The sequence below is a fragment of the Mesonia profundi genome (assembly GCF_031085155.1).
GTDB classification, from domain to species: Bacteria; Bacteroidota; Bacteroidia; order Flavobacteriales; family Flavobacteriaceae; genus Mesonia; species Mesonia profundi.
In genome coordinates this window covers 1-57,671 of record NZ_JAVHUL010000005.1, presented here as the reverse complement: position 1 = coordinate 57,671, position 57,671 = coordinate 1, and the positions used below count along the sequence as shown (strand labels likewise).

Sequence of the window (57,671 nt, the reverse complement as noted above, 5' to 3'; positions counted from 1 at the left end):
TTCTTTTTATATTCGCTCTGTTATTTGTAGGAGTACAAGCTGTTATTTTCTCTAAAAATATAGAAAAATATCTCTATGCTAATTTCGTTTTGATGATGCTTCTTATTCTTTTTGTTATTTCATCTACGGCGGGACATGTTTTTAGTTCTGGTATGGCAGGAATTTATATAGGACTTATATTCAGCTTGTTTTACATTTCAAAAGCTAGTTGTAAAAATGAAGTTTTATCGCAAGAATTACAGTAATCACAGCAAATTTATTTCGATATTCAAAAATATCATCTTGATAAATCTTAATAAGATCTTTTTGAAGTTCCTGATCTTCGATGAGTTCTATATTTTCTTTAAACACCACATCAAATTTCTCTAAAATAGTTGGATTTTCTTGAAACCAATTAGAAATAGGATTCATACTATCGTACTTTAATCCAAAGTATTTTTTTCCTCCGTTAACATATTTCTTAATTAATCTGCCATAATTAATATTAAAACTTGAATTAGGCTTTAAACCTATCTTTTCCCATTTATAAACTAGAACCTCGGGATGCTTTTTTTGAAGCCATTCAAAATAAATACGTTGGTTCAATTTAAAAGTATTAGGAACGGTTAGCATATAACTTAAAAGATCTTTTTGATAAAAGGGAGAGCTTAAATCTATGAAATTATTAAAAACACGGTCTCCCATTAGGGTTCCATTTACTTGACGTTGCTCATAAGCAAAAAGTTCATAATCTGTATGCTGGTAGGTATTGGTAAGGTCTTCAAGAAAGTTCATTTTATCTAATAGTTCTGACTGCTTAACAAATCCCGTTAAACCTATTTTATCTCTATTTTTTTTAAAATTAAAATCAGGTTTTAGGAACGAACCCGAAACAGTATCTCCTAATTGACCAGAATGAATCATGCCATAATCCTGGCAGTTAATACGAGACATAACGTTGTAAATAATTGCATTCGCGGTAAAATGGGTTAATCCATCGGTGGCTTTTACATAGTTTTCTAATATGTTTTCAGTTAAAAAATCTCCTTTATGAAGATTGTACTGTAAATGAGAGTTAAAATTTTCTTTAGCAATTTTATTCGCGATTTTCACATCACTAGATTCTGGGTTGCCATAGGTGTAAGCATCTATCTTATTAAAACCCATTTTTTTAGCAATAAGTGTATTGACACGAGAATCCATCCCCCCACTGATTAAACCAAGATGTCTTTCGTAATTATTATCCTCATCTTTTTGCCACTCTTCACGAATAGAGTTGATCATAAATCCATCTAAAGTTTCAATAACGTCCTCTAAAGATTGAGAAGTTTCTTTTTTTGAAAATTTATAATAATGCTCTGTTTTCATTGAATTGTTTGAACTATCAAAATTTAACACTGAGCCATATCTTAACTTTTTTATCTCTTTTACTATGGTGAAATCATTGAACATTTGTCCGTAAAGTGCTAAGGAGTAAATCCCATCAAAATCATAACTTATAGATATCCCATGGTCTCGTAACAACTTAGATAATACGTGCATTTCAGAAGAGAAAGCAAAGCCTAAATCTTTATCATAAAAATAAAAAACACTCTTTGTAGACAAGTGATCATTAAATATAAACAATTTCTCCTCTTTCTTTGAGAAAATAAAACCAGAGAAAGTACCTTTTAGAGATTTGATAAAATCACTACCTTTTTCTATATAAGCTTCTATAAATTTTTCAGGCGTAGTAATCTTGGAGTAATTGATTCCCTCAAAACAAATCACATATTCCTCATTTTGGTATAAGAAACGATCATCGTTAAACTTATCTAATACAGATCTTCCAAAACAAAAATTCTTGACAGTAATCTCTTCGCGAATAGTTGTTTCGAACGTACTATTATAAAAATTCTTGTATAAGTCTTTTTGCTGATTGTTTTTTAGTAAAACGCCGTAAATCCCTGCCATCTATATTATTTTTATAAATAAGTTCTTATATTTTCTTTACGCTTTAAATAAATCGTTCCTGTAATATTCCATACTGATAAACTTATCGCGGTGGCCACCGCTGCTCCTATAATTCCGTAGATAGGAATCAATAAAAAGTTTAAAGTTAAATTGATACATAAGGAAATGATAGCAATATATTGATACTGTTTTTGTTTCCCAATCATTTGCATAATAATTCCTACAGACCCCACAGCACTATTGATTAAGTGAATACTGCAAAGAATAATCAAAGCTAAACTTCCAACTTTAAATTCATCCCCAAAAATTCCTAAAAACCACTGATTAAAGATAATCAAAGTCGCTACAATTAAGGTGGTTATACCAAAATTAAGACGGGTAGAGAACTTAACGAGCTTCAAAAACTGTTCATTTTTGCGTTCTTCATAAAGCTTGGCGATTTTAGGGGCTAAACTGGAATTAATCGCTTCTATAGAAAAAGTAGCTACCAACGCTAGCTTTAAGGCAACGTTATAAATTCCAATACTTTCATCGGTTTCATAAATCCCTAAAATAAAAGTGTCCATCCACCCTAAAAACACCATAATAGTAGAAGAAAGCATCATGGGAAAAGAGTCTTTAATAAAGCTCCAAGAATTTGTAGAAGATCTCAAAGAAATTCTTCTAAAATTTTTAATGACTATTCCTAATGCCATTAAACTAAGCAAGCAAATTCCATAAAAGTGACCCACAATAACATTAAGAGGGTCTAAGGTGAACAATCCTAAAATCAAAACTAATAAGAGAGCAAATAAAAATCTCCCAGTATTATTAAAAAAAGCAAACCAATTATTAAGTCCTTTAGCTCTTAATGCCCCAGCACAAAGCATGGTAACTACCCAACCGGGGATGGCAAGAACTCCCCAAAAATAATAAGGACTTAATTGAGGCTTTCTAAACAAATCTATAATGATAAAATCCTCTATTAAAAATAGAATAGCAACCAACAATAAACTTACTAAGAAAGATTTTAGGAGAACCCGGTAAAAAAGTCCTGGTTCTTGCTCCCACTTTCCTTTACGAGCATAAAATTTAATCAAATTCACATCAATTCCTAATCTGCCAATGATACTAGCAAACATAAAAATCGAAAAACTTAATGTAACTAGACCATTTAAATCAGGTCCGTAGTTATTAGTGATGTAAAGCGTAAAAAGATATCCTGCTAAAATACCAATTCCTCTAAACCCCATAAAGAAAACACCTTTCTTGATAATTTCTTTTTGGTCTTGGTCTGATTTTTTTAAAAGTTTTGAAATTTTATCTCTCAAAATACGTCTTGCTTAATGAGTTCTTTAAGCGACAAATGTAATTAAAAACTAAAGAGAAGCTTCTTAATTAAAGTCAATAAAAAAGCTCCTTAAACAAGGAGCTTCTGTATCATCAGTGAAAATTATTTTATTTTACCGCTCCACTTTAAAATAAGGATTCAGTAAATTTTCTTTATTGTAACGTAAGGGTAAATCGTCTTCCATATTTATCACCTCAACATCTAAGCCTCTTAATACCGCGTGGGCTGCTGCAGTATCCCATTCCATCGTAGGCGCAAAGCGAGGGTAAATATCGGCATCGCTATCGGCAATGAGCATAAATTTTAGGGAACTTCCCATAGAAACGGTTTCTGCTTCTTTAAACTGGGCTATGTATTCTTTTGTTTCCTCGTTAAGGTGTGACCTGGAAGCTACAATACGCGTAGGTCCTTTATCATGCTTAATTAACTTTACCTCTACTTGCGGATCCATGTTTTCAGACTTAAAAGCACCTATACCTTCTCCGCCATAATAAAGCTGATCTAAAACTGGCGCATATACTACGCCTAAAATGGGTTTTTGCTTATAAATTAATGCAATGTTCACCGTAAACTCTCCGTTCTTCTTAATAAACTCTTTGGTGCCGTCAAGCGGATCTACCATCCAGAAATATTCCCAACCCTTTCGCTCTTCATAAGGAATTTTTGCTCCTTCTTCAGAAAGTATCGGCAAGCCGGTTTCTTTTAATTTTTCAACAATCGTTTGATGCGCCCACTGGTCTGCTTTCGTCAACGGACTCTCGTCCATTTTTTCCTCCACTCCAAAATCTTCAGAATTATAAACTTCTAAAATTTTAATTCCAGCATCTCGAGCCGCATCAATAATAAGGGGTACAAATTGTTTGATTTCCATAATGCTATACTTCTTTTTCGGCTGTAACCGTGTTATTTAATTTTATACTGTTTTCTTTCATTTTATTTTGAAAGAAAATTTTCTTGATAAAGCTTGCCCAAACTTTCTTCCCAGTCTAAAATAGAGAAATTAAAAGTACTCATTATTTTCTCTTTATTTAAGCAACTGTTGTTGGGTCGCTTCGCTTTCGTTTTATACGCGTTTGATGCGGTTAAACTCACTTCTTTGTAAGGCTGCAGGTCTATAATCGCTTTTGCAAAATCATACCAAGTAGCTTTTCCTTGATTGCTAAAATGATACACCCCATACGCATCTTTGTCTTTATTAATAATATGAAGAATCGCCGTCGCCAAATCATTAGCATTGGTTGGATTCCCTTGCTGTTGGGTAGTAATTTGTAAGCTTGCGCCTTCTGCTGCTTTTTTTAAAATCGTTTTTAAAAAATTATGCCCAAGTGAAGAATACAACCAAGAGGTTCTTAAAATATAATGTTCTTTTAAAATTTGTTGAAGGTATTGTTCTCCTTTTAACTTGGAGGCCCCGTAAACATTAATGGGATTGACTTGGTCTTCTTCGGTATACGGACTTTCCTTTTCCCCATCAAACACATAATCGGTTGAAATATGAATAAGTTTTGTTTCATATTCTTTACAGGCTTCTGCTAGATATTTAACCGCTTCAGCATTGATTAAAAATGCGTTTTCGGAATCTGATTCTGCTTGTTCTACATTGGTGTAGGCCGCCGCATTGATACAATAATCGAAGGTATTTTGAGAAAATATAGTTTCTATCGCTTCCGCGGAAGCGATATTCAACTCTTTAGAGTTTTTAAACGTAAACGTAAATTGAGGATAGTTCTTGGCCATAACCTGCAAACACTGCCCTAATTGTCCCGATGCACCTGTTACAAGAATTTTCATGACCTAAATTTTTCTAAGCTAGGAAGTTCTTGGTCTTTCTCTGATAAGATTAACTCTTCTTTAGGAAGCATCCAATCAATATTTAAGCTTGGATCGTTATAAATTACTCCTGCTTCTGAAGCTTTATGATAGTAGTTATCGCATTTATAGGCAAAAATTGCATTATTGGATAGCGTGATAAAGCCGTGACCAAATCCTTTAGGAATCAAGAGTTGGTGATTGTTTTCATCATTTAAAATCGTAGCGTAAGTTTTCCCAAAAGTGGGAGATTTTTTCCTAAGATCTACCGCTACATCCAACACTTCTCCTTGTACCACTCTTACCAATTTGGTTTGAGCGTGGGCTCCTGTTTGCAAATGTATTCCACGTAAAGCGCCACGTTGAGAAATGGACTGATTATCTTGTATAAACTCTAGATGTAAACCCGTTTCTTTTTGAAAGACTTGATGGTTGTAACTTTCAAAAAAGCTTCCTCTTTCGTCTTTAAAAACACGAGGTTTTATAAGTAAACATCCTTCTAATGGTGTTTTTTCTACCGTCATTTATTGCAAATTTTTGCTGTAACCACTTTTGGCAAGCGATTCTAATAATTTTTGATATTGTTCTTTAGAGATATTGCCCATACGATAAGCTGCTTCTTCTATAGCTCCCACTTTTAAACCTTGTCGTTCTTCTATGGCTTCTACAAAATTAGAGGCTTGCATGAGCGATTTAAAAGTACCTGTATCTAGCCAAGCGGTTCCTTTATCTAAAATCCCTACTTGCAACTTTCCTTTGTTAAGGTAAGCATTGTTCACATCGGTGATTTCTAATTCTCCGCGATGACTAGGTTGTATATTCTTAGCAATTTCTATGACCTCATTGTCATAAAAATAAATTCCGGGAACGGCATATTTAGATTTGGGATTTTCGGGTTTCTCTTCTATAGAAATCGCTTTTCCCTCTTCATTAAATTCTACAACTCCGTATCGTTCTGGATCGTGAACGTGATAAGCGTAAACCACACCTCCCTCTGGATCATTATTTTCTTGCAGTAATTTCTCCAAGCCCGATCCATAGAAAATATTGTCTCCCAAAATAAGAGCGACCTTATCATTTCCTATAAACTCTTCGCCAATAATAAAGGCTTCAGCAAGACCCTTAGGTTTTTCTTGTACTTTATACTCAAATCGACACCCTAATCGCGTCCCGTCTCCTAAAAGCTTCTCAAAAAGCGGCAGGTCTTGAGGCGTACTAATGATTAATATCTCTTTTATTCCTGCCAACATTAAGGTAGATAAGGGATAATAAATCATGGGTTTATCGTACACCGGAAGCAATTGTTTGCTTACCGCTAAGGTAAGTGGGTGTAATCTTGTTCCTGAACCTCCTGCTAATATAATTCCTTTCATTGGGTGTATTTATTTAAATACCATCGAATGGTTTTTTCAATCCCAGATTCAAAATTCTCTTTGGCCTCCCAACCTAACTCATCTTCAATTTTGGAAGCGTCGATGGCGTATCTAAAATCATGACCTGGTCTATCTTTTACGAACTTAATAAGACTTTTATAGGATTCTTTATTTTCTCGCGGATGAATCTTATCTAAGATTTCACAAATGCTTTGCGCGATGTATAAATTTTGACGTTCGTTCTTCCCGCCAATATTGTAGGTTTCTCCTAATTTTCCTTCTGCTAAGGCCAGTTGAATACCTTTGCAGTGATCCAATACAAACAACCAATCTCTAATGTTGGTTCCTTTGCCATAAATGGGAATAGATTCTTCTTGAATCGCTTTACGGATAATCGTAGGAATCAATTTTTCGTCATGCTGATGCGGACCGTAGTTATTAGAACAATTCGTCGTCACTACGGGCATCCCGTAGGTATGAAAATAACTTCTCACCAACATATCTGAAGCTGCTTTTGAAGCACTATATGGACTGTTGGGCGCATACGGAGTCTCTTCGGTAAATAAACCGGTTTCTCCCAAGGTTCCATAAACCTCATCGGTAGAAACGTGAAGAAATCGTGCGTTAGAAAACTCCTCCTTTACCTGAAAAGGTTCATGCATCCATAATTTATAAGCGGTTTGTAGCAAGTTGAAGCTACCATTAACGTTGGTTTCTATAAATACCGATGGATTAGCGATGGAGTTATCAACGTGAGACTCGGCTGCAAAATGCACTATTTCATCAAATTGGTGACTTTTAAAAAGCTCTTGTACCAACTGAAGGTCACAGATATCTCCTTCTACAAATTGGTAGTTGGGATGCTGAGGGTTTTCAATATTAGCCAAATCTCCCGCATAAGTGAGTTTATCTAAATTAACCACTTTCACCTCTTCTGCTACCTCTAACAGATAATTGATGTAGTTAGAACCTATAAATCCTGCTCCGCCTGTGACTAAAATTGTTTTCATAACTTATTTCTTTACTGCTCTTGCCTTTCTTAATACAATAATTAAAAAATAGATCATAAAAAAGCAAACTAGAAGTAAAATGGGAGCTACTAACATTTTATTTTTCTGTAAAAAAGAATTCTTATCTACAGGCTTAGAGCTTCCTAAATCAATTACCTTTAAAAATTCTTCGTTTTGTATTTTCTCAGAAATAAGATCACGAGTTTCTTTTTGTAATTCAGAACGTTGAGAGATGAGTCCGTCAAAATCAAAATTGGCTCCGTTAACAATCACTCCTGCCCCTGCATTAGACTCATTCTTTTGAGCATAATTAGCAATAAGTTTATCTAAAGAAGCAATAAATTTCTTATTGTCAATCACTTGTTGCTCCAAATAAACTGATTTCTCTGCATATACTTTTGCAAAATAAGCGTTGTCTCTTAATTTTTTAAGTACTTTTTGGAATAGCTCCTCTCCATCTTGCTCTGAAGGATATTTAAATTGGATGCGATGAACACTTACTTTGTTTTGGATCAATTCGGTTTTAGCCTTTTCATCCAGCAAATTGGTTTCATCCAAATACTGTAAAAAAGACTTTTCTTCATAATCTAACAATTGAGTAATGTAAACGGGATTTACCTCTAAAGAAAGCGAAGAAATAGCTTCGGTTCCTAAATCGTTTTGCCATGATTTGTTTTCAGTAGTTAAGGCGAAATTAACCTCCTCCATCTTTTTATATAAATAAGCAGAGCCCTCATCATTGGCAGCCACTAAGGCTTCTACTTGATAATAAGTTTTGGTATTTTGATTCCAAAAATAGCCGATAATAAGCCCGACAATAATTATTGAAATTAAAAGGATGCTGTTTCTAAGAAGGAAATTAATTAGTCTAAGAAATGAATTCCCAATGGAAATAAACCCATCTTTTATCATCCTAAAAAGGTCAAAAAGACCAATTTCTTCGTTGTTGGTTGAATCGCTCATTATGATTTAAAAATTTGTTCTAGTATTTTTTCTGTAATTAAATAAGTAGGCTTCACTCCAGAGGTTCCTAAACCACCAGAAGCTAATGTACTTCCTGTTTCTAGAGGATTATCACTCGCATAATAAGCATAACTTACTTTTACATCGGATTGAATATTACCGCGTAATTTTGCCGCCGCCTGAATCGCTTTTTGGTAATGTGCTCCCTCCATCTCCAGTCCAATCACATTCCACGTAGATTCATGAAAGAACTTTAAAATGTCTTTATTTTGTAAGGAGGTTCCTAAAACGGTAATCATCGCACCGCCAAATACTTGTATTCCTTTTCCTTCTAGTTCTTCTTTCTTTAGCTCGTTGGTAAAAGGGTAATTGTCTGCCGTTCCCTCAAATACGTGCGCATCAGGAATCATAATATCCCCTTTTCCTCCTTCCAAGATTCCAGCTTTTCCCATAATAGAAATAGAATCTACGTTAAGATGAAAATCTTGATCATCAATCGTATAAGGTTTTAGCAGTTCATCCATGGTTTCATAAGCCTGCTCTCCAAAAGCATAATCCATCACAATAATCACCGGCGCATCTTCCCCTTCAGCTTTAAAACGTTCTTCGTGATGTTCAAGCTTTTGAGTATCAAAAATTTGAACATCTATATTGGTTCCACTACAATCTTCTAAAAAAGTCATCCCTTTCTCTAAAGCCACTTTCATCACTTTTGTTCGCAATTGTCCACTTGCAGGATTACTTAAAGCTTCATAAATCTCTTGCGTAGGTTTTTTCTTCAACTCCGTTTTTAATGCTAAAGGCGCATAAAGGGTATTCATCACACTGTGCATATTGGCACTAATGATATGAATTTTTCTATTCAACAGGCCTTTTTCAACAAGCGTTTTCTTAATATGATCTGCCCAAATTTCCCCATGAATGTGATGTCCTAAACGTTCTCTCAACACCGGACTAAAGGTAACAATCCGCTTATTATTATAAACGACCTCATCGATGGCTAATTTTCCTAAATGATAAATGATATGTAAAAATCGTTCTTCATTTTTAGGCTGACTAAATAACGGATGAATCATTCTCACCTCGTTAAAGGTTCTTCCCAAAATATTAGCCGTATGCGTTAAAGCCACTTCCCGCTCTGCTTCAGTAAGACTTTCTTGCAATACCGCTTTTTCCAGTTTTTTCCAATCTCTGGTCACATTTCCTTCTTCATCAATCACTACGCGGCGCATAATTTTATGTGATTCAATAAACATAAAAGTAAGGTGCGTAAGAATATCATAAATCTCAGATCTTCCTCTGGTAATCTCAATGTTCATTTGTTCGTCATCAATACGGTAGCAATTTCTTCTTCGCTTAGGCGGAACAATGGGTTGAAAATGAGAATTTGCATAGCCCTCATCACTGGTTAAATTAATGAATCTACATTCCTCAATTCCTATAGGCAAACGATCTATGACATATAATAAACCATTCAGTTCTAATTTATCTTCCCCTACAGATCCGTAAATCTCTGGTCTTAAGGTAAGCAACGCTTCTCTTAAAGTTTCTCCCGAAACTCCCATAGGTTTGTAAAAACCACGGTTAAATAAGTGGCGCATCGTAATGTATAAACGCTCGATAGCATTAGAGCTTTCTTGCGCTCTATTTCTTCCTTGTGTCTTAAATGTATTCATGCGTTTTTTATATTTTATAATTGCTGATGCAAAGCGTCGGCAATTTTTCTATCATTAGATAATCTTGGGATTTTATTTTGACCGCCTAGCTTTCCTATGGATTTCATATAGGCTTTAAATCCGTTTTTCTTTACGGAAGTGATTACCAGTGGTTTTAAAATTTTTCCCGATATTAAATCTAGGTAATAACTATTCTGTTCTTGTAAGTATCCATCTAAACTTAAGGCAAATATATCTAAATTTTTAGGTTCTTCTTCAAACTCTATCAACCATTCGTGATAGGCTAAGCCTTTCGGCGGATTTATTTGAGGAGCGACTGTAAATTCATTGATTTTTACCCCGTGTTCTTGCACCGCTTTTTTCATGGCATATTCTACCTCTTTTGCAATCACATGTTCTCCAAACGCAGAGGTATAATGCTTTATTCTTCCCGAAACAATTACCCGATAAGGTTTCACCGAAGTAAACATCACCGTATCTCCTAGATTATATCCCCAAAGACCCGCATTGGTAGAAATGATCATGACATAGTTAACGTCTTTTTCTACTTCTCCAATACTTAAACGCTTCGGGTTTTCTTCAAAAAACTCATCTGATTTGATGAATTCATAAAAAATTCCGGCGTCCAGCCTCAACAACATTCCAGGTTCCCCTTGTTGATCTTGGTAAGCAAAAAAGCCTTCCGAAGCAGGGAATAACTCTATGCTATCTACTTTTCTTCCAATAAGGGAATCGAATTTAGCGCGATAAGGTTCAAAATTAACGCCTCCATAAATCAGCAAATCAAATTCTGGAAAGAGTTCGCCTACATTTTTTCCTGTCTTTTCTTGCAGTCGCTCAAAATACATGAGTAACCACGAAGGAATTCCACTAAAAACGCTCATTTTTTCAGGGAGTGTCTCTTCTACAATCACATCTACTTTGGTTTCCCAGTCTTCTATGCAATTGGTTTCCCAGCTAGGTAATCTATTTTTTTGTAGGTAAGCGGGTACATAATGGGCCACAATCCCCGAAAGTCGACCTAATTTAATACCGTTTTTTTCTTGCATCTCTGGACTTCCTTGTAGAAAAATCATCTTCCCAGATACAAAACCTGCTTTCCCCGTTTCTGCAATGTAATTAAGAATGGCATTTCTAGCTCCAGAAACATGCGTAGGCATAGATTCTTTGGTTAACGGAATATACTTTGCACCGCTAGTCGTCCCTGAAGTTTTAGCAAAATAAAGAGGTTTTCCAGGCCAAAGCACATTCTCTTCTCCCCCAACCACTTTATTTACATAAGGTTTTAAAGCTTCATAATCTCGTACGGGAACTTCTCGCACAAAATCTTGGTAGCTCTTAATTTTATCAAAATGATGATCCTTACCAAAATCGGTTGTTTTGGCAGTGGCAATCAATTGTTCAAAGACCTTTTGCTGGGTTTCTATAGGCTTATTTGCCCACTTATTAATTTGGGATTTAACGACTTTAGCAAAAATTTTAGCTCCAAAGGTTTTTAATGACATACGCGTTTATTCAAACTCTAAAAAATCGGTTGGGTTAAGGGGATAACCATCACTCCACAATTCAAAATGTAAGTGAGGTCCCGTAGAAAAGCCTCCAGTAGATCCAGACATAGCGACTACTTCTCCCGCTTTCACCAATTCCCCTTGTTCTTTGGTTAAGGAAGAATTGTGTTTATAGACAGAAATCAATCCATAACTATGTTCTATAATCATAACATAGCCGGTATCTGCCGTCCATTCCGCAAAAATAACTGTGCCATCCGCAGTAGATTTAACAGGAGAATTTTCTTTGGCAATAATATCGACAGCATAATGCTTTTCTTGGGCATTGTAACCTTCAGAAATTTGTCCGCGTAAAGGCGTAAAAAGTTTTACATCTGTTTTTGCTACCGCTTTATCAAGTACATTGTATTTATCTTCTTGCTCTACTTCTTTTCTTAAAATAGAATCGGTAAACGAAGGTTGAAAGTTAACAGAATCAGAAGTTACCGAAATAGAAGTTTCTAAACCGTCTTCTTTAAAATCTAACGGACTCACCTCTCCACTCAGGACTCGTTTGATGGAGGTAAAATACTGATTTTGCTTATGGATTACTTGCTGCAAAGAATCTGTTTTATAAACTAACTGTGTAGCCGTATGTTTAAGTTTTTGCGAAGAATACCCCGGAATATACTCCCGTAAAGGGGTAAAAGCAATAATGAATGTGGTAAGTACAATTAAAACAATAGCAGAAATCCCTACCGTCACAAAAACATTAAGTCGGGTTAACCTATACGAAAAGCGTTCTTCAAAGGTATCTTCATTAAGCAGCACCAAACGGTACTTATGCAGTAATTTCTTTGCAAACTTTCTTTTGTTCTTTTGTTTTTTGCCCATATTCTTTAATTCGATACAAATATAAGATAATATATTGTGCGTATTTATCTTCTTGTTAACGCAAGGTTTAATTATTAATTACTAAATTTGTTTAGTTTAAAATCAGAAATTATGTTATTAAATATATTTTTAGGATTAGTAGGGCCTTGGCAGATTGTTGTTGTTGTAGTTCTAATTCTTTTATTGTTTGGAGGAAAGAAGATTCCAGAATTAATGAGAGGCCTTGGTAGCGGTATCAAAGAATTTAAAGATGCTTCTAAAGAAGAAGAGGAAGATGGTGTGAAATCAGAGACCAATAAACACGTAGAAGATAAAAAATAACTCTATTCTTAGAGTCAAATAAAAAGGCAGGATTTATTTAAATCCTGCCTTTTTATTTTTTGTATTCTGAAAATTCTATTTGATTTTAGCCGACTTTAAAATCGCTTCCAATTCAAAAATATTATCACGCTTGGTAGAAGATGGCCTAAAAACAAAGCCTTCTAAGATCACATAACGCTTATTCTTCTCGTCTCTTACCGCATAATTAATAAAGGGTCCTGCCATAAATGCATTCTTCACCTCCCAGGTTCCTCTAGTTTCGTAGGCAAATTTGCCATCAATATTAGATTCGAATAAGTAAGGGGCATAAGCTTCTTCGGTAATAAGGAAAGAACCTTCTGTAGGGCCTGGCACACGAGCTTCTCCAATAGAATCTCTCATTTTAATAATATTGCCTACCACATTGGTATCTCTATCAATCACCTGAAAAGGAACTTCATACACCAAAATCTCCATACTTCCGTTAGGTATGTCTTTTCGTATCCAAAAGAAATCTTTATCGGTTTTAGCGTAACGGTAAGCGGTAGGAAACTTTAAACTTACGCCTAAATTCTTCGCTAAAAGTTCGTCCTTCTTTAAAGACTTAGAAATTCTTCGCTGTTGCTCTTTAATTTCGGTGTCTTTATAAGATGTTATGATCTCATTATTATGAGCATTCAACGTCTCAATAATGGCTGTTTTTGAGGGGCCCGAAACAAATATACCGGTCTGAGGCTTTGCAAAAGTATCGGTGATCACTTCAAAGCTTGGAGAAGATGATTTTCCTATTTTTAAGAAAGTCCTGTTGTTTTGTACAAAACCAGAAAATGCCTTAGGCGGAATTTGATTCATGTCAAACAACGGCTCTTGCTGTGGTAAACCATCTACAGGAGAAGCCAAATTCTTTCGTAAAACCTCTCCAACTTCTCCTTTCCATAAATCGTTATCGATGATGATAGAAAGGTTATTTAACCTTCCACTAGAGTCGCTTAAATTATTCTTTTTATTGGATTGATCGTCGCAAGAGGTAACTAAAATTCCGATAAGGAAAAGGTAAAAAATATTTTTCATCGTGGTTATAGATTGATGTGTATTTATCCGTTAGAAACTTTTAGCTTCATTCCCGGCTTTAATCTACTACCACTAATACCATTCCATTTTTGAATATTTTTTACACTAACTCCCGAAAATTTTTGAGAAATGCTCCATAAAGAATCTCCTTGCTTTACCGTATAGGTTTTCATAGAAGATGATTTCCCTTTACTAGAATTACTTACATTTGCCGTAGCTACTGGTTTTCTTGGATAAATAGTTAATCGCTGTCCTATTTTTAATCGGTTACTACGCAATCCATTCCAGCGTTTAAGACTGCTAATTCCAACCCCATATTTTGTGGCAATTTTTCCTAAATAATCTCCACTTCTTACCTTATAACGTATCTTATCATCGGCATTAACGTAAGTAGGCAAGCCTTTTTCTTCTTTCTCATTTGCGATTTGTTCGTCTACAAAATTGTAAATAAGATTTTCATTAGATACAAATACGCCTGCCTCCCTTAGCGGAAGTCTTATGTAGTACTCTTCATCCTCTTGGTAAGGAATAATATCAATCTTATAACTAGGGTTTAAAAAGCTCAACAACTCTTTGTCTACGCCGGTAACCGTAGCAATTTGATCGAATTTAATAAGCTTCTTTACTTTAATCGTATCGGTTTCAAAATAAGTAATCTCTGGGCGGTAAGGTTTAAACCCATGTTCTTCGGCATATTCAAACAAATACATCGTAGCAATAAAAGCAGGAACATAACCTGCAGTTTCTCTAGGTAGGTAATTTCTCAATTCCCAATAATTGGTATTTCCACCGCTTCTACGAATGGCTTTGGCAACATTTCCAGGGCCCGAATTATAAGAAGCCAATGCTAAATCCCAATCTCCAAAAGTTTTATATAGGTTAGAAAGGTATTTACAAGCCGCCTCGGTAGCTAACACAGGATCCATACGCTCGTCTACATAACTACTCACATCTAACCCGTGCATTTTCCCAGTTGCAAACATAAATTGCCATAGACCTGTCGCTCCAACCCTAGATTTTGCTCTAGGATTTAAAGCCGATTCTACAATTGCCAAATATTTCATTTCTAATGGAATGTCGTATTGGTCTAACTTCTCCTCGAACAGAGGAAAGTAATACTGACTTAAGGAAAGCAAGCGTTCTACCGACTCTTTTCTTCTTTTAATGTAATAGTTAATCACACTCTCTAAAGACGGATTGTATTCTACGTTAAAAGGTGTTTTCGCATTAATTCTAGCTAGTCTTGCCTTCAAGGTATCCGTAGAAACTACTTTATAATTTACAGAATCTAAGTCTGCCGCTACCATGACCGATTCGTTCATGGTTTCATAAAGATCTGAATTGAGAAGTTCTACTTTCCATAAGGAATCTACTTCTCTAGCGGGTTGGTAATCTCCCAAAAAAACCTTGATAGAATCTTTTTGAATACTAGGCATGTTTTGAACCGAAGAAAAACCAGGAACCGATCTCTTAACCAATTGCTTCAAGCTGTCTTCTACATCCGCCTGTTTGTTAAGGTTGGAATCTTTTGTTTCTGATTCAGGATTTTCCTGAGCAAACCCTACAAAAGAGGTAAGTAAAAATGCAACTGCCAATACCTTATTCATGCTTGTAATTTTCTATAGTTTCAACAAAAATTGTTCCTTATACCAATTTGACTACGTAATGTCGTATTCAATTTGGTATTATTCTTTTTTGATGGCTTCAATCCCTGGTAAAGATTTTCCTTCTAGCATTTCTAACATCGCGCCACCTCCTGTAGAGACGTAACTTACTTTATCTTCAAAACCAAATTGTTTCACTGCTGCAACGCTATCGCCTCCGCCTACTAACGAAAAAGCACCCGCTTTTGTTGCTTTAGCAATCGCATTTCCTAAAGCGATGGTTCCTTTAGCAAAATTAGGCATTTCAAAGACTCCTAAAGGTCCGTTCCACAATATAATTTTAGATTTTGCAATCACTTCAGCAAAAATTTCATTGGTTTCCTCGCCAACATCTAATCCCATCCATCCATCAGAAATTTTGTCTATTTTTGCTGTTTTTATTGCAGCATCATTAGAAAATGCATCGGCTACAATCGCATCTACTGGTAAGTGAACCTTTACATTTTTAGCCTTGGCTTGCTTTAAGATATCTAAAGCCAATTCTAATTTATCATCTTCTACTAAGGAGTTTCCCACATTTCCGCCTTGAGCTTTAATAAAGGTAAACGTCATCCCGCCGCCAATAATTAAATGATCTATTTTGTCTAAAATATTTTCGATCACCGTAATTTTAGAAGACACTTTTGCACCACCTAAAATTGCCGTAACTGGTTTTTCGTTAGAATTAAACACCTTATTGATACTTTCTATTTCTTTGGCGAGTAAAAATCCGAAGCATTTATCTTCAAAATACTTTGCAACTACAGTAGTAGAAGCATGCGCTCTATGTGCTGTACCAAAAGCATCGTTTACATAAATATCTCCATGTTGAGATAACGCTTCGGCGAAAGCCTCATCTCCTTTCTTCTCTTCTTCATGAAACCTAAGGTTTTCTAGCATAAGAATTTCTCCGTTGCTAAGATTTTTAGACGCCTCCAAGGCTTTATCTCCTATGCAATCCTCAGTAAATTTTACTTGAACGCCAATAACCTCAGACACTTTATTTACAATATGCTTTAAAGAATACTTGTCTTCTTTTCCAGAAGGTCTTCCCAAATGCGACATTAGAACCACGCTCCCGCCATCTTCTAAAATCTTAGTAATGGTCTTTTTAGCCGATTGAATTCTGGTTGCATCGGTCACCTCAAAATCATCGTTTAAAGGAACATTAAAATCTACGCGAACAAGGGCTTGTTTATCTTTAAAATTAAAGTCGTTAAGTGTTTTCATGAAAAGTTTTTTTCAAAGTTAAATATTTATAACATTTGGAGGTAGCAAGTCCGAAAATAAATTAATTTTTGGTTAATTTCGCTCTTCTATGTTATTTTCAGAAATTTTAGGATTAGACTACATTAAAAAGCATCTTACCACTAGCGTAGATCGCGGAAGAATACCTCACGCCCAGCTTTTTGTAGGAAAGACCGGAAGCGGCACCTTGCCTATGGCGATTGCTTATGCGCAATATGTATTGTGCTCTAAGAATGAACGCAAAGAAGCTTGTCATACCGCTTTTAAAAAACTTGCACATCCCGATTTACATTTCACTTATCCGGTGGCAAATAATGATAGGGTAAAGAAAAACGCTACTGCGGAAGATTTTACAGGAGAATGGAGAGAATTTGTCTTGGCTTCTCCTTACGGAAGTGTTTTTGACTGGTATCAAAAATTGGGAATTGAAAATAAACAAGGAAACATAAGTGTAAAAGACGCCCAAAATGTGTTGAAAACACTGAGTTTAAAATCTTACGAAGGTGGTTATAAAGTGATGATCATTTGGGAAGCCGACAAACTTAACATTCCTGCCTCCAACAAGCTTTTAAAACTCATTGAAGAGCCGCCAGAGAAAACCATCTTCATTTTAATTACCGAAAATGAAGAAAAAATTCTACAAACCATACGTTCGCGTTGTCAAGCTTTGCATTTTCCGCCTCTAGGAGGAGAAGTAATTGCTAAAGCTTTAGAAGAAAATGGAATTGCTCCTGCAGAAGCGTTAAAAATCGCACATAAGTCTGAAGGAAGCTATACACAAGCTTTGCGCATGATAGAGCAACACGAAAGTGAGGATATCTTCGAAACTTGGTTCATCACTTGGGTAAGGTCTGCTTTTAAAGCCAAAGGAAATAAAGCTGCGATTAAAGACATCTTGCAGTGGAGCGAAGATATTGCTGCCACTGGAAGAGAGACTCAAAAAAGGTTTTTATATTACTGCCTAGACTTTTTTAGGCAGGCGATGCTGTACAATTACAACAGTCAATCTTTGGTTTACTTAGAACCCGAAACTCCGGGATTTGAACTCAGAAAATTTGCGCCTTTTGTGCACGGCACCAATATTATACAGATTACCGAAGAGATAGAGAAAGCGATTTATCATATTGAACGCAATGTAAATTCTAAAATAACTTTGGCTGATTTGTCTATTAAACTCACCCGATTACTTCATCTTAAAGAGTAAAATTTTTTGAGATACTCAATTCATGAATGTCATGAACTAGAAACAGATCTCAATTTCGTGAAACATCATAAAAAAAGCCCGCTATTTAGCGAGCTTTTTGTCTGTCTCATTATAAATGGTCAATTATTTAACCGATTCATTTAAAGCTTTTAAAACTTCTTCGGTAATGTCTTTTCCTTCTTTAGCAAACATAATGTTAGCCGACTCGTTAGATCCAAAAATATAGGTATATCCATTTTTCTCCCCGTAATCTGCCACAAAATCTTTTACATTGGTAATTAAAGAATCGATGACCACATCGCTTTCTTCTCTTAATTGGTTGCTTTGCATTTGTTGCTGACGCTGTAATTGTTGTTGCTTTTGCATCAACATAGATTCTTTCTCTTGCTTTTCAGCTGCAGACATAGAAGTAGATTGCTCTTGGTAAGCTTGTACTTCTTTTTGAAACTGCATCGCAACGGAATCTAATTCTTTTTTAAGCTTATCAGATTTTTTGGTGAACCTTGCTTCCGTAGATTTCATTTCTTTAAAATCTTGAATCAATTTGGTGTTATTTACGTAAGCCGTTTTTTCTTGGTTACAAGATGATAATACTACAGCTCCGAAAACGAAAAGGATGATTTTCTTCATGTTCATTCTATTAAAATTTTTCGCTAAAGTAATAAGTATTCTATAAAAATCAGACGAAAAATGAAGTATCTTTAAAAACTATATGTATTTTAAAATCAATAAATAATACTTATTAAAAACTAAAGCATTGTAAGTACTTTAAGCTGTTTTTTAAAAAAATTGCTTGTAGAAGTATCCTAAAGCTTAAAACGCGTTGGAAATGGCTTTATTTTAGTTTTTTGAAGCAATAAATGAGCGAAGAGTGATTTTTAGTGGATTTTGCCTTTAGATTACTTTTTAATCCTACACTAAAAGCTTTGAGCGGATGGCTGGCATTATTTTTATACTTTTCGGATAGCAAACTTACATAAAAAGAATCGAAGTTTAAAGGTTCTACCTGTTTCAACTCCATCTCATGTTCTTTAAAAATTCTAGTAATTCCCTTTTTAGAAAAATGCCATAAATGTCGGGGCACATCATAAGCTGCCCAATACTCTTTATAATGTTGCGCATCGTAGCTTTCAAAATTAGGAACTGCAATTACTAAAACTCCGTCTGGCTGAAGCAAGCTTCTTAAGTGTTGAATCTGTTCTTCTAAGTTTGGCACATGTTCTAAAACATGCCATAAAGTAATCACATCAAATTGTTGATTCTTGACTGCATCTAAATTTTCAAATAAATCAATTCCTTTAGCTTTTGCTAATTTTCTAGCCTTTTCATTAGGTTCTACTCCACTTACCTTCCAATCCTTTTGCGAGGTAAAATGTAAGAAATCTCCGGTTCCTGCTCCTACGTCTAAAAGTGTTTTTTCTTCAGTAGAAAAAGAATTGATAAGTTGAAGCTTTTTGGAGAGCATTCTTCTTTTAACCCATTGATAAGCTTTATCAACTAAAGTTTTGGAAGCATCGGTATGGGAAATGTAATCTTCACTTTCGTAATAATTAGGTAAATCTTCTAATGAAGGCTGCGGACTTGTAATTAGAATATCCTGATGTTCGTTCCAGATCAATTCAAAATTTTCTCCAGAAACGCTATGATCTTTACAAGTAAGAAAAATATGGTCAGTAGTATTCATTAACGATTTAATTGTTTTCTAAGTTGATGCAGTTTTTGTAGAATAGCATCCTTTCGCATCGATTTTTCTGCTAAAATATCTTGCCCATCTTCACCCATAATTTGAATGTAAACATACTCCACTTTATTATTTTTTCTATCTTGTTCTTCTCTTCTATCTTTATAGGGTTTATCTCTATCTTTTTCTTGTTGAGTCTTTTTAGATTCTTGAGCAGAATCTATAACATCAAAAATACTTAAGCTTTTATCATAGTCCTGATCAAAGTGACTAAAAACTTTAAATTTTTCAGAGCCAAAAAGAGAAGTTGTCTCAAGTTCGTAAATAGAAAAGTGATCTTCAACATCAAAGAAACGTTGATACATATTTTCAAAATGCCTCATTCCATTTCCTGAATATTGAATCACATAAGAGGTTAAGTCAACTTGATTAATTTTTTTAGTAGATAATTTATAGTTCTCAATACGTTCAGCTTTATGTATAGATATACAGCTACTCAATATTAAAAAACCGCTAATTATTATTAAAAACTTTTTCATAAAACCTAATGTTCCACGTGGAACATGTTTCATTATCTACCCAAATATACCAATAATACTGAAATATCTGCCGGACTCACCCCGCTTACTCTTGAAGCTTGAGAAACGCTTGTGGGCTGAATTTTATTCAACTTCTCACGCGCTTCTAAAGACATCGACTGTATAGGTGAATAATCAAAATTAGCGGGAATTTTTAAATTCTCCAATCGATGGAGTTTATCAGCGTTGTTCTTTTCCTTATTAATATAACCCGAATATTTCACTTGAATTTCGGCTTGCTCTAACACTTCTTGATCTAGTTGATGTTCTTGAACATAGTTCTCCACCGACTCAAATTTTCTTACATCGTCCATAGAAATATTAGGCCGTGCAAAAAGCTTAAACATTTTTCCGCTCTGTTTTACGGGAGCAGAATTATTACTTTCCAACACCGGATTCGCTTCTTCTGGCGTCACACTGGTTTTCTTAAAGAAGTCAACAAATCCCAAAGAAGCTTCTTTCTTCTCCTCCATTCGTTTTAATCGTTTCTCCCCGGCTAATCCAATTTGATAAGACTTTTCCGTTAAACGGAAATCGGCATTATCCTGCCTCAACAGCGTACGATATTCTGCACGCGAAGTAAACATACGATAAGGCTCTTCTGTACCCTTGGTGATTAAATCGTCAATAAGAACACCTATATACGCCTCATCGCGCTTTAAGGTAAAAGCTTCCCGTTCTTGTACTTTTAAAGCAGCATTAATCCCAGCCATTAAACCCTGAGAAGCGGCTTCTTCATAACCTGTAGTTCCATTAATTTGACCTGCAAAATAAAGTCCGTTAACCAACTTGGTTTCTAAAGTATGTCTTAATTGTGTAGGTGGAAAATAATCGTATTCTATCGCATATCCCGGTCTAAAAAATTTGACCTTTTCAAATCCTTCTACAGATTTTAATGCGTTGTATTGTACATCTTCTGGTAAGCTAGTAGAGAAACCATTTACATAATACTCTACCGTATTCCAACCTTCAGGTTCTACAAAGAGTTGGTGACGGTCTTTATCGGCGAAGCGATTAATTTTATCTTCTATACTTGGGCAATACCTAGGTCCTACACTTTCAATTCTTCCATTAAACATGGGAGAGCGATCAAAACCTTCGCGCAAAACATCGTGCACCAATGTAGAAGTATACGTCATATGGCAAGAGCGTTGTTTCTCTAAGGGCTTGGTAATATCCAAATAAGAAAACTTAGCAGGAATGGCATCTCCAGGTTGTTCAATCATTTTAGAGAAATCTAAAGAACGACCATCCACTCTTGGGGGTGTTCCTGTTTTCATTCTTCCAGATTCAAAACCCATTTCAATCAAGTCGGCGGTAATTCCTGTGGCCGCTCTTTCTCCTGCTCTACCTCCACCAAAGTTTTTATCTCCAATATGTATAAGACCGTTTAGGAAAGTTCCATTGGTAAGAATAACCGATTTAGATTTAATTTCAATTCCCAAAGAAGTTTTCACTCCTTTGATTTCATCCCCCTCTATAATTAATCCCGAAACCATCTCTTGATAAAAATCTAGGTTCGGAGTTTTCTCTAGCATCAATCGCCAATCTTCAGCAAAACGCATCCGGTCACTTTGCACTCGCGGACTCCACATGGCAGGCCCTTTACTTTTATTCAACATCTTAAACTGAATGGCACTCGTATCGCTTACAATTCCGCTATAACCTCCCAAGGCATCAATCTCTCGCACAATCTGTCCTTTTGCAATTCCGCCCATAGCGGGATTACAAGACATTTGAGCTATATTTTGGAGACTCATGGTAATTAATAAAGTCTTACTTCCCATATTTGCAGCAGCAGCAGCAGCCTCGCTTCCCGCGTGGCCTCCTCCTACAACAATCACATCATATTCTTCTAAAAACATAGGTGTTTTTTTCTATTGTTCCACGTGGAACATTTTCATTTTTTCATTTTCCTTTTCCCTCATAGTCTCTTCTTCTTCTGGGGTTTTATCATTAAAACCACATAGATGGAGAATCCCATGACTCATCACTCGTCGAAGCTCATCTTCAAAACTTACATGAAAGTCCTTCGCATTCTCGGTAAGTCGCTCTGTAGAAATATAAATATCACTATTAATTTGTTTCCCCATATTGTAGTTAAACGTAATGATATCGGTAAGCGTATCGTGATCTAAATAGTCTTTATTAAGTTTTAATAAATAGTCATCATCACAAAATATATAACTGATTTCCCCTTCTGAAAATCCTTCAGATGTTATGATAGTAGAAACCCACTTTTCATAATGCATTTCTTCTGATAAAATAAACTCATTTTCACTAAAAAACTGTATCATTCTTTCTCGGTAAAGTATTCTTTTACAATCTCTTGATAATTTTTTTGCAAAGGTAAGGCTTGTCTATTTAATATTTCGGTCGTATTAAAATAATCTTTAGCCTTTGTTTTAAGTGAACTAGCTTCATTCGTAAAGTCTTTATCGTTGGTTTCTGAAGTTCTTTTTTGTTCTTCTCCTTGTTGTAGCATCGCATTCTCCATCTCTAATAACCGATGTTCTATTTGCTTCATTTTGGTGCCCGTATTTTTAGTTATCCCCTTGGTGAGTAACTCATCCTCAATATGCTCCATAGCGCGCGATAAACGTTTAGCTTCTGGACCCAAATTTTGTTGTTTAATCATATCATTTAACTGCATACGCAGAGATTGTTGTTCCTTAAATATCTCAAACAATTCTTTACTCATTTTTTCAGATTCTCCGTTTCCTCCACGTTCTCCGTTTTCTCCTTGACTTCCCGGTTTACCTTCCCCGGGTTGCTGTCCGTTTTCCCCTTGGTTTCCATCTTTTCCTTCGCCAGGCTTTTGTCCGCCTTCTCCTTGTTCGCCTCCTTCGCCTGCTCCGGGTTTCTTTCCGTTTGGAAATTGACCTTGTTTTCCTTCTCCAGGTTTCTTTCCTTTTTCACCAGCTTCCTCGCCAAGTTCTCCCTGTTTCTTAATGATGTCCTTTAGTTGAAAACCGGCACCTTGTCCTTCGCCTTCTTTTCCTTTTCCAGAAGAGCCTTCCCCTTCGCCCTGAGCATTCATTTGCATTTGCATTTGCTCCAAGCTTTCATTCAACATATTCGCCAAATCATTGGCGCCTTTAAAAACGTATTGCTGACTTGCAACTCCCCTAGGAATTTGATTATCTGCAAATCGCTCTAAGGCTTTATCTATATTGAAATTAATATCGGTAATTACCGAAGTAATATTTTCTGAAATCATAGGATTTCTAGAGGCTAAACCAAACAAACTATCATCCACATGCTTAAAGTTTTCTTTTAAGGTTTGTTGTTGCTTTAAGTTCCGTACGTAACGCGGACTGTTATCATTCAACTTTTCAAACTGAAGCATCAGATCTTCCTGTTCAAAAGAAAAACTCATCAGGTTTTCTAGGATTTGACGCAGCATTTCGGCATCTTCTTCCAATTGTTCTTGTCCGCCTTGAGCCATCGCCGATTTCATCTTCTGAGACATTTGTTTCATCTTTTCAGCAGCAGATTGTTGCTTTTTCTGAGCCGATTTTTTGGAAGGAGCACTTTCTTTTCCCTCTTCTTCCTCACTCTTCTCTAGATTTTCTTTCGCATCATCTTGATCTTCCTTTACCGCATCTTCTTGGCTTTCTTCCCTAGGAATATCCATAGGACTTTTAAGCTTTTCATTCTCTTTTTCAAGTTCATCCATTTGCTTCTGAATGTCTTCAAAATCTTTATTCAATTCCTCCTGAGCTTCCGAAGTGTTTTCTTTTTCTTCCAAGCCTAATTTCTCTTGCTCTTTCGCGAGTTCTTGCAAATCCGAAGCTATTTTTTCTGCTTTTTGCTCTACATAATACCTTTTGGTAAGCTCTAATAATTGTTCTAAAGATTTTTGTTGCGTCGTATTGCGTTTAGACAACTCTTCCATTTTCTTATGCAAATCTTCCTTATTTAACTTCTCTTGATATTTTTCTAATTCTTCCAAGAGTTTGTTGTCTTTTTCCATCTCCTTCTGACTCTTTTCTAAGCGTTTTTCCAATTCCTTTTTTAAAGGATCATTGGTTTTCAAATCTTCCAAGTTTTGCTTCATCTTCTCGGTATAAGACTTCATCAATTCATCTTGTTGACGCTGACGTTCCGTAAAGTTTTTTAGCTTTTCCTTATCTTGATAATTGAGCTGCTTTTTCTCTCGTTGTGACTGGTCAAGTTCTTTTAACTGCTTATTACGTGATTTCATTTCTTGCAGGGATTCGCTCATTCCTTGCATCGCATTCTCTTGGTTCTCTAAATTTCTTTCTTTTTCTTCTTTATTAGTAAGTAATTGGTAACCAAATACTTTACTCTTTTTAGATTTATAGTGGTGCACCGCATCATTATCAGTTACAATAAAGTAAAACTCGTAAGGAACTCCTTTTTCTAAGTCTAACTCATTCGGAAATTGATAAAAGAATTCTGCGTAATCTTTTCCGTTAAACGGAAGTTTTTTTGTCTTCAAATTTTTACGATCCCGAACAGGATAATACACAATTTGGAGGTTGGTAATCGCGTGATCATCGGTGATTACTCCTTTAAAATAATGAATAGCCGCCTGTGCAGAATCTTCCTTTTTCTCCACCTGAATGCTGGGAAATTGATCCTTAATTACCTTTAGAGAATAGTAAAGCTTCTCGTAATCTTTTAAGGAAGCGTTGGAACTCACCACCGCATAATCTGAAGAATGATAGATGCTTTTCTCCAATACAAATTTATGGTTTTGCTTTTTAAAAGCATATAAACTATCCAAGCCATCTAGCCTAACCTCATCGGTAGCATTCGTCGTAAGTTGCCATTTCACTTTGGTTCCTTCGGGGATGGTCGCGTTTCCGGTTCCTTCCATCACTTCATCGGGTTGGTTGATGTACGCAGGGTAATCTAGGTGCATTTTAAAATCGACCAGCGTTGGCACTTGCGTCACTTCAATTTGATAAGATTTAGAAGTAACCTCGTTAGAACTCAAGTAAAAATTCGTGTTGTTTTTAATCCGTGTAAACGTGTATTCAAAAACTCCGGGTGCCACTTGTTTTAAAATATAATCTTTTTCTTGAATATGTATTTTTGCCGTTTCCGGAATTACTTTTCCTTGCGTGGTAATTTTAAGGCTGACTTGTTCATTTTCTTTCACCTGAAGTTTGCTTTCATCCAACTGAAAAGCAAAAGGCGCGGGTGGTTCATACTCGCGTTCGTAATTCACTACGCGAGCATAACTATCAGAAAATAACTGCTCGTTCCCAGAAATATAAATCGCTAAAAAAATAGCCAGCGGAATAATCGCATACTTAAGATAACCTACATTGCTTTTAAAATTAATGGCGGTAGTAAAAGGTACCGGTTGCAATTCTTTAGATTTCTGCTCGATACTCGCCAGCAAAAGATCTGAATCTTGCAAATGCTTCTCCTTTTGTAACTGGAGCACATTTAAAAGTTTATCATCTACCTGCGGGAAGTGCTTCCCTATCATTTGCGAGGCTTCTTCATGACTTATTCCGCGAGAAAGCTTGAACAATTTGCTTATAGGAATCAGGATAAATTTAATAAATAAGGCCACCTCTACTCCAATAAACAACCAAAAAAGAATACTTCGGCCTAAAGAACTAAGCCATAGAAAATATTCTAAAAAGACGGTCATTAAAAAGTAAATCAAGCCGATAGCAAAAAATAAAATGACGCCCTTTAAAAGTTCATTGATGTAAAACTTTCTAATAAAACCTTCTAATTTTTGTTGAATATGTTGGTAGTTGTTCATAAAAATTGACTCCTTCGTCTATAACCCTTAAAAGTACATAATTTACTTTAGCTACAATGTTAAAATGAAGAAGCTCATCGCTTGAGTGCTATTTAAGGAGATAAGCTGTCAAAAAAACATAAAAACAATCCATACAAGCCTTAGACGATTCGTTTACTTCTAAAGAACATAGTATATTTGCCAAAAAAATAATCATGGCACAAAAAGTAAGAGTACGATTTGCTCCAAGTCCCACAGGGCCTTTACATATTGGTGGTGTAAGAACTGCACTTTTTAACTATCTATTTGCAAAAAAACACGGCGGAGATTTTATCTTACGTATAGAAGACACCGACCAGACGCGTTATGTAGAAGGAGCCGAAGATTATGTAAAAGAAGCCCTTGCTTGGTGTAACATTCCTTATGATGAAGGACCTGGGAAAGAAAAAGACTGCGGGCCCTATAGACAAAGTGAACGTAAAGAGCTTTATAAAAACTATGCGCAAGAGCTTATTGATAGCGGAAATGCATATTATGCTTTTGACGCTGCAGAGGAGTTAAATGCCCATAGAAAAGAACACGAATCTCAAGGAAAGACCTTTATCTATAACTGGCATAATCGCTTAAAATTAACCAATTCGCTTTCGCTTAGCGCGGAAGAAGTGCAACAAAAATTGGATGCTGGAGAAGCTTACGTCGTGAGGTTTAAATCTCCTTCTTCTGAAATTTTGCATATGACTGATCAAATTAGAGGCGGTATTCAAATAGATACGAGTGTATTGGATGATAAAGTGCTTTTTAAAAGCGACGGGATGCCAACGTATCACTTAGCCAATATTGTTGATGACCACTTGATGAAAATAAGCCATGTGATTCGTGGGGAAGAATGGTTACCCTCTATGCCTTTACACGTTTTACTATACAAGGCTTTTGGTTGGGAAGCTCCTAAGTTTGCTCATTTACCGCTTATTTTAAAACCTACGGGAAAAGGAAAACTAAGCAAGCGTGATGGAGACAAATTAGGTTTCCCCGTATTTCCTTTACAGTGGAAAGACCCAAAAACGGGAGATCTAGCTTCTGGATACCGTGAAGATGGATATTTGCCTGAAACAGTAATTAATATGCTTGCCTTTTTAGGTTGGAATGCTGGAGAAGGCTCAGAAAAAGAAATGTATTCTTTAGATGAATTAATAGAAGCTTTTAGTTTGGAGCACGTTTCTAAATCGGGTTCTAAATTTGATCCAGAAAAGACAAAATGGTTTCAGCATCAATATTTACAGTTAGAAAATAATTCCGCCTTAGCTAAAAAATATAGTAAAATCCTAAAGGAAAAAGGCCTTACTCCCTCGCAAGAAGAAGTGATAGAAGTGGTGGCGACCATTAAAGAAAGAGCTACGTTTGTGAGTGATTTTTGGGAGCTAAGCAGTTTCTATTTTGAAGCTCCTACAGAGTTTGACGCCAAAGCTTACAAAAAAGCATGGAAAGAAGACACTTCTGCGATTATGAGACAGGTGATTCACCAATTAGAGTCGATGTCTAATTTCTCTCAAGAACATGTTCAACACGAACTTAAATCTTGGATTACTTCTCAAGAAATAGGTTTTGGAAAAGTGATGCAACCTTTAAGACTATCTTTGGTAGGTGCGATGAAAGGACCAGATCTATTTCATATCCTTTCTTTTATAGGAAAAGAAGAAAGCATCAACAGAATTGAATTTGCCATCGCGCAAGCATAAAATTTTCACATACAATATTCCTTTCATCTCTCGAGTTCTCGTTAAAACGTCTCGTTATGAAAGGAATATTTTTTTGCATTCTAGTCTTTGTTTCTCTTTCCTGCTTTTCACAATCTGAAACTAAAGCGCAGCAATTAGCTACCGCCGCTATAACACTTACAGCGCAACAAGTGACCTACGATCCTAGTTACTTTTCTATGGATTATCCCAACGGTGATGTCCCTGCCAATAAAGGAGTTTGCACCGATGTTGTGATACGAGCCTACCGAGATTTAGAAGTTGATTTGCAGGAGTTGGTGCATCAAGATATGAAAGCGCATTTTGACAAATATCCAAATCTATGGGGACTAAAATCCACCGATACCAATATAGACCACAGAAGAGTGCCTAATTTAATGGTATTTCTTAAAAGAAAAGGAACAGAGAAACCCATCAGTGATCATCCAAAAGATTATCTCCCTGGTGATATTGTCTGCTGGAGTTTGGGAGGCGGAAAGACCCATATTGGGGTGGTTAGTGATGAAAAAACCACAGACTTAAAGAGGTATAAAATTGTGCATAATATTGGGGCTGGACAGGTTTTGGAAGATGTTTTGTTCGATTATAAAATTATAGGACATTATGTGTACTAAGCTTAAGCTATGTAGGGTTTTCAAAACCTTCAGAAGTATAGTTTAGACTAAGGGGTGGTTTTGCATTAGGATTAAAAGGAAAAAGCATTTAAAAAAGTAGTTTATAAAGGGGTAGTTAAAAAATTAACAATTATCTTTAGAGGATAATTCATTTTAATTTAAAATTATTTATGGGACCATTTTTATTGGGTTTTGTCATTTTCTTTGGCTTAATCATCATTGTTACAGGGATATTTACGGTAAAGCAACAAACTGCTGCCGTGGTAGAACGCTTCGGGAAATTCTTAAGCATTAGGCATTCGGGTTTACAATTTAAAATTCCGATTTTTGATAAAATCGCGGGAAGAGTCAACTTAAAAATTCAGCAATTAGATGTGATTGTAGAAACGAAAACAAAAGATGACGTATTTGTTCATTTAAAGATTTCGGTACAATTTCAAGTGATTAAGGATAAAGTATATGACGCGTTTTATAAGCTAGAAAATCCTCAAAATCAGATTACATCCTATGTATTTGATGTAGTGCGCGCAGAAGTGCCTAAAATGAAGTTAGACGACGTTTTTGAACGTAAAGACGACATTGCTATCGCAGTAAAAGAAGAATTAAACGATGCGATGAGTGATTATGGGTATGATATTATTAAAACCTTGGTGACCGATATTGATCCCGATGTGAAAGTAAAAGAAGCCATGAACCGCATTAATGCTTCTGAAAGAGAAAAAGTAGCTGCAGAATATGAAGCAGAAGCTGACCGAATTAAAATTGTCGCTAAAGCTAGAGCTGAAGCGGAAAGCAAGCGTTTACAAGGACAAGGTATTGCAGATCAACGTAGAGAGATTGCACGTGGTTTAGAAGAATCTGTAGATGTATTAAACAATGTAGGCATCAATTCGCAAGAAGCTTCGGCTTTGATTGTCGTGACTCAACATTACGATACGTTACAATCTATTGGTAGCGAAACCGATACCAACTTGATTTTACTTCCAAACTCTCCGCAGGCAGGCAGTGAAATGCTTAATAATATGATTGCTTCTTTTTCTGCTTCCAATCAAATTGGAGAGAAAATGAAAGAACGAAATAGAGCGAAAGGAATTGTGAATAAGAAAGATAAAAATTATAAGAAACCTCCGCAAGAAGATCAAGACAATTTAGAATATTAAATCAAAAAAAAATCCTGAGCTACAAACTCAGGATTTTTTTATCTTTTCAATACATTGGGTTTACTAGAACCCAAAATTTTACTTACTGCTTTTAATACAAATGCTTTCTTAGCAATAGAACTTGCAATCCCACTAATGATAGAAATAGGAGAAAAATCTTCCTTAATTTCCTCTACATTAATCTTCATCTTCTGTTTATTAATCTGCATTTGAAGTTTTAAAATCTTCAAATCGTGATCTACTTCCTCATAAGAATTGTAAATTTTCATATTCTAGTTGTTATAAAGTTCTTCTTCTAATGATTCATCCTCATCTCCACTATCATTAAAAGCTGATTTAGACATTTTCTTTAGGAGCAACTTACTAAAAAATGCTTTTCCAAAAATGAGCACTAATAAAAATAATAGAAAATAAACACCACCTACAATGAAGAAACCGTAACTCAAACTTCCTAAACTTTTTCCTATTAAGATAGAGAAGCCGACAGAAATAAATGCTAAAAATAATAGAAAAATACTCCCTACGACTAAAAACCTAGCAACAGCAGCCGATGTTTTGGTTGCTTTCTTGAAAACATCTAACTTATAATATTCAAGCGTACTCTCAATATACGCTTGAGCATTACTATTAAGTTCATCAATGTGGTTAGTAAGGTTGTTTATTGACATAAATTTATTTAGCTAATTGCATTTTTGGCTTTATTTTTTAACTCATCTACTTTGCTTTCCGCATGAAATTTAGCATTCTTTGCTCTTAACTCTTCTAATTTTCCTTCCATTGCAGACAAAATATCATCAGCTTTATAGCTTGCAGAAGATAAAGTCTCATCTAATTTAGATTCAAAATTATGTTTTGCATTTTTAGCCGATTCACTTAAGTGCTTGCTCGTTTCACTCACCTGCTTATCTAATCTGTTCTTTGCTTTCTTAGCTTCTTTACTAAGCTTCTTTCTAGTATCTTCTCCTTTTTCTGGAGCGTATAAAAGTCCAACTCCTGCTCCAATTGCTGCACCTGTAATTAAGGCTAAAAGCGTATTTCCTGTATTTGCCATTTCTATTGTTATAATTGGTTAATATTAGTATTTTATCAAATATAGATAACTAAAACAGCAATAGCTGTTAATAACCGGTTAATATAAAAGATTAGTATGCTAAAATATTCTTAATTAGATTTTTTTACCCAAGAATCACGTAAGCTTACGGTTCTATTAAAGACAGGCTTTTCTAAACTGGTAGATTGATCTGCACAAAAATAACCGATACGTTGAAATTGAAAATGCTCTAATTCTTTCGCATTTTTTAAGCTAGGCTCTACATAACCTACAATGGTTTGTAACGAATCTGGATTTACAAAATCTATAAATTTTTTGTCTTTATCAGCATCTGGTGATTCTACCGTAAATAAACGGTCGTATAAGCGAACTTCTGCTTTTACGGCATGCGGAATAGAAACCCAATGCAAGGTCCCTTTTACTTTACGTTGAGATTCTTCGGTACCACTACCACTTTTACTTTTAGGATCGTAAGTACAATGTACTTCTACGATGTTTCCATCGTCATCTTTTACTACCGATTCTCCTTTAATGATATACGCATTTTTTAAACGTACTTCCTTCCCAAGTGTTAACCTGAAAAATTTACGGTTAGCTTCTTCTTTAAAATCGGCTTGCTCTATATAAATTTCTTTAGAAAATGGAACCTCTCTGCTTCCAGCGGTTTCATCTTCTGGATTGTTTTCGGCTTCCAACCATTCTTCAGCTCCTTCTTCATAATTGGTGATTACCACTTTTAAAGGATCCAAAACGGCCATCACTCGGCTAGCTGTTTTATTTAAATCTTCACGTGCACAAAACTCTAAGTGCGACATATCAATGACGTTTTCACGTTTTCCTACGCCAATGGTTTCTGCGAATTTTTTAATGGAATTTGCTGTGTACCCTCTTCGGCGTAAGCCAGAAATAGTAGGCATTCTTGGATCATCCCAAGATTCTACCACCTTTTTTTCTACCAACTGAGCCAATTTGCGTTTACTCACAATGGTATGACTTAAATTACGACGCGCAAACTCACGTTGCTTAGGCTGAAGTTGTTTTGGCTGATTTACTTTTTCTAAAAACCAATTGTATAATTCTCTATGCGGTAAAAATTCTAAGGTACAAAAAGAGTGAGAAACGCTTTCTATAAAATCACTTTCTCCGTGTGCCCAATCGTACATCGGGTAAATTTTCCAATCGTTATTCGTTCTATGGTGCGCTTTATGCAAGGTTCTATACATCACAGGATCTCTCATCAACATATTGCTAGAAGCCATATCAATTTTAGCCCTCAACACATGCGCTCCTTCTGCCGTTTCCCCATTTTTCATGGCTTCAAAAAGACTTAAATTTTCTTCTACAGAACGATCTCTATACGGACTCGCACTTCCCGGCTGCGTTGGAGTTCCTTTTTGTTGGGCTATTTGTTCTGAAGCCTGACTATCTACATACGCATCTCCATTCTTAATCATGGCTACCGCCCAATCGTAAAGCTGCTGAAAATAATCTGAAGCATAGCATTCTTTCTCCCATTTAAAACCAAGCCATTCCACATCGCGTTTAATCGCATCTACAAATTCTTGCTCTTCTTTGATGGGATTTGTATCATCAAAACGTAAATTTACAGGAGCATTATAGCGCAATCCCAAACCAAAATTTAGATTGATGGAGGACGCATGTCCTATATGCAAATACCCGTTAGGCTCTGGAGGGAAACGAAATTTAAGTTCCTCTCTTTCATACCCATTTTGAAGATCTTCTTCAATAATTTGCTCTATAAAATTCAGTGGTTTTCTTTCTTCTGTCATAACTAATATTCAATATGCGCAAAGTTATTTAAAAATTCGCTCTTTTAAGACTTTATAGTTTAAATATGAATTGTAATTTTAGTAAAATAAAAGTTTATGGATGATGTTTTTCAAATTATTCTTTACTCGGGAATCTCTGGAATTACGGTTTTCCTTGGCGGAATACTAGCCAAACTATATCTAGCTAAATTCCAACACTATACTTATAAAGTAGAATTCAACCACTTTATTACCGCTTTTGGTGGCGGAATCATTGTTTCTGCCTTAGCTTTAGTCTTAGTTCCTAAAGGTATGGAGGAACTTTCAGTAATTCCTACAGCGGTTATATTTTTACTTGGTTCGACTACTTTTTTAATTTTAGACCGATATTTAGCTCAAAAAGGCGGAAAAATGAGTCAGTTGTTAGCCATGTTAATGGATTTTGTTCCTGAAGCTATTGCCTTAGGAGCCATTTTTGCCACCGATACCCAAACCGGAACGCTCTTGGCTATTTTTATAGGGATGCAGAATTTACCGGAAGCCTTTAATTCTTATCAAGACCTCACCGAAAGTGGTTTTAAAAGTCAAAAGGCCTTAGTGGTTCTCTTTCTCTTGAGTTTTTCTGGTATTGTGGGCGCCCTTATTGGCTATCTCTTTTTACAAGATCAACCCGAAATCACTTCTGGACTTATGCTCTTTGCCAGCGGCGGAATTCTTTATCTTATCTTTGAAGATATTGCACCTTCGGCTAAATTGGATAAAAAATGGTTGCCTGCTTTTGGCGCCAATATTGGCTTTTTGGTAGGAATTATAGGGGAAAAACTAATAGGTGGTTAAAAATAATTATCTTTGATTTATTGATACTTAAAAATAAAATGGGAAAAATAACACTACATAACATTCGCGTATTTACCAACCATGGTTGTTTGGAAGAAGAAGGAAAAATTGGGAGTGAATACAGCGTTAACCTAACGGTAAAAGCGAATTTAAGTCCTTCGGCAGAAAGTGATGAGCTCAAAGATACCGTAGATTACGTGCACCTTAACAAAGTGGTTAAAGAGGAAATGGCCAAACGTTCAAAACTTTTAGAACACGTGGCCGAACGTATCTTAACGCGTATTTTAAGTGAAGATGATATAGTAACTTTTGCCGAAGTGGAAGTATCCAAAATTAATCCGCCTTTAGGAGGCGACGTAGAAAAAGTTACAATTATATTATCTAAAGAAAGATAAGTTGTTTCTTTTTCATAAAAATTAGTACATTTGCAGTCCTTATTAAAATAAGGTGTCGTGGCCGAGTGGCTAGGCAGTGGTCTGCAACACCATCTACAGCGGTTCGAATCCGCTCGACACCTCCAAAAAAACCCTCGAAATCTCGAGGGTTTTTTGCTTTTTAGCTCTCGTTGTGTTTTTATTTGGATTTCTCTGGCATAATATTTTCCATTTGATGTTCCAGTTGTTCTAATTCTGAAGGAAACAATCCCCTACTGATTAAGATGGCTCCAAATACAATAATGAGAATACTTATAGCTTTTTTAAAGAGATAAATTCGTTTGGGTGTGAGTTTATGGTTGAGCTTTTTAGCCAATAGAATCTTTAAAAGATCTATGACAAAGTAAGTAAGCAATACGGTACTAAAGAAAACCAAAAGTCGGTCTGGATCCATTTTTAACTGCGGCCCAAATACAATGATGAGTCCTAACCAAAATCCCAAGACTCCTATATTCACAAAATTGAGTAAAAAACCTTTTACCATAAGGCCCAGTACATCACTTTTTTTAAGTTTTCTAACTTCAACCCCTTCGGTTTTTGGAAGCGCTTTTTTCTCTTTTACATAGGTAATCGTACCATAGGTCGCTAAGATTGCTCCTCCAAAAATGAATAAAGCAGGATCATCTTTGATACTGGTTAATAATTTATTGGTACTAAAATAAGCAATAGAAAGAAAAACAATATCGGCTATAATCACCCCAAGATCAAAACATAGAGCTGCTCTAAAGCCTTTGATAGCAGCAGTTTCTAGTAATACAAAAAATACAGGACCTAAAAGAAATGCTAAAAAAATCCCTAAAGGAATGGCTGCAAATATATCTTGAAGCATAAGTGGTTTATTCTAAATACAAAGATAGCGATTAGAAATGATTAAGAGCGTTTCTTAATCTTTCCTCCTAAACTGGTTTTTTTATCCAACTTTTTAGGATCTCCATAAACCGCTATCATTCCTCCAGCAGTTACTTTGGCTTTACAATAATCGGTGACAAAAATCTCTGCGTATCCACCAGCTTTCAGATTCGCATCGGTATTTTTGGAATGCATTTCTTTTGCTTCGTAACGTCCACCAGTTCTAATTTCTACCAATTGATCCTCTGTAGAACCTTTAGTCTCTATTTCGCCACCGGTAACCGCCTTAATCTCTAATTCTTTAAGTTGGGCAACCGCATATATTCTACCGCCTTCTTGGGCTCTTAAAACAAGTTTATCGCCTTTAAATTCTTTCAACTCAGCGAAAGAACCTTCATTTACATCTACGGTATGAATGTTTTTGTAATACACTTTTACCTGGGTGTCATTCTCACTCCAAATGTTGCTTAAAGAAAGTTTTATGTGCAACACATCTCCTTTTACTTCGGCGGTAATTTCATCTTTATCAAAACCGCTAGCAATGATCTTATTCTCTGAAGAGGGAATTAAAATGGCTTCGATTTTATCAAAAATCTTGATTTCTTGAAAATCTTTATCAATAAGAATTTCTTCTTGTGCTTTTACGCTGAACGCGGAAATAGCTACAACTACTAATACTATTATTTTTTTCATAATTTTATTTTTTTTGCGTTAGGGATGACAACGGCAACCTTTTTTTGTATTTCGAAAAAGCAGTCTGGTATAAAATGAATAAAACCCGTTATACAACAAGTTCTATTCTATAGATTCCTCACAAAAAAAGTTACAGTGTACAGCCCGCAGCTTTGGTAAAAGCTGAACGCCCAAATGATACGAATTATAATCCTACTGCTCTACTTCTTGTTTACTCCCCACTAAGTTAAAGTCTAATTGTCGCTTCACCAAATCTGCATTTTTTACCGTTACATACACTTCGTCTCCCAATTGGTAAATTTTGCCTGTTTTACGGCCTTCAATGGCATAATTTTCTTTATCAAAATCAAAATGGTCTTCTTTAATATCTCTTAGCTTTACCATTCCTTCGCACTTATTTTGTTCAATTTCTATATAGATTCCCCATTCGGTAACTCCAGAAATTACGCCCAAAAATTGTTCGTTTTCATGGTCTTGCATAAATTTAACCTGCATGTATTTAATGGAATCGCGCTCGGCACTCACCGAAAAGTTTTCCATATCGCTACAATGTGCAGATTTTTCTTCATATTCTTCTTGGCTAGCAGAAGGTTTTTCGTCTAAATAACGTTGCAATAAACGATGCACCATCACATCTGGATAACGTCGTATAGGCGAGGTAAAATGCGAATAATAGTCGAATGCTAACCCGTAATGTCCAATATTTTTTGTGCTGTAATAGGCTTTACTCATGGTACGAATGGTAAGCGTATCTACCAAATTCTGCTCTTTTTTACCTTGTACATTTTCTAACAAACCGTTTAAGGAAGTAGAAATAGATTTTTTATCTTTTAGGTTGAGCGTATGACCAAATTTACCGACTAGCTTTTCTAAAGCTGCCAATTTATCGTCATTGGGTTCATCGTGACAACGGTATACAAAAGTCTTCTTAGGCGTTTGTTTTCCTATAAATTCTGATACTTTTCTATTGGCCAACAACATAAACTCTTCAATAAGCTTATTGGCTTCTTTTGCCGTTTTAAAGTAAACGCCAATAGGATCGTTATTTTCATCTAAATTGAACTTCACCTCTACCTTATCAAAAGAAATAGCTCCGCTTTTCATACGTTCTCTACGCATAACTTTGGCGAGTTCTTCTAAAGTAACTACCGCCTTTACAATCTCTGGCGTGGTAGAATACTTTTTGTCTTGAATAGATATATCTGCCGGAATATCTCCCGAATTATTTTCTATAATAAACTGTGCTTCTTCGTACGCAAAACGCGCATCGCTATAGGTAACGGTTCTTCCAAACCATTGATCTACCACTTTCGCTTTCTTATCAATTTCAAACACCGCAGAAAACGTATATTTCTCTTCATTGGGTCTCAAAGAACACGCATTATTAGACAAAACCTCTGGTAACATAGGCACTACGCGGTCTACCAAATAAATGGAAGTGGCGCGCTCGTAAGCTTCGTCATCCAGAATACTGCCAGGTTGCACGTAATGTGAAACATCTGCAATGTGAATTCCTACTTCATAATTCCCATTTTCTAAAATTTTAAAACTTAACGCGTCATCAAAATCTTTAGCATCTTTGGGATCTATCGTAAAGGTTAAGGTATCGCGCATATCGCGACGCTTCTTAATTTCCTTTTCTTGAATGGAAGTATCTATTTTATTGGCAAAGTCTTCTACTTCTTTAGGAAACTCTCTCGGGAGTCCGTTTTCAGCTAAAATAGATTGCATTTCGGTTTCATGCGCTCCAGCTTCACCCAGGACTTCTATAATTTTACCAATGGGAGAATCTGCTTTTTCTGGCCAATCTTTTAATTCGGCCAAGACAACCATGCCATCTTTAATATCGCCAATTTCTTCTTTGGGAATAAAAATATCAGTATACATTTTTGGACTTTGTATTTGTACAAAACCAAAATTTTCATGCACTTGCAATTTCCCTACGAATTGGATTTTGCTACGCTTGATAATTTCTACCACCTCTCCCTCGTTCTTTCCATTTCTTCGTCTTTTATAAACGTATATCTTAACGAAGTCACCATCTAAGGCCTTATTTAAACTTTTTTGTGGGATATATACATCCTCTTCCAGGTCTTCTACAATCACATAACCATCTTTTCTAGTGGTCATATCGAGTTTACCTTCAAAATAATCGGTGCTTCCGTTAATTTGAAATTTACCTCTCTCGGCTTCAATAATTTGCTTTTTTCCTGCTAATTCTGATAAAGCTTTTATAATCTGATTTCTACTATTAGCGTCATCTACTTCTAGTTTGGCCGCTATTTGCTTATAATTAAAATTTTGAGAACTGTTTTTTCTCAGTATGCTAAGTATACTATTAGAAAGGTTTTTTATTTTATTTCCTCCTTTTTTCTTTTTTCTCTTTGTCATTTATTGTTTTTATCTGGTCTAAAATTACAGTTATTAATTGAAATGAAGTAAATATCTGTTTAATGTTTTGTTAAGAATGCGTAAAGAAGCAAGTCTATTTTGAAATTATTTTACAATTATTTAAACCTTTTATGTTAAAATAAACTTAAAATTATATTATCTTTGTTAGTGAACCCCATTCGCTAAGTCAGTAGCATTTTCATTATGTATAATTCTAAAAAATTACTCGTGTTTTTTGTTATTATTTTTGTGGTAGGTTTTATATGTGTTGCTTTTTATGTAAACACTGCTTTTAATGCCTCAGCTAAAGAAAGTAATACGACGCAAACTAGTCTTCATTATCACTAAGACCTTTAGTAGCTCTTATTGTAAATCTGCCATTAGATCTCTATTCTTATATCAGACTTTTTTTGTTTAAAAATAAGATTTTATTGTTTGTATCTCCTTTTTTTAAAAAAATTCTACGGAATTATTTCTAACTCCTATTTATCTTTAAATACCAATTTAGTAAAGGCTTTACAACGGTCTATCTGAGTTGATCTTATTTTAAACCGCAACTATTTATTGGTTAGTTAGGATTAAGTCTTGCTTGTTGTTTTCAAAACATATTTCAATATCATTAGTGTCCGATTAAAACATTACAGAATTCTGTTGATTCAAATATAAAAGGCGTTTAGAGGTTTTTTATGAAATAACAGCTTGCTATTAAGTTTAGTATTGAAATTTAAAAATTAATACGAATGCTTAATCATTAAATCTAATTATCGGGCTAATAAGAATCAAGTCTTATATCTTAGTCGGACACGACTATATTAATATCTCTATCTTCTTTTTTTTAGATTCCATTTTAATACTTTTTCTCATTTCTTCACAGATGTTATGAACATTATATATAATCATCTTTTTTCTTTTATAAATTTAAAAAAATAAATGATGTATATGATTGCGTGTTTATAGCGGTAGAAAAATACTCTTATAAATTTGCATTTGTATCTTTTGAAAACTACTTAACACAAATGTGAAGGAATTGTTAATACTAACTCCTTGAATTCTCTATTTTTACGTTTAATTATTAACAATGGTGAATAGAGAAGTGAATAGTATTTAGTTCATTCTATTTACACATTTTCCATGTTGATAAGTGTGACTTGAATGCTCATAAGTTTTTTTAAAATAATAACAACTTTCATAGGATTATTCAACATCTCCTCGCCTTGGAAATAAATAATGGAAAAGCAAATTTTACTTGTAAAAAGTAACCGCCACTTATCCACAATTCATGGTTAATAGTAAAGAGCTCATCTTTAGTTTTTTAAGAAATTGAATTAACATCGCAAAATATCGACTCATTTTAAGCTTTCTCTTACCTTTGTAAATCTAATAAAACCTAAGCTCATGACAATTTCTATAGGCAACGACCACGCAGGAACAGATTATAAAAATGAAATCATTTCTTTTTTAGAAAAAAACAAGATCAACGTTATTAATCATGGAACCAATACCAATGATAGTGTAGATTATCCAGATTTTGTACATCCTGTGGCAAAAGATGTGGAAGAAGCAAAAGTGGAATTCGGAATCATTATCTGCGGAAGCGGTAACGGAGCTTCTATGACGGCTAATAAACATCAAAATGTAAGATGCGCCCTGTGTTGGACCAATGAAATTACTAAATTAGCACGTGCACATAATGATGCTAATATATTGAGTATTCCGGCAAGATTCACTTCGATGCCCCAAGCTATAGATATGGTAAAATCATTTATAGCAACGCCATTTGAAGGAGGAAGACATCAAAAAAGAGTAGAAAAAATCGCTTGTAAATAACTATTTTGAGTTCGAATAACCATTCACATTCCCATTCCCACGCGCCCATAAAGGGGAAAAACCTCATGATATCCATTGTTTTGAATATCATCATTACGGTGGCTCAAGTGGTAGGCGGGCTCATAAGTGGAAGTTTATCTTTACTTTCTGACGCGCTGCATAATTTTAGTGATGTACTTTCTTTAATCATTAGTTACATCGCCAATAAGTTATCGGCCAGAGAAGCTTCGGTAAGTAAGACTTTTGGTTATAAAAGAGCCGAAATTATCGCTGCTTTTATTAACGCTTCCTCGTTAATGGTGATCGCTATTATATTGATTAAAGAAGCGGTAGAACGCTATTTTAATCCGCAAAGTATAGATTCTACCATGGTCATCTGGTTGGCAATTTTGGCAATAGCTGGGAATGGATTTAGTGTTTTACTGATGAAAGCCGATAGTAAAACCAATATGAACATGCGTTCGGCGTACCTTCATTTAGTTACCGATATGTTAGCTTCTGTAGCGGTTTTAATAGGAGGTTTGTTGATGAAATATTACCAGCTTTTTTGGATAGACAGCGTGTTAACTGCTGGGATTGCCATTTATTTAATTGTGGTAGGTTATGATCTTTTAAAGTCTTCTTTTAATGTATTGATGTTATTTACTCCTAGTGATATTGTCATTAAAGATATTGTAGAAGCGGTTTGCGAAATTGAAGAAATTAAAAATATACACCACATCCACATTTGGCAACTCAATGAAAAAGAAGTGCATTTAGAAGCCCATGTAGAATTTCATAAAAATATTTCCATATCAGAATTTGATTCGATACTTACCAAAATAGAAAAGGTGGCCAATGATGAATTTAATATCAACCACATTAATATTCAACCCGAATTCAATAAAGAAGATCCTAAAGATATTATTGTTCAAGATTAAAAAATGAAAAACCCACAACTAGAGATCCAAGTAAAGTATTTTAAAGATTTAAGTCTAGAAGAACTTTATGCCCTACTTCAATTGCGAAGTGAAGTTTTTGTGGTAGAACAAGATTGTGCCTACCAAGATGTAGATACTAAAGATGTACAGGCTTTACATATTTTAGGATTTCACGAAGAGCAACTGGTAGCTTATGCGCGTTGTTTTGCACCGCATATCTATTTTGAAGAAGCGGCGATTGGCCGAGTAGTAGTAGAAAAATCACATCGAAAATTTGGGTGGGGACACGAGATTTTAAAAGCTTCCATTCAAGCGATTAAAGACGAATACCAAACCAAAAAAATAAAGCTTTCTGCACAGCAATACCTTACCAAATTTTACGAATCTCATCAGTTTAATCAACTGGGAGAAGGATATTTAGAAGATGGGATTCCGCATATTGCCATGCTCAAAAACGATTAGTAAAAACTTAGTAACCAAACTCTTGTGAGAAAAGCTTTTTATGAATAGTTTTGCAAATTCTTATGCAAAAAAAGTCGTATACATATCAATTTAAACTTACGCCGCCATAGCAACGGCTTTTTACTTATATTCTTTCCTGTTTCTAGGAAATCTCTATTTAATTTTCTATCAAAAATTTATTCCGTTTAACGGAAATTCAACCTATAGCTCATGAAAAAAGTTTTTAACCTTTTCGATTTTAAACAAAAAGTAGATTACAAAATCGAAATTTTAGCTGGTCTTACCGTCGCTATGACGATGATTCCTGAATCGCTTTCATTTGCTATTCTTGCTGGTTTTCCTCCTTTGGTGGGATTATATGCCGCTTTTATTATGGGATTGATTACCGCTATTTTTGGTGGTAGACCAGGAATGGTTTCTGGAGGTGCCGGTGCCACTGTAGTCGTGTTAATCGCGTTGATGAATTCTCACGGGTTAGATTATGTGTTTGCTGCTGTAGCGATGGCCGGGATCATTCAAATTATAGTAGGTCTTTTTAAATTGGGAAAATTTATTAGATTAGTGCCACAACCGGTTATGTTTGGTTTTGTAAATGGTTTAGCGGTCATCATTTTTATGTCGCAGATGGAACAGTTTAAAACCGTTTTTAACGGCGAAGTAGCATGGTTAACGGGCACTCCGCTTTTAATTATGGGCGCTTTAGTGGCTTTAACCATTGCAATTATTGTGATCTTACCTAAGTTCACCAAAGCTATTCCTGCTTCTTTAGTTGCTATTTTGGTGGTCTTTGGAATTGTTTTAGTTTTTAATATTGATACCAAACAAGTGGTAGATATTGCTTCCGTTAGCGGAAGTTTACCTCCGTTTCATATTCCTAATGTTCCGTTTACCTTAGAAACTTTACAAATTATTCTTCCTTATGGTTTAATTATGGCCGCGGTAGGTCTTACTGAAGGTTTACTTACCCTTAATCTGGTAGATGAAATTACAGGAACTAAAGGAAATAGCAATAAAGAATGTTTAGCGCAAGGAACGGCAAATATTGCCAATGGTTTCTTCTTTGGAATGGGAGGTTGTCCTATGATTGCTCAAACCTTAGTTAATTTATCATCAGGTTCTAGAGCTAGATTGTCTGGAATCATCGCCGCATTAACCATCCTAACGATTATCTTAGTGGGTGCTCCCGTTATCGAATTACTTCCTATGGCAGCACTCGTAGGCGTGATGATTATGGTGGCTATCGGTACCTTTGAGTGGGCGAGTTTTAAAGCTTTTACCAAAATGCCTAAACACGATATTTTTGTGATGCTTGTGGTTACTTTGGTCACTGTTTTTCTACATAATTTGGCACTTGCCGTATTGATAGGAGTAATTATTTCTGCCTTGGTATTTGCTTGGGAAAGTGCGAAACGCATTAGAGCGAGAAAAAGAATTGATGAAGACGGTGTAAAACATTATGAATTATACGGTCCTCTTTTCTTTGGTTCTACCACCGCTTTTATAGATAAATTTGATGTGGAAACTGATCCTGAGGAAATCGTCATCGATTTTGCCGATAGTAAAATCACCGATATGAGCGCCATCGATGCGGTTAACAAAATCACCGATCGTTACTTAAAACAAGGTAAAAAAGTACATTTAAAGCATTTAAGTGCCGATTGTAGAAGACTTTTGCATAATGCGGAAAAGATTATAGATGTCAACATTATTGAGGATCCTAGCTATAAAGTAATGGGGAAATAAATTGCTTTTTTAGCTGAATAAGTTCTAAAAAGACGGAAGCTTTTTCTGAAATAAATAGATAATCAAACTACATCTCGGGCTCTTGTCTCGAGGCTTTTTACTTAAGCCAACGCTTACCAAATTTGATTAATTGATCTTGATTGACTCCGCGGAAGAAACCAAACATGATGATGCCGTAAATAAACTGCGTTTTAAAATTCCCGTTGGTATCATAAGTTCTGGTACTTACCAAAACGTCTTTTGGAATGACGTGGTAATCTGTTTTTTGACTGGCTCTTTTTATAAAATCATATTCCTCCATCAACTTAAGGGATTCATCATAGCCTTTTAATTCTTGAAAGAAACTTTTCGTAATCCATAGGGTTTGTCCGCCTCCTCTAAACATCATGCCTTTATACCTAGAAAAATAACTATTGATCCTTAGAAACCAATTTTTGGTATCAAATAGGGATCTAAAACAGCCAAAAGGAATGTTTTCTTCTAAATGAGCTTCGATGTCTTTATAAAAGCTCGCAGGCGGAATGCTATCGGCGTGTACAAAATAAAGAACGTCTCCTATTGCCGCTTTTGTACCAGCATTCATTTGTTTAGCTCTGCTTTTGGGAGCATCAATTACTTTTACGCCTAGATTTTCTGCTATTTTTTTAGAGTCATCGGTGCTTCCTCCATCCACCAAAATCACTTCTTTTGCTGGACTTTCTACCAATAAAGGCAAAAGCTTTTTTAAGTGGAATTCTTCATTCACCACCGGAATAATAATACTAAGATTCATACTATAAGTTGAGAAAAGTGATTAGTCGTTTATCTATAATTATCCAAATCCAACTCCCAGTTATAATCTAAGAACTCTACCTTAGGATCTTCGTTAGACGGAATTAATTTATAGTTCTTAAGGATTTCTATAACGCCTTCTTTTCCGCCAAAATCGGCTCTAAACCAACTCATCAAAGCAGGAACATACACCTCCTCTTCCTCTTTTTTATAGTCTACTTCCTTTTTTAAATATTTTTTAGCCGAAGCCTCCAATTGCTGGTCTAAACCTTCAACGGTATAATAAGTAACAGGCGGACAGCTTTTGGCTCCGCAATTCAAGGCGAAATGAATTCTCCAATCGATTTCCTCTACCCTAAAATCTTTTTCAAAACCTGAAGCAAAAGGATTTTTGGCGTATCCCAGAGAAACTTTGATTCTAGAATTTCGTAATAAACCATGCTCTAACACATCTAAACTCGTCTCTTCCCCTACAATCACAAAGTGATTGTCTTTAAAAAACGCAGACCTATCTTGATATAAATCTGGATTATTTTTTAGGAGATACTGCACATACGTATTGTACACATTAAGCCAAAAGGCTTTTTTTTGCGTATCGGTTTGCAAGTTTTTTTTAAGAATTTCAGGGGAAAGCTCTGCCAATTGTTTCGCATATTTTTCGGCGTTCTGTTCTTCTTTCACCGCATCATAAAAATGCTTAGAAATTTTAAAAGGATCTACTTGCTGTTGCGCTAAAGTTAGCGCTGCGGTTTCTTTTTTACACGTTCCGCAAGCCACTAAAAACATGGAGAAAAACAAAGCGATAAGGGTGCAAATAGTTTTTGAAGTATTGAATTTGAGTTCCATAAAAAAGATTTTATACCAATTTATATGCGACATTATCTGTTTAATTTGGTATTGCATATAATTCTGTCCGGTAAAACATGCTATATACTTACGAAAAAGCTTGAAAACAAGTTTTCTTTAAGTGGAAAATCTTGGTTTACCACCAAACCACAAAAAAGCGTTCAAAACTGCTATCGGCTTTCTTACGCCAAATAAAAGCGGCTTTTTGATGCTTAAAAAGATACTTAATTTCTTGGAGAATGTTTTTATAGCTTTTCCATTCTTCCTGATGTTTGGGATCTACCGGCCAATCTTTTTTTTGCGGAGAAAAATAGTCATCGGTTCCAAACTCCTCTTTTGTAAACTCATGTAAATGCATCCAATAGCCAACAATCGCTTTGGGATTAATGAGTTCATAGCTTGTTTTTCCAGACGTTTTAGGGACAAATAAATTCGCTTTAAAACATATTTTTTGTTGAAGCTTTCGCGGATTAATTTGCTGCTGAGCTAAAATTTCCTCACTTTCTTGACGGAATAATAAGGACAACTGATGCGTTTTTAACCGATTTATTTTTCGTAGAAAACTATCTTTTCGATTGGGCCCAATCCAACATTTTAATTCCTCTTCTTTGGAAACCGAAGGATTAAATAAGTAAAATTTATACACCAATTCTATATGAAGAGAAGTGCGTTCTTCTAAGTCTTCCACAAAAAAATCAAATTCACCTAAGGTTTTCTTCTCATAAATCACCTGAAGGTTTTGAGCTATCATTTCATAGCGAGAACTCTGTTTGATGGCAAAATCAAAAAAGCGTTCGGCGCGTTTTCCCAAGACTAAACTTGGCAGAATTTCTTCCGTAAAGAGAACGTTGGGATTTTCAGGCAATTCAAAAACACGCAACTCAAACCTATTCTCTTCAGATAAAAAGATAGATGCTGTGTCTAGAAAACCTTGATATGCGAGCGCGTTTTTAATTTTTATTGATTATTAGTGTCTGGTTAAAACTTTAAAGATGACAAGCTTCTTAGTGATAAAAATTAATCTAACTTCTATTATCTAAAAGCGCCAGCCCAAAGGAATTCATTCTGGCGGGCCAACCAAAAAGGTACGGGCAGGCAGCGGTCTATCATCTTAGTCGGATACGACTACTTATTAATTTAAAATGTTGCGATAAGCAGCAGCATCGTTCAAGATTTCTTTTGCTTTTTTAATTTCTGGACTATGACTTAAATAATAGGTGTATAAACCTTCTTCGTAGTGGTAACGTTTAATGATCTCATCGCTTAACAAACGTTCAATCTCGTGCTTCTTAGCGTCGATTTGCTGTTGTTTTGCCGCTTCAATCTCTTGGAGCATTTTTTGTTGAGTTTTAGCAATCGCTTCTTGATAGCCTTCTTTTTTAGAAGTCAGCATGAGCTCTTTCAATTGCTTTTCAGTGTCGGTTTCATAGCTGAAATCTGCTTTTTGTAGAAACTTTTTAAACTCCCCAAAATCCTTATCCGTGAAAACGAAGTTATCTAATTTAATTTCGGGATGCGCATAATAGTATTGGGTGGCATAATTAAAAATAATCTGTTCTTTCAGTAAAGCGTTGGTCACCGCACTATATTCCGAGGTTTCTAACTTTATATCGGGTAAAATTCCGCCGCCATCATAGACTTTTCTCCCATTGCGCGTGCTAAATTCGTTATAGTCTTCTACCTTGGTTTTGGTGGCTTTCCCGTCTTGATCACGGTTCCAATAATCCAAGGCTTGGATACAACGGCCGCTTGGCGTATAATACCTAGAAATGGTAATCTTTAATTGGGTGCCATAAGAAAGTTGCTTGGGACGTTGCACCAATCCTTTTCCAAAACTTCTGGCGCCAATCACCACAGCCCGATCTAAATCTTGCAAGCTTCCCGAAACAATCTCGCTGGCAGAAGCACTTTTCCCATTGATCAATACTGCCAAAGGAATTTCGGTATCCATCGGGTCTTTTTGGGTTTTATAAACTTGGTTGTATTTTTCTATGGTCGATTTGGTGGTGGTGATAACTTCTCCTTTCGGAACAAAAATATTAGTCACATTTACGGCTTCCGTCAACAATCCACCAGGATTCCCACGAAGGTCCAAAATAATTTTTTCGGCGCCTTGTTCTTTTAAATTTTTAAGTGCGGTGGCTACTTCCGCGGAAGCTTTACGATTAAATTTGGATAAGACAATGTAGCCAATCTTATCTGAAGTAAGTTCATAAAAAGGAACCGCTTTAATCTCTACTGCTTCTCTAGTGAGCGTAGTTTGCTCTGTTTTCCCTTGACGGATGTATTTAAGGTTCACTTTGCTATTGGGAGCTCCTTTTAGCAATTCTCCCGCATCTTCATCAAAATCTTTAAGCAGTACATCGCCAATTTGAATGATCTCGTCTCCGGGCTTTAAACCCGCTTTATCTGCTGGATAACCTTGGTAGATTTCCATGAGCTTAATTTTGTGCTCTTGGGTAAATACATTGGCGCCAATGCCTGTATACTGACCAAAATTCTGAATTTTTGCTTGCTCTACTTCCTGCTGATTCCAGTAATTGGTGTAAGGATCCAAATCGGCTAACATAGCAGTGATCGCGGTATCCATCAACTCTGCCGGATTGGTTTCATCTACATAATTCATGTTCAATTCCTTAAACAAGGTCGTGAAGATTTCTATTTGCTTGGCAATCTCAAAAAAATCTGATTTATAACTAGCGCTCGCCGTGGTGATTAATATCCCTATGGCAAGAAGGGGAACGAGAATGCGTTTTTTCATAAGGCGTCGGCTTTCAATTCTGTCTCTATAAATTTATGGATTAATTTTTTCATAGCGACTTCTATCTCGTTATAATCCAATTCTTTTCGTCCGGTATAGATAAACATCATACTGTATTTTTTAGTATGTGCAGGGAATGTATTCTTTTGTTTGCGGTAGTTTTCGCGCAACAAACGCTTGATTCGGTTGCGGGTTACTGCCAGTTTAAAATTTCTTTTGGGAACAGAAACGCCTACTTTATGATGGTGTTCTTCTCCACGAATAGGATGATACATAAGCTTCAGTGGAAAACTTTTTACAGATCTTCCTTCTTCAAAAAGCTGCCCAATATGGATCTTGCTTTTTAGTTTTTCTTCTTTAGGGTATCCTTGTTTCATTCCGTAAAGATAGGGATTGTATAAAAACAAAAAAGCCGTCTCAAAACTAAATTTGAAACGGCTTTTTAAAAAATGATACTCTTTAAGGCTTAGTTTTCAAAAACGTTATTTTCTCTTTTAGCGTCTGCCATCATTTGAGAAGGATCTATTTCAATCTTCTTAATCGTAGACTTAGCTCCGTCAATCATTAAATCGTACGTAGGAATTGCCCAAGCCCAATCTTTCTGAATGTTTTGAGCTCCGGGTTTATTAAAATACATCATTCTTAACGGAATGTAATATTCTTTGGTGCTTCCATCGGTATACGTAACACTTACGTCTAAAGGCATTGGCATTAGTCCTATTCTCTCTAAAACTACCTTTGTTTTACCAGCATCTTCGGTTACGTCTTTAATTCCGTAATCTATAGTATTGGTGGTTTGGGTCCAATCGGTTAAATACCAATCTAATTGCGCTCCACTTACTTTCTCTGCAACGCGCTTAAAGTCGTTTGGTGTGGGGTGCTTATACTTCCAATCGTTAAAATAGGTATGTAAAGTTGTAGCTAAGTTTTCTTCGCCAATGATATATCCTAATTGAGATAAAAATATAGCTCCCTTAGAATAAGCCGTCAACCCATAAGCCTGATTAAGATGGTAACGATCTGCGTGGGTACTTTGTGGCTGTTCTGAACCAGAATTGGCTAAGTAAGTATATCCACGGTAAGCGCCACTTAAGGGATTTTCTTTTCCTTCTGAAAGCACTTCATTTTCGGCTAAGGTAGAAATGTAGGTGGTGAATCCTTCATCCATCCACTCGTGTTTAGATTCATTGGTCGCTAGCACACCCTGAAACCATGCGTGAGCCATTTCGTGAGCCGTTACTCCAACCAAACTCCCAAACTTACGATTACCAGTAATTAAGGTAGACATCGCATATTCCATACCACCGTCTCCTCCTTGGATTACGGAATATTGATCGTAAGGATAGGGCCCAATATGTTCATTAAAGAACATTAATAAATCTTCGGTTTTAGACTGAAGGTTTTTCCAGTTCTCGGTAAAATTATTTTCTTCTTCGTACGAGGGATTGTCTTTATATAAAAAGTGCAATACCGTTCCATCTTTGGCTACACGCTTATCGTGAACAAATTCTGGATCTGCTCCCCAAGTAAAATCATGCACTTGTGGTGCCACAAAATGCCACGTGAGTTTTTTACCTCTACGTTTTACGTTGGTTCCTTCTTTTTCGTATCCGTAACCAATTTCTTGCGGGTTTTGTAAGTAACCTGTTCCGCCAAGGATATAATCCTTATCGATGCTAATTTTTACGTCAAAATCTCCCCAAACCCCGTGAAATTCTCTTCCAATATAAGGATCTGCGTGCCAGCCTTCAAAATCATATTCGGCTAATTTTGGGTACCATTGCGACATGGATAAAGCCACATCTTCTTCACTATTTCTTCCCGAACGACGTACTTGCACTGGTACTTGCCCGTTAAACTTCATCTTAAATGTAGTTTTTTTACCAGGTAAAAGAGGTTTTGCTAAACGTACTTGCAATACGGTACCTACTACTTTGTAGTCTAACTTTTTATTGTCTTGTTTTAGTTGATCTATTTTCAAAAATCCAATTTCCTTATCAGAAAGCTTACTAATGCGGTCGCCTACTCTATCATCTGGATCCTGAATAGTTCTAGACCGTACATCCATTTCGCTTCCGGGTTGAAAGGCATTAAAAAATAAGTGATAAAACACTTGGTTAATGGTGTCTGGCGAGTTGTTGGTATACGTCAACTCTTGAGTTCCCGTATACGTGTATTCTTTTACATTTACATCTACCTCCATTTTATAATCAACATGCTGCTGCCAATACGAAGTACTATTTTGTGCAAAACCTGTCATTACCGAACAGATAATAAGTCCGACCAAAAGGCATTGAGATTTCATATTTATCATAAGTTATAAGTTTTTTTAAAAAAAAGGTGTTCTAATTCCGTAAAGTTAGCATTTACTGAAAACTATAAAGAATAGAACACCTTTTAAGTGAATGATTACGTGTTTTTATTTAGACATTTTATCGGCTAAAATTAACGCATTGTATAGGTTAACCATTTTTCCTGAAACTGAAAGTTCATTAAAAGGTCTTACATCTTTAGCATCTCCTCCTACAATAACATCTGCTTTAGAAGGTAAACCGCTTTGCATGATCACATTTTTAACTTGTGCTGCCGTTAATTTTGGATAGTAAGATCTAATTAAAGCTGCAACTCCTGCCACAGCTGGAGAAGCCATAGAAGTACCTTGTAAAAACTCATACTCGTTTAATGGAGTGGTTGACCAGATTTTTGTACCTGGAGCAAATACATCTACATTGGTTTGACCGTAGTTAGAGAAACTCGCAACCACTTTAGAACCGTATTCATAGTTGGAAGCCCCAACCGTTAAGAAGTTATCGGCATATTCCATCACATTTTCAGGATCCTGATCATTTGGGTAAATACGGCTAGTATCCATATCTAAAGCATCGTTTCCTGCTGCATTTACAATAAGCACGTCATGATCTGCTGCATATTTTATGGCATCTACAACCCATTCTGGATTCTGAGAGAAGTATTTTCCAAAACTGGTGTTTAATACTTTTGCCCCATTATCTACGGCATAACGTATCGCTAAAGCAATATCTTTGTCATACTCATCACCATCTGGAACTGCTCTCACGGCCATAATTTGTACATTTTTGGCAACTCCGTCAATTCCAATTCCGTTATTTCTTTCGGCAGCGATGATTCCAGCAACGTGCGTACCGTGTTTAGCATCTTCTTTTTTAGGATCTGGACCAGAAACATTTCCGTTTCCATAGTCAGTATCTGTAATGTCATAAGGATCGTCTCCAACGATATCACGACCGTTAAGATCTAAATTGTAATGCGTATCTAAGCCTCCAGAGAAATAGTCTATTCCTCCTTTCAATTGTTTTTTAGCATCATCAAGGTTACCAATATTTGCCATAATATTACTTAAAAAGCCTTTTGCTTCTTTAAGTTCTTGGGTATCGGCATCCATAGAAGCAAGGTCTTCTTTAGAAAAATCTTCTTTTCCTAGTTTATTGCTTACGGTTTCTTCAGAAGTCTCTAAAGTTTGAAGCAACTGCTTGTAGTAATTGCTGTTTTGGGTAGTTTCATTAAACTTTTTCTCAAACTCTTGCTGAGCTTTTTGGTACATGGCGTACTCTTCTTTGTTTTCAGCACTTACTTCAGCGGGAGTTTTTCCTTCATATTTAGGTTGTAGTCTTTTTACAATACGTACAAATTCTAAATTTTCCGCGACAGCGTCCCCTAAGAAATTCCATCCATGAACATCATCTACATACCCGTTTTTATCGTCATCAATTCCGTTCTCCGGAATTTCTTTTTCGTTGGTCCAAAGCACATTTTTTAAATCTTCATGCTCAATATCTACTCCGCTATCAATCACGCCTACAATAACCGTTTCTCCTTCATAATCTTTAAGGATTTCATCGTACGCTTTTTGAACGCTCATTCCAGGAATGGTATCGGTTACCAAATCGGCTCCTCCCCATCCTTTCATTTGGGTATCTGTTAGGCTAGAAGTTTTAAGCGGTTGTTGATCTATATTATCTATAGGTGTAGAAGTGATTACCGGACCGGTAGTACCACAACTAGCAGCAATCATAGCTACTGTTGCCGCAGCAAAAGTTGATTTTAAAAATGATCTTCTCATGAATATAATTTATGAATTAAATAGTTGATTAAAAGTATAGGTTTGATCGTGTCTTACTCCTTTTTCGGTATTCTTAAGCGTGATGATCTCATGATGCGCATCGTGCTCCAAAAATAAGTAAAATCCTTCATCGGCGGCTTTTTCTAGAAATGCTTTTTTCTCGTTGAGGGTTAATAAAGGTCTGGTATCGTATCCCATCACATAAGGTAAAGGCACATGACCCGCGGTTGGCAACAAATCTGCCATAAAAACAAGGGTTTTTCCTTGATATTGAATATGGGGAATCATTTGCTTATCGGTGTGGCCATCTACAAAAAGCGCTCCAAAGCCTAGATCTTCATAAAAATGAGATCCTTTATCGCGATCTAAGAAATGAAGTTGTCCACTTTCTTCCATAGGAAGCAGATTTTCTTTCAGAAAAGAAGCCTTTTCTCTAGCGTTTGGGTTTGTGGCCCAGTCCCAATGTTCTTTATTGGTCCAAAATTTAGCTCTTTTAAAAGCAGGCTCAAAGCCCGTTCTATCTTTGTTCCACTGTATGCTTCCGCCGCAGTGATCAAAATGAAGGTGGGTTAAGAAGACATCGGTAATATCATCGCGGTGAAATCCTTTTTCTTGTAGAGATTTATCTAACGAATGATCTCCCCAGCGGTGATAGTGCTTAAAAAATTTTTCATCTTGTTTATCTCCAAGTCCGTTATCAATAAGAATGAGTTGATCGCCATCTTCAATAAGGAGACAGCGAGCAGCAATATCAATCATATTGTTGGCATCTGCAGGATTGGTTCTTGTCCATAAAGTTTTAGGGACAACACCAAACATAGCCCCGCCGTCTAATTTAAAATTTCCGGCTTCAATAGGATGTAGTGTCATAAAAAAGTTTGGTTTATATGCTATGTGCCGCAAAATAACAAAAACAGGGCTTTAATCTTGATTTTGGCAATGTATTTAACATTCCTTTTGGCAATAAAATAAATACATTAAAAATAAAAAAGTTATTTTCGTTGATTCAATACGATTATTTTTAATCCATAATTGCATATGCTAGAACTTGCCGGAATCGTCATCTTAGGAATATTAGCTCAATGGAGCGCTTGGAAATTTAAAATTCCTGCTATTTTACCTTTAATACTTATAGGCTTGGCTGTTGGCCCTATTGCAACACTCTTTACTGCTGATGGAGCAAAACTTATAGAACCTATATGGAATGGAGAATCGGGTCTTTTTCCTGGAGAAAGCTTATTTTACTTTGTTTCACTCGCAGTTAGTATTATTCTTTTTGAAGGAGGGTTAACTTTAAGAAAGGGAGAGATCCTTAATGTAGGGCCCGTTATTGTAAAATTAATTACCGTAGCTGTTGTTATTACTTTTATTGGAGCAGGAGTCGCCTCTCACTTTATTTTTGATCTTTCATGGCAAATCTCTTTCCTGTTTGCTGCTTTGGTTATTGTTACTGGACCAACCGTAATTACACCCATCTTAAGGAATATTCCGCTAAAGAGAGACGTGTCCGCTATTCTAAAATGGGAAGGGATTTTAATTGACCCTATAGGCGCTTTGGTTGCTGTATTGGTGTTTGAATTTATAAGTGCGGGAGAAGGAAAAGAATTTACGCAAACCGCATTAATTGAGTTTGGAAAAATTGTGCTTTTCGGATTTACTTTCGGATTTACGTTTGCTCATGCGCTAGCATTTTCTATCAAGAAAAACATAATTCCGCATTATTTACTCAATGTCTTTACGTTGGCAACGGTTCTAGGAGTTTTTGTTTTATCTGACATTTTTGCTCACGAAAGTGGTTTATTGGCCGTTGTGGTGATGGGAATGGTTTTAGGGAACACCAATTTACCCAACATCAAAGAATTACTATATTTTAAAGAATCTCTTAGTGTTCTTTTGGTATCGATTCTTTTTATTTTATTGGCGGCTAATATTAATATAGAAGATTTATTATTGGTGTATAACTGGAACGCGCTAATACTGTTTGCAGTAGTTGCATTTGTCATAAGACCAATCGGGGTATTTTTGAGCAGTATCAATTCTTCTTTAAAACTAAACGAGAAAATTTTTATTAGTTGGGTAGGTCCACGCGGAATCGTGGCGGCGGGAATTTCTTCATTATTCGGACTGAAATTAGTAAGTCAGGGCGTGGTTGGAGCAGAGTATATTACGCCATTAGTTTTTATGATTGTATTGGGAACCGTTTTATTAAACGCCACAACAGATCGCCTGTTGGCTAAACTTTTAGGTGTTTTACTTAAAGACTCTGAAGGAATCTTAATTATTGGAGCTTCTTCAATTTCAAGATTAATTGGCGCTTATTTAAAGAAGAACAACCGTCACGTGGTATTGGTAGATAATAATAGGACCAATGTTCAAAAAGCGAAAGCACTAGGGATTGAAGCTATTGAAGGAAGTGTTTTCTCTGATGATTTAAGCAATAATATAGAATTGAATGATGTGGGTTACCTGATGGCGATGACCGGAAACACCGAGATTAATAAAACAGCCATTAAACGATTCCAAAAACATTTTGGTGAAAACGGATCGTTTAGAGTGGTTTCTGCCGATGAAATGGGAGATCCAGAAAGTAATCCTAATGAAGCTTTATTCTCCCATACAGACGATTACATTAGACTATCAGAGGTGGCAAGAAAATTTCCCGAAATAAAAGAAATAGAACTCAATTCAAAAGAACATTATGAGGGGCTTATTGAAATTTCAAAAACAGATCATGAGGTAATTCCTCTTTTTGTGAAAAACAAAGAAGGAGATCTAAGTATAATTTCTACCAATAGTGAGGAAGTAGAAATTGAAGAAGGCTTCCAGTTGGTATATCTAGGAAAAACTTTTGAAGTTCAAAATCATACTAAGAAAACGAATTTAGAAGAAACGGTTTCTAAGGAATAATATAGATTGTAAATTCATATAATTTTAACGAATTATTAATAAAAAGCTAGTAATTTTTTTAAAAAAGATTTAATTCTGCTATCTTGCTAAGTAAACTAACTAAAAAATAAAAAAATTATGAAAAAAATAATTTTTATGGCTTTAGCCACAGGTTTATTTGCATTTACTTCTTGCTCAAGTGACGATGACGGAGAAGAGGTAGGAGAACCATCTGCTTCAGCTTGTCAAACTTGTACACTTACAGCGGAAGACGGGGAAACTAGTGCTATTGAATATTGTGATAATGGTGATGGTACTGTAACCGCTACGGTTGTTGGAACCGGATCGGAAACTACCATCCCTTTAGATGGAACTTCATTTAGTGTTTTTATAAGTACCATGGAACAAATAACTAGCTCTAATTGTCAATAAAAATGCAATACAGCTTAGATTTTACAAAAAAACCCTCTGAAAATTTTCAGAGGGTTTTTTATAGCTAGTCGTTAAGCTTTAATACCGCCATAAAGGCTTCTTGAGGTATTTCTACATTCCCCACTTGGCGCATACGCTTTTTACCTTTCTTTTGTTTCTCTAAGAGCTTTCGCTTACGAGAAATATCACCCCCATAACATTTGGCGGTGACATCTTTACGTAAGGCTTTTACGGTTTCACGCGCGATAATTTTGGCTCCAATGGCCGCTTGAATAGGAATATCAAACTGCTGTCGCGGAATTAGTTCTTTTAACTTTTCACACATCCTCTTCCCAATATCATAGGCATTGTCTACGTGTAATAAAGCAGAAAGCGCATCTACATTACTGGCATTAAGGAGTACATCTACTTTTACTAATTTAGATTGTCTTAATCCAATAGGTGTATAATCAAACGAAGCGTATCCTTTAGAAACCGTTTTTAAACGGTCATAGAAATCGAATACAATTTCTGCTAAAGGCATATCAAAATTAAGCTCCACTCGCTCTGTAGTTAAGTAAGTTTGGGCGGTAATTTCTCCTCTTTTTTCTATACATAAAGACATCACGGGACCTACAAAGTCGGCTTTGGTGATAATCGTTGCTTTAATAAAAGGTTCCTCTACACGGTCTAGTTTAGAAGGTTCTGGTAAATCTGATGGGTTGTTAACTAACACCACCTCATTAGGATTTTTATGAGTAAACGCGTGGTAAGATACGTTGGGAACCGTGGTGATCACCGTCATATCAAATTCGCGCTCTAATCTTTCTTGAATAATTTCTAAGTGAAGCATTCCTAAGAAACCACATCGAAATCCAAATCCAAGTGCTGCTGAACTTTCTGGGGCAAATACTAAGGAAGCATCATTTAATTGCAGTTTCTCCATAGAAGAACGCAATTCTTCATAATCTTCGGTATCTACAGGATAAATTCCGGCAAAAACCATAGGTTTTACATCCTCAAAACCAGGAATAGCTTCCGTGGTTGGGTTTTTAGCATCGGTAATGGTATCTCCTACTTTTACGTCGCGGGCATCTTTAATTCCCGTAATTAAATAACCTACATCACCGGTTTTTATTTCTTTTTGTGGAAATTGTTTTAAGCGTAAAGTTCCTACTTCATCGGCATAATAATCATTTCCCGTAGCGACAAACTTAATGTGCTGTCCTTTTTTTATGCTGCCGTTAATGACTCTAAAGTATGTCTCAACACCACGAAACGGATTGTAAACCGAATCAAATATCAAGGCTCTCAAGGGAGCGTCTACTTTTCCGCTAGGAGCAGGAACACGATCAATGATGGCGGTTAAGATCTCTTCAATTCCAAGTCCTGTTTTGGCACTTGCCGGAATGATTTCCGAGGCATCGCAACCCAAAAGATCTACAATATCATCGGTTACTTCTTCAGGATTGGCACTAGGTAAATCTACCTTATTAAGTACTGGAATAATTTCTAAATCGTTTTCTAGCGCCAAGTAAAGGTTAGAAATGGTTTGGGCTTGTATACTTTGTGCAGCATCCACGACCAATAAAGCACCCTCACAGGCAGCGATAGAACGAGAAACCTCGTAAGAAAAATCTACGTGTCCCGGCGTATCGATGAGGTTAAGGATATACTCTTCGCCTTTATGCATGTAATTCATTTGGATCGCGTGACTCTTAATGGTGATTCCACGCTCCCGTTCTAGGTCCATACTGTCTAATAATTGTTCTTGCTTTTCACGATCGGTAACCGAGCCTGTAAAATCTAACAATCTATCTGCTAACGTACTCTTACCGTGATCAATATGGGCTATTATACAAAAGTTTCTTATATGCTTCATAACATTATCTTAAGTCTTACCGGCTCTTTTCAAAATTTATTGAGTCGAATTACAGTAAGATATTTGTGCAAATATAGTTTTTTGAATTACAATATAAGAAGCTAAGATTATAATAGATAGGTATTTTGTAGAAGCAGATTATTGCTTTCTTCTAAAAAGAAAAGAGATATCTTTTTTCCTTTCGTTTCTTTTGCACTTTGTGGGAGTAATAAAGCTTTTCTTAAAGAGCTTGTCGAAGTAGAAAAATTTGGTCAACGATTAAATCTTATTCTATGGTTTTAACGGGGAAGAAGTCTTTATAAAAGAAAGAGAGCAGATTTTTTTGTTATGACTTATTCTATAGATATTTATGGAAGGATTAACTTAGCCAATAGGACTCTTTTTAATAACTTAGTGGCACAATGAAAAAACCCTTAGGAATAAAATTGATTAGAAAAGGCTTTTTAAAAACTCTATTATTTGTTTTTTTGGGATGTCTTAGTTGGGATTTGAATGCACAAACTTCTTTTAAAATAACTTACGGAATTTCTGAAATAAAATTACGTCGCCCTATAGATAGCTTAAATGAAAGATCTAAACATTTTACTAAAAAGATTATTGACCGTTCAAAAGATGTAAATTTTACACTTTTTAGCAATAAAGAAAATTCGCATTTTGAAGAGGAAGAAACCTTAAGCATAGAAAGTGATTCACGAATGGAATCGCTTTACTACAAAGCGGTGAAACTATTTGCTAACTTTAATGAGGAGGTTTACGCCAATCATAAAGACAAAAAAATCACTTTTATTAAAAACTTGGTAAGTGAAGATTTTACGGTAAAAAGAGGCTGCTATAATTTTAATTGGGTTATAAAAGAAGATCAAAAAAAGATTTTGGGTTTTACTGCCAGAAAAGCAATGGGCAGCTACTATTATCCAGTAACTAATGAAAACTTAGAGGTAGAAGCGTGGTTTATTCCGGCCATTGCGTTACAATCTGGTCCAGATATTTTTATGGGCTTGCCGGGTTTAATAGCAGAGGTAAATTTAAAAGGAGCTGTAGTGACGGCTAAAAATATAGAACAATGCGACGATTTAGAAATAGAAAAAATAGAGGGCTCTAAAGCAATGACCCAAGAAGAATACGAAGACTTGATTTCCAGACTGACTCAAAAATTTATTGGGGATTAGAGTTTTAGATTTATGCTAACTTTTACAGTACAAATAAACCGATTAAACCACATTGAAAACTGTTAAAATTTGATTTTTTTCTTGCAAAAGCGTTTTTTTCTTTCATTTTTACAACATTGAGCTCCATGCACAACCAGAATTAATCTATAAAAAGAAAAATTGCGCTAATGAAGCTATAGGTGTTTATGACCACATATATTCACTTACCTATGATTCTCAATTGGCTTATTCAGCTGCAGATACGGCATATGATGATTGTATCTCGGCAGGTGGCTCTCCTGGAGTTTTAATCGACTAGAAAAAAAAAACATAGTTTATAATTTAATATAAGAAATACCCGTTGTGCATTTTAAATAATACTGATTTTTATGTTATTGATGTTTCTATTAAATATAAATCTATTGATATATTG

At 35.6% G+C, this 57,671-nt stretch carries 51 protein-coding genes and 1 tRNA gene (1 of these 52 running past the window's edge); 16 read left to right on the top strand and 36 right to left on the bottom strand.

Annotation, left to right across the window (positions count from 1 at the left end):
- Positions 1-245, top strand: the 3' portion of a protein-coding gene (locus RBU60_RS03060; RefSeq protein WP_308863192.1) for an O-antigen ligase family protein. Its footprint begins 1,015 nt before the window's first position; 245 of the gene's 1,260 nt are visible here — the last part of the coding sequence; the start codon falls outside the window, past its left edge; the stop codon is at positions 243-245.
- Here RBU60_RS03060 and RBU60_RS03055 read toward each other — a convergent pair.
- From RBU60_RS03055 to RBU60_RS03005, 11 genes are all read right to left on the bottom strand, one after another.
- Entirely contained in the window at positions 205-1,932 is a 1,728-nt protein-coding gene (locus RBU60_RS03055) for an asparagine synthase-related protein (RefSeq protein WP_308863191.1), read from the bottom strand. The genes RBU60_RS03060 and RBU60_RS03055 overlap by 41 nt on opposite strands.
- A gap of 11 nt (positions 1,933-1,943) precedes the next feature.
- Entirely contained in the window at positions 1,944-3,242 is a 1,299-nt protein-coding gene (locus RBU60_RS03050; RefSeq protein ID WP_308863190.1) for a flippase, read from the bottom strand.
- Between the two features lie 132 nt (positions 3,243-3,374).
- The gene (gene cysQ / locus RBU60_RS03045) at positions 3,375-4,133 is read right to left on the bottom strand and encodes a 3'(2'),5'-bisphosphate nucleotidase CysQ (protein ID WP_308863189.1); all 759 of its coding nucleotides are present in this window, start codon (positions 4,131-4,133) and stop codon (positions 3,375-3,377) included.
- A 62-nt stretch (positions 4,134-4,195) separates the two neighbouring features.
- Positions 4,196-5,053, bottom strand: a complete 858-nt coding sequence (rfbD, locus tag RBU60_RS03040; protein WP_308863188.1) for a dTDP-4-dehydrorhamnose reductase — start codon at positions 5,051-5,053, stop codon at positions 4,196-4,198.
- A complete protein-coding gene (rfbC, locus tag RBU60_RS03035; RefSeq protein ID WP_308863187.1) occupies positions 5,050-5,595 on the bottom strand; it encodes a dTDP-4-dehydrorhamnose 3,5-epimerase in 546 nt (181 codons plus the stop codon). Before rfbC ends, rfbD begins: the two co-directional genes overlap by 4 nt.
- The gene (gene rfbA, locus RBU60_RS03030) at positions 5,596-6,444 is read right to left on the bottom strand and encodes a glucose-1-phosphate thymidylyltransferase RfbA (protein WP_308863186.1); all 849 of its coding nucleotides are present in this window, start codon (positions 6,442-6,444) and stop codon (positions 5,596-5,598) included.
- Positions 6,441-7,454, bottom strand: coding sequence for a dTDP-glucose 4,6-dehydratase (gene rfbB, locus RBU60_RS03025; protein ID WP_308863185.1), 1,014 nt, complete (start codon positions 7,452-7,454; stop codon positions 6,441-6,443). Before rfbB ends, rfbA begins: the two co-directional genes overlap by 4 nt.
- Before the next feature lie 3 nt (positions 7,455-7,457).
- Positions 7,458-8,417, bottom strand: a complete 960-nt coding sequence (locus tag RBU60_RS03020; protein ID WP_308863184.1) for a hypothetical protein — start codon at positions 8,415-8,417, stop codon at positions 7,458-7,460.
- Complete coding sequence (locus tag RBU60_RS03015; protein ID WP_308863183.1) at positions 8,417-10,093, bottom strand: DUF6909 family protein; 1,677 nt, start codon at positions 10,091-10,093, stop codon at positions 8,417-8,419. Before RBU60_RS03015 ends, RBU60_RS03020 begins: the two co-directional genes overlap by 1 nt.
- A 14-nt stretch (positions 10,094-10,107) precedes the next feature.
- The gene (locus RBU60_RS03010; RefSeq protein WP_308863182.1) at positions 10,108-11,598 is read right to left on the bottom strand and encodes a GH3 auxin-responsive promoter family protein; all 1,491 of its coding nucleotides are present in this window, start codon (positions 11,596-11,598) and stop codon (positions 10,108-10,110) included.
- Between the two features lie 6 nt (positions 11,599-11,604).
- On the bottom strand, positions 11,605-12,474 hold the full coding sequence (locus tag RBU60_RS03005; protein WP_308863181.1) for a M23 family metallopeptidase: 870 nt from the start codon (positions 12,472-12,474) through the stop codon (positions 11,605-11,607).
- Between the two features lie 108 nt (positions 12,475-12,582).
- Here RBU60_RS03005 and RBU60_RS03000 point away from each other — a divergent pair, with 108 nt between their 5' ends.
- Entirely contained in the window at positions 12,583-12,795 is a 213-nt protein-coding gene (locus RBU60_RS03000) for a twin-arginine translocase TatA/TatE family subunit (RefSeq protein WP_308863243.1), read from the top strand.
- Positions 12,796-12,870: 75 nt separating this feature from the next.
- On the opposite strand, the gene RBU60_RS02995 is transcribed toward RBU60_RS03000, so the two are convergent.
- The 3 genes from RBU60_RS02995 to RBU60_RS02985 form a co-directional block, all read right to left on the bottom strand.
- Positions 12,871-13,845, bottom strand: coding sequence for a DUF4837 family protein (locus tag RBU60_RS02995; protein WP_308863180.1), 975 nt, complete (start codon positions 13,843-13,845; stop codon positions 12,871-12,873).
- Between the two features lie 23 nt (positions 13,846-13,868).
- On the bottom strand, positions 13,869-15,452 hold the full coding sequence (locus tag RBU60_RS02990) for a lytic transglycosylase domain-containing protein (protein WP_308863179.1): 1,584 nt from the start codon (positions 15,450-15,452) through the stop codon (positions 13,869-13,871).
- 78 nt (positions 15,453-15,530) lie between these two features.
- Positions 15,531-16,718 (bottom strand): phosphoglycerate kinase, encoded by a 1,188-nt coding sequence (locus RBU60_RS02985; protein WP_308863178.1) that lies wholly within the window; start codon positions 16,716-16,718, stop codon positions 15,531-15,533.
- Positions 16,719-16,806: 88 nt separating this feature from the next.
- Between RBU60_RS02985 and RBU60_RS02980 the strand changes: the two genes are divergently transcribed.
- The gene (locus tag RBU60_RS02980; protein ID WP_308863177.1) at positions 16,807-17,940 is read left to right on the top strand and encodes a DNA polymerase III subunit; all 1,134 of its coding nucleotides are present in this window, start codon (positions 16,807-16,809) and stop codon (positions 17,938-17,940) included.
- A 123-nt stretch (positions 17,941-18,063) separates the two neighbouring features.
- Here RBU60_RS02980 and RBU60_RS02975 read toward each other — a convergent pair whose 3' ends face one another.
- The 6 genes from RBU60_RS02975 to RBU60_RS02950 all read right to left on the bottom strand — a co-directional run bounded on the left by RBU60_RS02975 (position 18,064) and on the right by RBU60_RS02950 (position 25,951).
- Positions 18,064-18,576, bottom strand: coding sequence for an OmpH family outer membrane protein (locus tag RBU60_RS02975; RefSeq protein ID WP_308863176.1), 513 nt, complete (start codon positions 18,574-18,576; stop codon positions 18,064-18,066).
- 199 nt (positions 18,577-18,775) lie between these two features.
- Positions 18,776-19,624 (bottom strand): class I SAM-dependent methyltransferase, encoded by an 849-nt coding sequence (locus RBU60_RS02970; protein WP_308863175.1) that lies wholly within the window; start codon positions 19,622-19,624, stop codon positions 18,776-18,778.
- Positions 19,624-20,160, bottom strand: coding sequence for a hypothetical protein (locus RBU60_RS02965; RefSeq protein ID WP_308863174.1), 537 nt, complete (start codon positions 20,158-20,160; stop codon positions 19,624-19,626). The genes RBU60_RS02970 and RBU60_RS02965 overlap by 1 nt, the downstream gene beginning before the upstream one ends.
- 32 nt (positions 20,161-20,192) lie before the next feature.
- A complete protein-coding gene (gene mnmG / locus RBU60_RS02960) occupies positions 20,193-22,064 on the bottom strand; it encodes a tRNA uridine-5-carboxymethylaminomethyl(34) synthesis enzyme MnmG (RefSeq protein WP_308863173.1) in 1,872 nt (623 codons plus the stop codon).
- A 12-nt stretch (positions 22,065-22,076) separates the two neighbouring features.
- Positions 22,077-22,496, bottom strand: coding sequence for an rRNA maturation RNase YbeY (ybeY, locus tag RBU60_RS02955; protein WP_308863172.1), 420 nt, complete (start codon positions 22,494-22,496; stop codon positions 22,077-22,079).
- The gene (locus tag RBU60_RS02950) at positions 22,493-25,951 is read right to left on the bottom strand and encodes a hypothetical protein (RefSeq protein ID WP_308863171.1); all 3,459 of its coding nucleotides are present in this window, start codon (positions 25,949-25,951) and stop codon (positions 22,493-22,495) included. The genes ybeY and RBU60_RS02950 overlap by 4 nt, the downstream gene beginning before the upstream one ends.
- 194 nt (positions 25,952-26,145) lie before the next feature.
- Here RBU60_RS02950 and gltX point away from each other — a divergent pair, with 194 nt between their 5' ends.
- From gltX to RBU60_RS02935, 3 genes are all read left to right on the top strand, one after another.
- The gene (gene gltX / locus RBU60_RS02945; protein WP_308863170.1) at positions 26,146-27,666 is read left to right on the top strand and encodes a glutamate--tRNA ligase; all 1,521 of its coding nucleotides are present in this window, start codon (positions 26,146-26,148) and stop codon (positions 27,664-27,666) included.
- Positions 27,667-27,722: 56 nt separating this feature from the next.
- Positions 27,723-28,298, top strand: a complete 576-nt coding sequence (locus RBU60_RS02940; protein WP_308863169.1) for a DUF1287 domain-containing protein — start codon at positions 27,723-27,725, stop codon at positions 28,296-28,298.
- Positions 28,299-28,468: 170 nt separating this feature from the next.
- Positions 28,469-29,458, top strand: a complete 990-nt coding sequence (locus tag RBU60_RS02935; RefSeq protein ID WP_308863168.1) for an SPFH domain-containing protein — start codon at positions 28,469-28,471, stop codon at positions 29,456-29,458.
- Between the two features lie 38 nt (positions 29,459-29,496).
- Here the strand turns inward: RBU60_RS02935 and RBU60_RS02930 are convergent, their stop codons facing one another.
- The 4 genes from RBU60_RS02930 to RBU60_RS02915 all read right to left on the bottom strand — a co-directional run bounded on the left by RBU60_RS02930 (position 29,497) and on the right by RBU60_RS02915 (position 32,299).
- Positions 29,497-29,727, bottom strand: coding sequence for a DUF6327 family protein (locus RBU60_RS02930; RefSeq protein WP_308863167.1), 231 nt, complete (start codon positions 29,725-29,727; stop codon positions 29,497-29,499).
- Between the two features lie 3 nt (positions 29,728-29,730).
- Entirely contained in the window at positions 29,731-30,126 is a 396-nt protein-coding gene (locus RBU60_RS02925; protein ID WP_308863166.1) for a phage holin family protein, read from the bottom strand.
- Between the two features lie 8 nt (positions 30,127-30,134).
- The gene (locus RBU60_RS02920) at positions 30,135-30,509 is read right to left on the bottom strand and encodes a YtxH domain-containing protein (protein WP_308863165.1); all 375 of its coding nucleotides are present in this window, start codon (positions 30,507-30,509) and stop codon (positions 30,135-30,137) included.
- 110 nt (positions 30,510-30,619) lie between these two features.
- A complete protein-coding gene (locus RBU60_RS02915; RefSeq protein ID WP_308863164.1) occupies positions 30,620-32,299 on the bottom strand; it encodes a glutamine--tRNA ligase/YqeY domain fusion protein in 1,680 nt (559 codons plus the stop codon).
- Between the two features lie 96 nt (positions 32,300-32,395).
- On the opposite strand from RBU60_RS02915, the gene RBU60_RS02910 reads away from it, so the two are divergent.
- The 3 genes from RBU60_RS02910 (at position 32,396) to RBU60_RS02900 (ending at position 33,635) form a co-directional block, all read left to right on the top strand.
- Positions 32,396-33,115 (top strand): ZIP family metal transporter, encoded by a 720-nt coding sequence (locus RBU60_RS02910; RefSeq protein WP_308863163.1) that lies wholly within the window; start codon positions 32,396-32,398, stop codon positions 33,113-33,115.
- 38 nt (positions 33,116-33,153) lie between these two features.
- Positions 33,154-33,510, top strand: coding sequence for a dihydroneopterin aldolase (gene folB / locus RBU60_RS02905; protein WP_308863162.1), 357 nt, complete (start codon positions 33,154-33,156; stop codon positions 33,508-33,510).
- Positions 33,511-33,561: 51 nt separating this feature from the next.
- A tRNA-Cys gene (locus RBU60_RS02900) sits at positions 33,562-33,635 on the top strand.
- Positions 33,636-33,688: 53 nt separating this feature from the next.
- Here RBU60_RS02900 and RBU60_RS02895 read toward each other — a convergent pair.
- The 3 genes from RBU60_RS02895 to rnr form a co-directional block, all read right to left on the bottom strand.
- A complete protein-coding gene (locus RBU60_RS02895) occupies positions 33,689-34,378 on the bottom strand; it encodes a LysE family translocator (RefSeq protein WP_308863161.1) in 690 nt (229 codons plus the stop codon).
- 41 nt (positions 34,379-34,419) lie between these two features.
- Positions 34,420-35,091: a head GIN domain-containing protein gene (locus RBU60_RS02890; RefSeq protein WP_308863160.1), complete on the bottom strand. Its 672-nt coding sequence runs from the start codon at positions 35,089-35,091 to the stop codon at positions 34,420-34,422.
- 192 nt (positions 35,092-35,283) lie between these two features.
- Positions 35,284-37,482 carry a ribonuclease R gene (gene rnr, locus RBU60_RS02885; RefSeq protein WP_308863159.1) on the bottom strand — a complete coding sequence of 733 codons (2,199 nt, stop codon included), beginning with the start codon at positions 37,480-37,482 and terminating at the stop codon, positions 35,284-35,286.
- A gap of 1,395 nt (positions 37,483-38,877) precedes the next feature.
- Between rnr and rpiB the strand changes: the two genes are divergently transcribed.
- The 4 genes from rpiB to RBU60_RS02865 all read left to right on the top strand — a co-directional run bounded on the left by rpiB (position 38,878) and on the right by RBU60_RS02865 (position 42,434).
- On the top strand, positions 38,878-39,309 hold the full coding sequence (rpiB, locus tag RBU60_RS02880) for a ribose 5-phosphate isomerase B (protein ID WP_308863158.1): 432 nt from the start codon (positions 38,878-38,880) through the stop codon (positions 39,307-39,309).
- A 65-nt stretch (positions 39,310-39,374) separates the two neighbouring features.
- Complete coding sequence (locus tag RBU60_RS02875) at positions 39,375-40,229, top strand: cation diffusion facilitator family transporter (protein ID WP_308863157.1); 855 nt, start codon at positions 39,375-39,377, stop codon at positions 40,227-40,229.
- Positions 40,230-40,232: 3 nt separating this feature from the next.
- Positions 40,233-40,691, top strand: a complete 459-nt coding sequence (locus RBU60_RS02870; RefSeq protein WP_308863156.1) for a GNAT family N-acetyltransferase — start codon at positions 40,233-40,235, stop codon at positions 40,689-40,691.
- A 210-nt stretch (positions 40,692-40,901) separates the two neighbouring features.
- The gene (locus tag RBU60_RS02865) at positions 40,902-42,434 is read left to right on the top strand and encodes a SulP family inorganic anion transporter (RefSeq protein WP_308863155.1); all 1,533 of its coding nucleotides are present in this window, start codon (positions 40,902-40,904) and stop codon (positions 42,432-42,434) included.
- Between the two features lie 97 nt (positions 42,435-42,531).
- On the opposite strand, the gene RBU60_RS02860 is transcribed toward RBU60_RS02865, so the two are convergent.
- The 8 genes from RBU60_RS02860 to RBU60_RS02825 form a co-directional block, all read right to left on the bottom strand.
- Entirely contained in the window at positions 42,532-43,206 is a 675-nt protein-coding gene (locus tag RBU60_RS02860; RefSeq protein ID WP_308863154.1) for a TIGR04283 family arsenosugar biosynthesis glycosyltransferase, read from the bottom strand.
- Between the two features lie 29 nt (positions 43,207-43,235).
- The gene (locus RBU60_RS02855; protein ID WP_308863153.1) at positions 43,236-44,051 is read right to left on the bottom strand and encodes a DUF547 domain-containing protein; all 816 of its coding nucleotides are present in this window, start codon (positions 44,049-44,051) and stop codon (positions 43,236-43,238) included.
- Between the two features lie 136 nt (positions 44,052-44,187).
- Positions 44,188-44,931: a DUF1853 family protein gene (locus RBU60_RS02850; RefSeq protein ID WP_308863152.1), complete on the bottom strand. Its 744-nt coding sequence runs from the start codon at positions 44,929-44,931 to the stop codon at positions 44,188-44,190.
- A gap of 252 nt (positions 44,932-45,183) precedes the next feature.
- The gene (locus RBU60_RS02845) at positions 45,184-46,812 is read right to left on the bottom strand and encodes a S41 family peptidase (protein WP_308863151.1); all 1,629 of its coding nucleotides are present in this window, start codon (positions 46,810-46,812) and stop codon (positions 45,184-45,186) included.
- Positions 46,809-47,189: a ribonuclease P protein component gene (gene rnpA / locus RBU60_RS02840; RefSeq protein WP_308863150.1), complete on the bottom strand. Its 381-nt coding sequence runs from the start codon at positions 47,187-47,189 to the stop codon at positions 46,809-46,811. Before rnpA ends, RBU60_RS02845 begins: the two co-directional genes overlap by 4 nt.
- A gap of 89 nt (positions 47,190-47,278) precedes the next feature.
- Positions 47,279-49,117: a M1 family metallopeptidase gene (locus tag RBU60_RS02835; protein ID WP_308863149.1), complete on the bottom strand. Its 1,839-nt coding sequence runs from the start codon at positions 49,115-49,117 to the stop codon at positions 47,279-47,281.
- A gap of 114 nt (positions 49,118-49,231) precedes the next feature.
- Positions 49,232-50,911 (bottom strand): S8 family peptidase, encoded by a 1,680-nt coding sequence (locus tag RBU60_RS02830; protein WP_308863148.1) that lies wholly within the window; start codon positions 50,909-50,911, stop codon positions 49,232-49,234.
- A gap of 9 nt (positions 50,912-50,920) precedes the next feature.
- The gene (locus RBU60_RS02825) at positions 50,921-51,781 is read right to left on the bottom strand and encodes an MBL fold metallo-hydrolase (RefSeq protein WP_308863147.1); all 861 of its coding nucleotides are present in this window, start codon (positions 51,779-51,781) and stop codon (positions 50,921-50,923) included.
- 168 nt (positions 51,782-51,949) lie between these two features.
- Here RBU60_RS02825 and RBU60_RS02820 point away from each other — a divergent pair, with 168 nt between their 5' ends.
- Both RBU60_RS02820 and RBU60_RS02815 read left to right on the top strand, forming a co-directional pair.
- A complete protein-coding gene (locus RBU60_RS02820) occupies positions 51,950-53,818 on the top strand; it encodes a cation:proton antiporter (protein WP_308863146.1) in 1,869 nt (622 codons plus the stop codon).
- A 117-nt stretch (positions 53,819-53,935) separates the two neighbouring features.
- Entirely contained in the window at positions 53,936-54,229 is a 294-nt protein-coding gene (locus tag RBU60_RS02815; protein WP_308863145.1) for a hypothetical protein, read from the top strand.
- Between the two features lie 64 nt (positions 54,230-54,293).
- Here RBU60_RS02815 and lepA read toward each other — a convergent pair whose 3' ends face one another.
- Entirely contained in the window at positions 54,294-56,090 is a 1,797-nt protein-coding gene (gene lepA, locus RBU60_RS02810; protein ID WP_308863144.1) for a translation elongation factor 4, read from the bottom strand.
- A gap of 401 nt (positions 56,091-56,491) precedes the next feature.
- On the opposite strand from lepA, the gene RBU60_RS02805 reads away from it, so the two are divergent.
- Positions 56,492-57,259, top strand: coding sequence for a GLPGLI family protein (locus RBU60_RS02805; protein WP_308863143.1), 768 nt, complete (start codon positions 56,492-56,494; stop codon positions 57,257-57,259).
- Positions 57,260-57,671: the final 412 nt, after the last annotated feature.

Excerpts from the sequence above, each read along its gene's own strand:
- RBU60_RS03055 (WP_308863191.1), bottom strand. The coding sequence starts at position 1,932 with ATGGCAGGGATTTACGGCGTTTTACTAAAAAACAATCAGCAAAAAGAC.
- cysQ (WP_308863189.1), bottom strand. The coding sequence starts at position 4,133 with ATGGAAATCAAACAATTTGTACCCCTTATTATTGATGCGGCTCGAGAT.
- rfbD (WP_308863188.1), bottom strand. The coding sequence starts at position 5,053 with ATGAAAATTCTTGTAACAGGTGCATCGGGACAATTAGGGCAGTGTTTG.
- rfbC (WP_308863187.1), bottom strand. The coding sequence starts at position 5,595 with ATGACGGTAGAAAAAACACCATTAGAAGGATGTTTACTTATAAAACCT.
- rfbA (WP_308863186.1), bottom strand. The coding sequence starts at position 6,444 with ATGAAAGGAATTATATTAGCAGGAGGTTCAGGAACAAGATTACACCCA.
- rfbB (WP_308863185.1), bottom strand. The coding sequence starts at position 7,454 with ATGAAAACAATTTTAGTCACAGGCGGAGCAGGATTTATAGGTTCTAAC.
- RBU60_RS03020 (WP_308863184.1), bottom strand. The coding sequence starts at position 8,417 with ATGAGCGATTCAACCAACAACGAAGAAATTGGTCTTTTTGACCTTTTT.
- RBU60_RS03015 (WP_308863183.1), bottom strand. The coding sequence starts at position 10,093 with ATGAATACATTTAAGACACAAGGAAGAAATAGAGCGCAAGAAAGCTCT.
- RBU60_RS03010 (WP_308863182.1), bottom strand. The coding sequence starts at position 11,598 with ATGTCATTAAAAACCTTTGGAGCTAAAATTTTTGCTAAAGTCGTTAAA.
- RBU60_RS03005 (WP_308863181.1), bottom strand. The coding sequence starts at position 12,474 with ATGGGCAAAAAACAAAAGAACAAAAGAAAGTTTGCAAAGAAATTACTG.
- RBU60_RS02995 (WP_308863180.1), bottom strand. The coding sequence starts at position 13,845 with ATGAAAAATATTTTTTACCTTTTCCTTATCGGAATTTTAGTTACCTCT.
- RBU60_RS02990 (WP_308863179.1), bottom strand. The coding sequence starts at position 15,452 with ATGAATAAGGTATTGGCAGTTGCATTTTTACTTACCTCTTTTGTAGGG.
- RBU60_RS02985 (WP_308863178.1), bottom strand. The coding sequence starts at position 16,718 with ATGAAAACACTTAACGACTTTAATTTTAAAGATAAACAAGCCCTTGTT.
- RBU60_RS02980 (WP_308863177.1), top strand. The coding sequence starts at position 16,807 with ATGTTATTTTCAGAAATTTTAGGATTAGACTACATTAAAAAGCATCTT.
- RBU60_RS02975 (WP_308863176.1), bottom strand. The coding sequence starts at position 18,576 with ATGAACATGAAGAAAATCATCCTTTTCGTTTTCGGAGCTGTAGTATTA.
- RBU60_RS02970 (WP_308863175.1), bottom strand. The coding sequence starts at position 19,624 with ATGAATACTACTGACCATATTTTTCTTACTTGTAAAGATCATAGCGTT.
- RBU60_RS02965 (WP_308863174.1), bottom strand. The coding sequence starts at position 20,160 with ATGAAAAAGTTTTTAATAATAATTAGCGGTTTTTTAATATTGAGTAGC.
- mnmG (WP_308863173.1), bottom strand. The coding sequence starts at position 22,064 with ATGTTTTTAGAAGAATATGATGTGATTGTTGTAGGAGGAGGCCACGCG.
- ybeY (WP_308863172.1), bottom strand. The coding sequence starts at position 22,496 with ATGATACAGTTTTTTAGTGAAAATGAGTTTATTTTATCAGAAGAAATG.
- RBU60_RS02950 (WP_308863171.1), bottom strand. The coding sequence starts at position 25,951 with ATGAACAACTACCAACATATTCAACAAAAATTAGAAGGTTTTATTAGA.
- gltX (WP_308863170.1), top strand. The coding sequence starts at position 26,146 with ATGGCACAAAAAGTAAGAGTACGATTTGCTCCAAGTCCCACAGGGCCT.
- RBU60_RS02940 (WP_308863169.1), top strand. The coding sequence starts at position 27,723 with ATGAAAGGAATATTTTTTTGCATTCTAGTCTTTGTTTCTCTTTCCTGC.
- RBU60_RS02935 (WP_308863168.1), top strand. The coding sequence starts at position 28,469 with ATGGGACCATTTTTATTGGGTTTTGTCATTTTCTTTGGCTTAATCATC.
- RBU60_RS02930 (WP_308863167.1), bottom strand. The coding sequence starts at position 29,727 with ATGAAAATTTACAATTCTTATGAGGAAGTAGATCACGATTTGAAGATT.
- RBU60_RS02925 (WP_308863166.1), bottom strand. The coding sequence starts at position 30,126 with ATGTCAATAAACAACCTTACTAACCACATTGATGAACTTAATAGTAAT.
- RBU60_RS02920 (WP_308863165.1), bottom strand. The coding sequence starts at position 30,509 with ATGGCAAATACAGGAAATACGCTTTTAGCCTTAATTACAGGTGCAGCA.
- RBU60_RS02915 (WP_308863164.1), bottom strand. The coding sequence starts at position 32,299 with ATGACAGAAGAAAGAAAACCACTGAATTTTATAGAGCAAATTATTGAA.
- RBU60_RS02910 (WP_308863163.1), top strand. The coding sequence starts at position 32,396 with ATGGATGATGTTTTTCAAATTATTCTTTACTCGGGAATCTCTGGAATT.
- folB (WP_308863162.1), top strand. The coding sequence starts at position 33,154 with ATGGGAAAAATAACACTACATAACATTCGCGTATTTACCAACCATGGT.
- RBU60_RS02895 (WP_308863161.1), bottom strand. The coding sequence starts at position 34,378 with ATGCTTCAAGATATATTTGCAGCCATTCCTTTAGGGATTTTTTTAGCA.
- RBU60_RS02890 (WP_308863160.1), bottom strand. The coding sequence starts at position 35,091 with ATGAAAAAAATAATAGTATTAGTAGTTGTAGCTATTTCCGCGTTCAGC.
- rnr (WP_308863159.1), bottom strand. The coding sequence starts at position 37,482 with ATGACAAAGAGAAAAAAGAAAAAAGGAGGAAATAAAATAAAAAACCTT.
- rpiB (WP_308863158.1), top strand. The coding sequence starts at position 38,878 with ATGACAATTTCTATAGGCAACGACCACGCAGGAACAGATTATAAAAAT.
- RBU60_RS02875 (WP_308863157.1), top strand. The coding sequence starts at position 39,375 with ATGATATCCATTGTTTTGAATATCATCATTACGGTGGCTCAAGTGGTA.
- RBU60_RS02870 (WP_308863156.1), top strand. The coding sequence starts at position 40,233 with ATGAAAAACCCACAACTAGAGATCCAAGTAAAGTATTTTAAAGATTTA.
- RBU60_RS02865 (WP_308863155.1), top strand. The coding sequence starts at position 40,902 with ATGAAAAAAGTTTTTAACCTTTTCGATTTTAAACAAAAAGTAGATTAC.
- RBU60_RS02860 (WP_308863154.1), bottom strand. The coding sequence starts at position 43,206 with ATGAATCTTAGTATTATTATTCCGGTGGTGAATGAAGAATTCCACTTA.
- RBU60_RS02855 (WP_308863153.1), bottom strand. The coding sequence starts at position 44,051 with ATGGAACTCAAATTCAATACTTCAAAAACTATTTGCACCCTTATCGCT.
- RBU60_RS02845 (WP_308863151.1), bottom strand. The coding sequence starts at position 46,812 with ATGAAAAAACGCATTCTCGTTCCCCTTCTTGCCATAGGGATATTAATC.
- rnpA (WP_308863150.1), bottom strand. The coding sequence starts at position 47,189 with ATGAAACAAGGATACCCTAAAGAAGAAAAACTAAAAAGCAAGATCCAT.
- RBU60_RS02835 (WP_308863149.1), bottom strand. The coding sequence starts at position 49,117 with ATGAAATCTCAATGCCTTTTGGTCGGACTTATTATCTGTTCGGTAATG.
- RBU60_RS02830 (WP_308863148.1), bottom strand. The coding sequence starts at position 50,911 with ATGAGAAGATCATTTTTAAAATCAACTTTTGCTGCGGCAACAGTAGCT.
- RBU60_RS02825 (WP_308863147.1), bottom strand. The coding sequence starts at position 51,781 with ATGACACTACATCCTATTGAAGCCGGAAATTTTAAATTAGACGGCGGG.
- RBU60_RS02820 (WP_308863146.1), top strand. The coding sequence starts at position 51,950 with ATGCTAGAACTTGCCGGAATCGTCATCTTAGGAATATTAGCTCAATGG.
- RBU60_RS02815 (WP_308863145.1), top strand. The coding sequence starts at position 53,936 with ATGAAAAAAATAATTTTTATGGCTTTAGCCACAGGTTTATTTGCATTT.
- lepA (WP_308863144.1), bottom strand. The coding sequence starts at position 56,090 with ATGAAGCATATAAGAAACTTTTGTATAATAGCCCATATTGATCACGGT.
- RBU60_RS02805 (WP_308863143.1), top strand. The coding sequence starts at position 56,492 with ATGAAAAAACCCTTAGGAATAAAATTGATTAGAAAAGGCTTTTTAAAA.